This is a genomic window from Pelagibius sp., from assembly GCF_965227505.1.
Taxonomy (GTDB): Bacteria; Pseudomonadota; Alphaproteobacteria; order Kiloniellales; family Kiloniellaceae; genus Pelagibius.
Genome location: NZ_OZ245757.1, coordinates 3,474,401 through 3,532,071, shown reverse-complemented (window position 1 = coordinate 3,532,071; position 57,671 = coordinate 3,474,401). Strand labels below are relative to the sequence as shown.

Genomic DNA, 57,671 nt, shown 5'->3' with positions numbered 1-57,671 from the left:
CGCCTTCCTCAATGCGCTGGCAACGGCGTCCGCAGAAAGCAGCGCAGTGGGAGAAACCCAAGCCGCCTGACCCGACCGAACCTCCAAGACCGCCTGTAGGCTGCCTCTGGCCTGTTTGCGCCTGAACCGGAAGCGAGTGCATCGATGACCATGAACGGCATGGAAAACCGTACTGTGGAAGAGGATGACCATCAGGCGGTCGGTGCGCCCGAGCGCCCGGCCGTCAACCTCGACGACCTCGATGCGATGCTCCTGGACCTGGACGGCGTGATCACCGAGACGGCGGAGGTGCACGCGGACTCCTGGAAGGCGATGTTCGACGAGTTTCTGCGGGAGCGGGCGGCGCGTCTGAGCGGACAGTTCGTCCCTTTTGATCTGGACCGCGATTACAAGCAGTTCGTCGACGGCAAGCCGCGTTACGAGGGCGTCGCCAGCTTTCTCGAATCGCGGGGGATTTCCCTGCCAAGGGGCAACGACCGGGACCCGCCGGACAAGGAGACGGTCTGCGGGCTGGGCAACCGCAAGAACCAACTCTTCCTCAAAGCGATCCGCCAGAACGGGGTGACCACCTATCCGAGCTCCATCGACTTCATCCATAAGATGCGCGAGCGCGGCCTGAAGGTGGCCGTCGTCACCTCCAGCCGCAACGGCCGCGAGGTTCTGGAGGCCGCCGGCGTCACCCACCTGTTCGACGCCAAGGTCGACGGGATCGTCGCCCGCGAGTGCTGGCTGGACGGCAAGCCGTCGCCCGATACCTACCTGGAGGCGGCCCGGCGCGTCGGCGCCCGACCGGAGAGAGCCGCGGTGGTCGAGGATGCGGTCTCCGGCATCGAGGCCGGGCGGGCCGGCCGCTTCGGCCTCGTCGTCGGGATCAGCCGCGACGGCGACCCGCGGCTGCTGCAGCGCGCGGGGGCCGATGTCGTGGTCTCCGACCTCGGCGATCTCGACCTCGGTGAGGCAGAGGCGGTCGATGGGCAGGCAGTCGACAGAGAATCAGCCGGTCGAGAAGCGGTTGACGGGGCGACGGGAAAAGCCGACGGTCACGCGCCGGAGGATCAAATGCCACCCCCACCATCCGCCCTCGATAAGCTGAACGAAATCAAGTCCCGGATCGGCGATCGCAGGCTTGCCGTCTTTCTGGACTACGACGGCACGCTGACGCCGATTGTCGCCCGCCCCGACCTCGCCGTGCTGTCCGACTCGATGCGCCGCACACTGCGCGATCTGGCCCGGGTCTGCACCGTCGTCGTGGTCTCCGGGCGCGAGCGGGGCAACGTCGCAAAGCTGGTCGGCCTGGAGGAGATCGTCTACGCCGGATCCCACGGCTTCGACATCGTCGGCCCCGAGGGTACCGAGATCCAGCACGAGGAAGGCGAAGCCTTCGTCCCGGAGGTCAGGCGTGCGGCGGCTGAGATCGAGCGCAAGCTTGACGGCGTGGAGGGCGTTCTGGTCGAAGACAAGACCTTCGCCCTCGCCGTTCACTTTCGTCTGGTGAAGCCGCAGGAGGTGCGGCTGGTCGAAGAGACCGTCGACGCGGTCATGACCCAGCATCCGCTGCTGCGCAAAACCGGCGGCAAAAAGGTCTTCGAGCTGCGGCCCAACATCGACTGGGACAAGGGCAAGGCAGTGCTCTGGCTGCTCGATGCGCTGGACCTCAACGGGGTTGATGTGCTGCCGATCTACCTCGGCGACGACGAGACGGACTTCGATGCCTTCCGGGCCCTGCAGGGGAAGGGCCTGTCTTTCCTGGTCGCCGAGCAACCGCTCGACGGCGCCGCCGACTATCTTCTGCGCAACCCGCAGGAGGCCGAAACACTTCTGGCCGAGTTGTCGGCCTTGCTTGGGGGGAGCTAGCGCAATGAACGACTGGTGCCTGGTTTACGACGGCTTCGATGCGCGGCAGCAGGGGCTGCGCGAGACGCTTTGCACGCTGGGCAACGGCTACTTCGCCACCCGCGGGGCCGCGCCCGAGGCCTTTGCCGACGGCACCCACTATCCGGGAACCTATCTGGCCGGCGGCTACAACAGGCTGACAACGGAGATCTCCGGCCACGAGATCGAGAACGAGGACCTCGTCAACATCCCCAACTGGCTGCCGCTGGCGTTCCGCATCGGCGAGGGCCCCTGGCTGCGCCCGGGGGATGTGGAGTACCTGGACTATCGTCAGGAGCTGCTGCTGAAGGAAGGCGTTCTTCGCCGCAGTCTGCGCCTCAAGGACGCCGAGGGGCAGATCACGTGCCTGGAAGAACGGCGCTTCGTCTCCATGAGCAATCCGCACCTGGCCGGCATCGAACTGCGTCTCACGCCGGAGAACTGGTCGGGCAAGTTCACCCTGCGCTCCGCCCTTGACGGCAGCGTCACCAACGCCGGCGTCCCACGCTACAAGCAGCTGAACAGCCGCCACCTGGAAACCGTGGAAACCACGGAGATCGGCGACGATACCATCCTGCTGCGCAGCCGCATGGTGCAGAGCCGGCGGGAGATCGTCGAGGTTGCCCGCACGCGGGTGTTCAACGGCCTGGGCCTGCTGCCGGCCAAGAAAACGCTGGAGCGCCTACCCGACTTCATCGGCCAGGACATCACCCTGGATGCCGAGGAAGGGCGGGAGCTGCGGATCGAAAAGATCGTCTCGCTCTACACCTGCCACGACGCGGCAATCTCGGAGCCCGGCATCGCCGCGCTTCAGGAGAGCCGCCACGCCGGATCTTTCGAGGAGCTTCTGCAGTCCCACCGCGGCGCCTGGAAGCACCTCTGGGACGAATGCGGCATCGAGATCGAAACCACCGCCAACTCCCAGGTGGAGATGAAGCTGCGCCTGCACATCTTCCACCTGCTGCAGACGGTCTCCACCCATTCGGTCGATCTCGACGTCGGGGTGCCGCCCCGGGGCTGGCACGGGGAGGCCTACCGCGGCAAGATCATGTGGGACGAGCTCTTCATCTTCCCCTATCTCAATCTGCGCAAGCCGGTGCTGACCCGGGCGCTGCTGCGCTACCGCTTCCGCCGCCTGGGCGAGGCGCGCCGCGCCGCCCACGAGGCGGGGTTCCGCGGTGCGATGTTTCCCTGGCAGAGCGGCAGTGACGGGCGCGAGGAATGCCAGCGCTTTCACCTCAACCCCATGTCCGGGCAGTGGATTCCCGACAACTCCCACCGCCAGCGCCACATCAACGCGGCCATCACCTTCAATGTCTGGCAGTACTACCAGGTCACCGAGGACCGGGAGTTCCTCTACGACTTCGGCGCCGAGCTGATGCTGGAGATCGCCCGCTTCTGGGCCAGCATCGCCAGCTATGACGCCGCCAGCGGGCGCTATGCGATCCGCGGGGTGATGGGGCCCGACGAGTTCCACACCGCCTATCCGGGCAAGGACCCGAGCGAAGCCGGCGGCCTGGACAACAACGCCTACACCAACGTCATGGTCTCCTGGTCATTGACCCGGACCCTCGACGCGCTGGACCTGCTGCCCGACACGCGCCGCAAGGAACTCTGCGACAAGCTTGGCCTGACTCCCGAGGAACTGCGCCACTGGGATGACCTCAGCCGCAACCTTCTCGTTCCCTTCGACGGCGACGGCGTGATCTGCCAGTTCGAAGGCTACGACGGGCTGAAGGAGTTCGATTGGGAGGTCTACCGCAAGAAGTACGGGCAGATCGAGCGGCTCGACCGGATTCTCGACCAGGAAGGGGCCGACCCGAACGACTACAAGGTCTCCAAGCAGGCCGATGTGCTGATGCTCTTCTTCCTGTTTTCGGCCGACGAACTGGCGGAAATCTTCGCGCGCCTGGGCTACGACTTCACGCCCGACATGATCATCAACACGATCCACTACCACATGCAGCGCACCTCGCACGGCTCGACCCTGAGCTGGGTCACCCATGCCTGGGTGCTGGCACGGGCCGACCGCAGGCGGTCCTGGGAGCTGTTCAATCAGGCCCTCAACAGCGACATCGCCGATCTGCAGGGCGGAACCACCGCGGAGGGCATCCACCTCGGCGCCATGGCCGGCACCATCGACCTGATGCAGCGCTGCTATCTGGGTATTGAACCGCGCACCAATGTGCTGACCTTCAACCCGCGGCTTCCGGAGGAACTGACGGGTCTGAAGACCACGGTGCGCTACCGCGGCCAGACCCTGGATCTCGAGGCGACGCAGGAGAAGCTCTCGGTCACCAGCCGGACCGTGACGGCGCACCCGATCACCATTGCCTACCGCGGCCAGACCCGCGACATCAGCCCCGGCCAGCGCTTCGAATTCCGCCTCTTCCCGGAGATCGCGCGCGACCGCAAGGTGAAGCAGGACGATCGGGCGGAACTGCAGCGGCACTGCCGTCCACGGCGGCCGGCGGAACCACCGCAAAAAGCGTCCACGGGCTGAGCCGAGGGTCCGCGAGACGCAAAGCGCATGGTGCCCCGCGGCAAGCTTCATATCGGCACCTGCGGCTGGCACTACAAAGACTGGATCGGCCCGTTCTATCCGGCGGGCAGCAGGGCGTCCGACCTGCTGCGGCTTTATGCCGGGCGCTTCGACGGCGTCGAAATCGACAGCAGCTTCTACCGCCTGCCGCCGGCGGCAAGCCTGCAGCGCTGGCGGACGTCAACGCCTGCGGACTTCGTCTTCACCTGCAAGGCCAGCCGCTTCATCACCCACATGAAGAAGCTCAAGGACCCGGCGCAAAGCCTGCCGCCCTTCCTCGAGCGCATGAGCCTCCTGGGCGATAAGCTGAAGGCGGTCGTCTTCCAGCTGCCACCGCGCTGGCGCTGCAACGTGGCGCGGCTGGAGCGCTTCCTGACGATGCTGCCGGACGGTCCCCGCTGCGCCTTCGAGTTCCGCGACGAGAGCTGGTTTCAGCCCGCCGTCTACGAAGCGCTGAGGGCGCGGGGCGCCGGGTTCTGCATCTATGACCTGGCCGGCCGCCGCGCGCCGCCGGAGGTTACCGGCCCCTTCGTCTACCTGCGCCTTCACGGGCCGCGCGAGGCCTATGCGGGGGCCTACGGCCCGCGACGGTTGAGCCGGCTGGCGGCGCAGATCGACGCTGGCGGCAGAAGGGCCTCGATGTCTTCGTCTTCTTCGACAACGATGCAGAGGGCCATGCGCCGCGAGACGCCCTCTGGCTCAAAGGGCGGCTGAATGAGGGGTAGCGGGCAGCGCCGCAGCCCGGTCCGCTGTCATGAAGGCACCCTTGCGCGCTGGGCGCGATCGACCTCTTCGGTGAGCCTGCGCAGCGCCTGCGAAACCTCGACAGGATAGGGCTCCGCAGGATCCAGGCTGCGGAGGGGGGCCGGCAGACGGGCGCGCCCGGCGGCTGCGTGGGCGCGGAGCTGTTCCAGCGTCGGCAGGGGGCGGACCCGGCGCCCGCCGCGCATCACCGGCTGCAGCAGCGCTTCGCCGGCGGCCTCGTCGTCCGCCAGGGTCAGCAGATCGCCCGCCATCGTGCCATCGGCATCGTAGCGGCGATAGACCTGCTTGCGCCCCGGCCAGGTCGCCTTGCCCTCTGAGCGCTTGCGCTTTGCCTGTCCGGCGTAGACCTGCAGCTTGTAAGCGCAGTCCAGCGCCGGAGCGTCCTCGGAAGTCGAGAGACTGGTGCCGACCCCGCAGGCGTCGATGGGGGCGCCGGCAGCCACCAGGCGGCTCAGGGCCTTCTCGTCCAGGCCCCCGCTGGCGAAAATCTGCACCGCCTGAAGACCGCCGGCATCGAGGATCGCCCGCACCTGGCGGGCATGCGCGGCGAGATCGCCGCTGTCAATGCGCACGCCCCTCAAATCGTGGCCCTCCGCAGCCAGCCGGGGCGCCAGATCCACCACCTTGCGCGCCGCCTCTTCGGTGTCGTAGGTGTCGATCAGCAGAACCACAGCCTCGTGGCGCGAGCGCGCGAAATGCTCGAAGGCCCGGGTCTCGTCGCTATGGGCCTGAATGAAGGAGTGGGCCATTGTACCGGAAGCCGGCACGCCAAAGCGCCGGGCGGCCAGGACGGTGGCAGAACCGGCAAAGCCGGCCAGATAGCTGGCGCGGGCGGCCAGCAACCCCGCCTCGGCCCCGTGCGCGCGCCGCAGGCCGAAGTCCGCCAGCTTCATCGGGCCGGCCGCCAGCACCATGCGACTCGCCTTGGAGGCGACCACCGTCTGGAAGTGCAGAAGATTGATGATCCGCGTCTCGAACAGCTGGGCTTCGGGCAGCGGCGCGCTCACCCTGAGGATCGGTTCATCGGGGAAAAAGACCGTCCCTTCCGGCATTGCGTCGACCGCGCCGGTAAAGCGCAGCGCGGAGAGACTGTCGAGGAAGCTGCGGGTGAATCCCGGCTGGTCCGCCAGCCAGGCGATTTCGTCCTCGGCGAAGGCCGCGTTCTCCAGGAACTCGACGACCTGCTCCAGGCCGGCCGCCACCAGAAAGTTGCGGCCCGGCGGCAGCTTGCGCACGAAGAACTCAAAGACCGCCGTCTCCGCCATGCCCGCCTGTTGATAGGCCTGGAGCATGTTCAGTTCATAGAGGTCGGTCAGAAGAAGGCTGGTGCGGGACATTGGCTGGGCTTTCGCAGGGCGCTTCGCTGTTCGCCGCGCCGGTCGTAAAGGTGACAAACCCTCGGCCCGGCGACCTTGCGTCAGATCAAGATGCGTATGCCCCGGACCCGACAAAGTTGACACTGTCAACTTTGGTTTCTACTATGTTGACACTGTCAACTTCGGAGAGGCGCCATGAAGGGCCTTTTCACCAGATCCTCTCTTCGTTTTGCGGCCTGCGCCGGTATGACCAGGAGGGTTGGCCAGAGACCCGAAGACATCGCCCGACCCATCCTCGATGCCTTGGGCCGTCAGGCGACCGACCGGCCGGGCTGGTTGGCGAAGTGTCTGGGGTCATCGTTCCCGGGCCGGCCGCGGCCCTGGCGGGGACCCGTTCCCGGGCGAGTCACGGAGGGTATGACGAAGCCCGGATCGGACCGGGCGGTAGGGCGCGGCCAAGGAGCACGGGATGCCTAAGCGACGCTTGGCCATTGCGGCACTGTCACTCCTGGCGCTTGGCGGCTGTGCAATCGCCACCCCCTTCAAGGGGCCGGGGTTCGACCCCAAAGAGGGGGTCACGCTTGAAGGGCCCGACCAGGTGGTGGTCGCCATAACCAAGGCGGTCCTGCAGGGTGACAGCAGCGAGCGATCGGGCTTCTGGACCAATGTCCGGCGCGTCGAGGCATCGCTCGAGTCCCGGCAGGGCTTGATCGGCTACTCCTTGCGCAGACAACTCTTCGGTGCCACAGCCTGGACCATGACGGTATGGGTCGACGAAGCGAGTCTGGACGCCTTCGTCGGCAGCAGAGTTCACCAGACCGCCATCGAACAAAGCCTGCCGGCCCTGAGTCAAACCGGTTTCGCCCGCGTCGAGGTGGGGCGCGATGACATCCCCCTGCCCTGGGATCGTGCTGTCGAGATCCTCGAAGAAGATGGGCGCCACTACGACTGACCGGAAATCGGCGGCGCTCTCGACGGCTTCAGGCGGCTCGACTACTCTGCCGCCGATGACCAAGAAGCGCGAACGCCCCACCGATCTGCGCGAGGCCTGCATTCGCGAAGCCCTGGCGATCATCGATGCCGAGGGTGTGGAGGAATTGAGCCTTCGCGAGGTCGCACGCCGCCTTGGCGTTTCGCACCAGGCGCCCTACAAACACTTCCCAAGCCGGGACCACATCCTGGCCGAAATCGTCGCCCGGGCCTTCGCCTCCTTCGCCCGCTACCTGAACGAGCAGCCGCACAGCGAGAATCCGCATGCTGACCTTCTGGCGATGTCCAGCGCCTACCTGCGCTACGCCAAGGAGCACCCGCTGCAATACCGGCTGATGTTCGGAACGCCGCTACCCGATACCGAAGTGCATCCGCATATGATGGCGCAGGCACGGCATGCCTTCTCGCTGCTTTGCGAGGCGCTCCGCCGCCGCAGCGTCCCTGGCAAAGGCACAGGCGACAGCGCAGCCTCCGACGCCGCCGTCCTGCTCGACGCTCTCTTCATCTGGTCCGCCCTCCACGGCCTCTCCGGCATTTCAAGCGGCTGCACCCTGCAGGAACTCGGCATGCCGCTTGGAGTGATTGATAAGGCGGCGCCGCATATGCTCGAACGCATCGGATCGGCGCTGGGGGACCCCGGAACGCCGCCGAAACGCGCCTGAACACCGCCCGGCCATTCGCCGGTACGTCTTAGCGCCCGCACCCCCGGCGCAGACTCGATTCCCCGACATGATGCAAGTCAACGCTGCCCGGTCCGAACAGGGCTATTGATCGGTCCAGGTGGGGCCCAGTCAGACACACCATTGCCTTGGGAGGCCCCGATGTTCACGCGCATTCTCGTTCCGATCGATGGCTCCGAGCACGCAACACGTGCTGTCGACATCGCCGGCAGCCTGACCGGCCAGGACGGCGTGCAATTGACGTTGCTGCATGTGCTGACCCACGCGGGCGGGTACAGCGTGCCCAAGGAACTGCAGGCCTACGCCAAGGTCGAGCACATCAGGGTCACGGAAAAGGACCTGATCGAATCGGTCGGACGGGAGATTCTCGGCAACGCCGCCCAGCGCCTGCGCGATCAGGGCGTCGCCGGGGTTGAAGAACGCCTCGAAAGCGGCGACCCAGCCAGCGTGATCGCCGCTGTCGCCGAGGGGTCGGGCGCCGACCTCATCGTCATGGGCCGCCGCGGCCTGGGGGACCTTGGCGGCCTGCTGCTGGGCAGCGTCTCCCACAAGGTCGCCCAGGCGGTGGACTGCAGTTGCCTGACGGTCAGGTGACGGCGCTGCGCGCAGGCGCCCCCGGCAGCGTGAAACGCTCTGATACAGGTCATGGCGGCCAGGGGCGAAACAGGCGAGAAGGCAATACCGTGCTCTTCGACCACAACCGGGAGACAGGCCGATGCCCAGTTTCCGCAGCAAAGCGCTCGTGATCGCGGCGGCCTTGTCCTTGGCAGGGCCGGCACCGGCCGCGGCGGCCAGCGGCGACGCCGATGCGGCCAAGGGCCTGATCGTGCAACACTGCAGCGACTGCCATGCCGTACCGGGCCACGCCAATGAAGGCACGCCCGCCCTGGATGCCCCCTCGTTCCAGGCTATCGCCGACGATCCGGAGACTTACTCGGAAGCGCGGCTGCGCGGTTTCCTGCGCCAGCCCCATTGGCCCATGGGCCAGTTTCAGCTCTCACCAAGCGACATCGACAACATCGTGGCCTATCTGAAGGCCCTTTAAAGCAACGCACGGAGGCGCCCGGCCACCTTGCGGTAACCGCGCAGGCGTCAGCGCAGGTCCTCGAGGTCCATCTTCAGGGCGAAGAGATCCAGCATGTCCTTCAGCGTGACGATGCCCACGAGACGCGCACCATCGACCACCATCAAACGGCTGAGGGCGCTGCGCTGCATCAGGGCCATGGCCTTCACCGCATCCGCATCTGCAGGGATGGTGTTCTGCGGCGACGGGGCGACAAGCACCTCGCCGACACGCAGCAGGCGCCGGTCCTCCGGCGGTACGCCACGCAACTGACGTGCGGTCATGCCGCCGATGAGGCGCCCGTCTTCGGTGACCGGATAGAGCCCGTGGTGAGAGCGGTAAAGGTAGTCCTCGACGAAGGCCTCGAGCGTAAGGTCGGGAGAGACTGTGACCGGGTCGCGGGTCATGAAACGGCGAACGGTCTCGCCTTCGAAGGCCTGGCGGGTCAGCAGCTGAGAGAACGATGCCCGGGCCGCGCCGTGCAGGAAGAGGCCGATGAGGAACCACCACATGCCGCCGATGACGTTGCCGGCGATGATGTTGAAGCCGCCAAGGACCATCAGCCCGATCCCGAGCCCCTGGCCCCAGCGGGCGGCGATGCGAGTGGCCTCGCGCAGACTGCCTTTGTAGTGCCAGAGCGCGGCGCGCAGCATGCGGCCGCCATCCAACGGAAAGCCCGGCAGGAGGTTGAACACCGCGATCAGGGCATTGATGAAGCCGAGATACTCGAGAACGCCGACGAAGGCCTGAGGAAAACCGGCGATCCGGCCGCCGGCCGCAAGCAGGAACAGGCCCAGGGCGAGAACGCCGCTGGCAATCGGCCCGGCCACGGCCATCAGGAACTCGGCCTTGGGGCTGGCGGGTTCCTCCTCCATCTCCGCGACGCCGCCGAAGATGAACATGGTGATCCCGCGGATCGGCAGGCCGAAGCGCCGCGCGACCAGCGAGTGGGAGAGTTCGTGGATAATCAGCGAGGCGGCGAGCCCGAGCATGCAGAAGAGGGCCATCCACCAGTGGGCCGCAGTGCTCAGCTCCGCGTACCAGGCGGGGAACACGCCCGTCGCCAGGGACCAGGTGACCAGCAGGGCCAGGAACAGCCAGCTGGCGTCGACCTGGACCTTGAAGCCGAGGATCGTGAAGAGAACGATGCGCCTACCGAACATCGCCGTCCTCCCTTGGCGCGAGCGCGGCGACCGCCTGTTCCAGGGCATGGGTGATCCGCCAGGCCGCGGTGTCGCCGCTGCCCGCCGCCAGCGTCTCGGCTGTGAGCGGCGCGCCGAAGGTGACCGAAATCGGATGCCGGCGCGGAACCCGCGCCCAGCGCGGCATGGCCTGGTAGCTGCCGGAGATATAGGCGGGAACCGCCGTGGCGCCGGTGCTTTCGATCAGGCTGCCGATTCCGGGAAAGAAGCGCTGCAGCCGACCGTCGGGCGATCGCCAGGCTTCCGGGAACCAGATGAGCGTGCCTCCCTGCGCCAGCGTCTCTGCGGCCAGCGCCAGTGTCGTTCCGGGCGAGCGCTCGTCGACCGGGAATATGCTGACGGAGCGGCAGAACAGGCGGCGCAGCGGCCCGGAGAAGAGGCGTGCCACATCGCCGCCCCAATGGCTGCGCCAGCGGTGACGCAGTGGCAGCGCCGCCGAAACCGCCAGCGGGTCGAGATCGCTGACGTGGTTGGCGACGATGATGAGCGGCCCCGAGGACGGCAGCCGGTCGCCTCCGACCGCGCGCAGAGCAAAGAAGGCCCTCATCACCAGCGCGTTCAGAGCAAAAAGAACGGCCCTCACCAGCCGGTGGCCCAGGTTGCCTTCCCTGGTCCAGCGCCGCTGTTCCACCGTCAGGCGCACGGCCGGCGCCTCGCCTTCGTCGACCGCAGCGGTAGGGCGTTGCGCGGCCGCCTCGACCAGCGCGATGAGATCGCGGACGGTAAACGCTTCCGCCGTTTCCGTTTCGCTCAGCCGCACGCCGAGGCGGCGCTCCAATTCCAGGCCGAGGGTGATCCACTCCAGCGAGTCGATGCCGAGGTCGAGGGAGAGGCTGGCGTCCAAAGAGAGCCGCTGCCGGGAATAGCGGGCGTTCAGCAGGCGCCAGACAGCGCCGGCGAGAGGCCGCGCCAGGAGCGCATCATCTTCGGGCGAGGGCTCCGACGCCCGGGCCGCGGCCGCCCCCGCCCGCGCGCGCTCGTAGAGTTCCGGCAGCAGAAAGCGGCGGAACTTGCCGAGCCGGGTGCGCGGCAGAGGTTCGCGGATCAGGGCATAGCCGGCCAGGCGCTCATGGCTCGGCAGGTGGGCCGCAGCGCTCTGCAGCGCGACCCGCAGCGCATCCTCGATGCGTGGCGTGCCGCTGGCCAGGACCGCCTCGTGGTTCGGCAGCACCAGGCCATGCAGGGCGCCTTCCACCTCGAGGACGGCGATCTCGCGGACGAAGGGACTGGCTCCGTAGACGCCTTCCACGTCCTCCGGCTGGACGTTCTTGCCGCCGCCGAGGACGATCAGTTCCTTGGCCCGGCCTTTGAAGACGAGAAAACCCTCCGCATCCAGCCTCCCCAGATCGCCGGTGCGAAACCAGCCATCCTCGGTGAAGGCCTCGCGGTTGGCCTCCGCATTGTTGCGGTAACCGCTGAAGACATTGGGCCCCCGCAACTGGATCTCGCCGACCCCCTGCGCACCGGATTCAGCGATCCGCAGTTCCCCGCCCTGAAAGGGCCGGCCCTCGCTGCCGATGCGTTCGCGGCCGGGCAGGTTTCCGGTGAAGGTCGAAGCGGTCTCGGCAAGCCCGTAACCGTTGCGCACCTTCCAGCCGAGCCCTTCGAGCTGCCAGACGAGATCCTCCCCGAGCGCCGCTCCGCCCGACACCAGAAACCGCAACTTGGGGCCGATCCGCGCCAGGAGCGGACGGAACAGGACCGGACCGATGCGCCAGCCGCGGCGACGCAGAAGGCCGACCGAGAGGCCGAGCAGCGCCCGGAACAGCAGAACGGCAAGCCGTCCGCGCCCGGCAATCTGGGCCGCGATGCCCGCCGTCAGGGCCGCATAGAGCCGGGGTACGCCAATGATGCCGGTAACCTCGGCCTCACGCAGCGCCCGGGCGATCTCCGGCCCGGCGACGCCCGCCGGAAAGACCACGGCGGCGCCGCTGGCCAGGGGCACCAGCAGGCCGACAACGATCGGATAGACATGGTGCAGCGGCAGCGGCAGGAGCAGGCGGTCGCCGGGCCCGGCCAGGTGTTCCCGGTACAGCGCCTGAACGTTGGCGCCGATGTTCGCATGGCTGAGGGTGAAGCTCTTCGGCGCGCCGGTGGTGCCGGATGTATAGACCAGGACAGCCGGGACCGCGGGATCCAAGGGCGGCAGCTCTTCGGCGGTATCGCCGAGCAGACTGCGCCAGGAGGGCGCCGCGTGCGTATCGTCGGCGGCATCAAGCGTGAAGACCGTCAGTCTGCGGTCCTGGGCCGCCGCCCGCAGCGTCTCCATCGACGCACCGGCAACGAAGGCGCGGCCGCATCTGCTGTCATCGAGGATGCGTTGGATCTGTTTCGGCGTCGCCAGATGATCGCAGGGGACGGCCAGCGCACCGAGCGTGCCGAGCGCAAGAAAGACGACGACCCAGTCGGCAGAGTTCTCGCCCATCAGCAGAACCGGCTCGCCGCGCTCAACGCCGGCGCGGCGCAGGCCCGCGGCCAGACGGCCGACCAGATCGGCCAGCGCGGCGAAGCTCAGGACCGACTGGCTTTCGCCGGCGAGCGCGATGAGAGCAGGCTGCTCGCCCCACTGCGCCGAAGCGTGCAGCAAGCTCCGAAGCGTCCAGGGACCCGGGGAGCCCGCCGCAGCGTCCATTGCCGCAGCCGATCCGGACCCGGACAGGCCAGCCGGCTTCGATCCCGGAGGTACCGCTTCAGGCACGCCGAGACCTCCTCTTGCACTGCCTACGCCGCCGAGCCGACTGCTGCATGGCTTATAATGGCGCGATCCCACGCAGGCCGGCGTTGACGTGCATCAACGGACCGTAACGGCAGGCCCCGACGCGCGCTGCGCAACCGCGCTGCAACAGATGTGTGCTAGGCGCGGCGCAGGGCCGCGCCGCGCGGCGCCTCGGTCTCGAAGGCCGCCGGTTCGATGCGCCCCACCTGTTCCGCGCGGCTGTTGGTGATGGCGGGCCGGGCGAAGGCTGCGAGTGCCGCGACCTCCGCATCGCCGATCAGGCGAAGCCGATGCAGGATGGCGATCAGCGCCGGCACGCGGGCGCGCGCGTTGCCGTCGGCGACCTTGAGGGCAATGGCCAAACCGTCCTGCGGCAGGAACGCAAGGAGGAAGGCCTCGGCCCCGCCCTTGAAAACCACGCGCCGGCCGGTCGCCTCGGCCACCGCCACCATGGCGTGCTCGGAGCCGGAGGTGTACTCCGGATGCCGACCCATGGCGTCGATCAGACGTGCCATGGCGGCTGCCCGTTTCGCAGGCGCCTGTCCGGCGGCGAACCTCGCCCCCAGGCGGGCAGCGTCGCCGAGACGGAGGGCAGGTGAAGGCAGGGTGCAGCCGTCACTTCCCACCGGCATGCCGACGGGCGCCCCAAGATCGGCGAGAAGCTCGAAGAAATACTGCTGGGCCGGGTGATCGACGGCTGCATAGTCCTCGATGCCGTAGCCGCAGTGGCGGCAGACCGTCAGAAAGCCGGTGTGCTTGCCCGAACAGTTGTGATGCAGAGACGTGGCCTCTTCGCCGGCGCGCAGCATGCGCCGCTGGGTTTCCGGATGCTTGGGATATTCCGGACCGCAGGCCAGGTCGGGAACCGCGCAGCCGATGGTTTCCAGCCAGTCGGCCGCAAGATCGGTGTGATGCGCCTCGCCGCGATGGGACGCGCAGGCCAGGGCGAGATGCCTTGAAGACAGGGCAAAGGCGTCGGCCGCCCCCGTCTCCACCAGGGCCAGGGCCTGAAAGGGCTTCATGGAAGACCGCGGATAGGTCACGAGGTCCGGGTCACCCCATCCGGCAATCACCTCGCCCGCCGCATTGGCCACCACGGCGACACCCAGATGCCGGCTTTCGATAACCTCGCCGCGCCAGACCTGCGCCAGTTCCTCTAGAGTTTTCAAGAACACCTGCCTTTCCACTGCAGCGCCACGGTAGTCAGATGCCCTGGCGAGGGCGAGGAGAGATATCGCCTCGGGTTATGCGCAAAAGGCATAGCCGCCCTCTTCCCCTGGCCCGCGATGTGGCTATGCTCGGGCGCATGGATACGGACACCGCTTTGCATGACCTTTCGCAGACCTGGCGCGGCCGCTTTCCCGCCGCCGAACGGCAGGTCTACCTGAACATCGGCTCGCGCGGCATCATTTCCGACGCGGCGAAGCGGGCCGCCGACCGCATGATCGAAGGCCACTGGCTGTCCGACATGCCGAAGTCGGAGCGCAAGCCGATGCTGGAGGGCTGCCGGGCCAAATTCGCCGCCCTGGTGAAGGCTGGCGGCGAGGCGGAAGTGGCGGTGCTGAAGAATGTCAGCGAAGGCCTGAATTCGATCGCCACCGCGCTGACCTGGGAAGCGGGAGACAACGTCGTGCTGACGCCGGAGCTGGAGCACGGCAACAACATCTATCTCTGGCGCGCCCTGCATGAACGCGGTGTCGAGCTGCGTGCGATCCCGCATCGCGGCGGCCACATCGACGCTGCCCGCATGGCCGAGGCGGTGGACGGCAGAACCCGATTGGTCACCGCCTCCTCGGTCAGCTTCACGCCGGGCCACCGCACGGACCTGCGCACCATCGGCGCGGCGGCGCGGGCGAAGGGGGCCTTCTTCCTGATCGACGGCGTGCAAAGCTGCGGCGTGCTGGACATGGATGTCGAAGAGGTTTGCGCCGACGGCCTTGCAACCTCGACCTCAAAGGGCCTTTTGGGCCTGATGGGGCTGGGCTTCCTCTATGTGCGCGCCGACTGGCTCGAGCGCCTGCGCCCGGCCTTTGTCGCCCGCCATTCGGTTGCCCACGGTGGGCACGAAAGCGAGTTCGAAGGCATGGACTTCGCCTATGCCGGCGATGCCAAGCGCTTCGAGATCGGCAACTACAACTGGACCGGCATCGCGGTGGCCGACGTGGCCCTGGGCGAGCTGTTGGCGGCGGGCACGGCGGCCATCGAAGCCCATAGCCTCGCCCTTGCCGACCGCCTGCGCGCCGGGCTCCTCGACCTGGGGTTCAAGGTCGCCCTGGCCGAAGACCCGCGGCGGCGCTCGCATCTGGTCACGGTCGGCGAGATGGGGCTCGGCGACACCTACACGACCGGGGATGAGACCCTCAACCGCGTGGCCCGCGCCCTGGAAGGCGAGGGCGTGCGCTTTTCCATTCGCCGCGGGATGCTGCGCTTCGGTTTCCACCTCTACAACAATGACTCCGATGTCGAGCGGGTGCTGGCAACAGCCGAGGCTGCCAAGAAGGCCGTCTAGATGTTCGAGGGTTTCGAGACGCCCTGTCTGATCCTGGACACGGTGCGCCTGCGCCGCAACGCCGCGCGAATGCTGGCCCACTGCGGTGCCCAGGGTGTGCTGCTGCGCCCGCATCTCAAGACCTCCAAGTCGGTCGAGGTCGCAAAGATCGCGACCGGGGGGCGCCTGTCCGGCGTGACGGTTTCGACCCTGGCGGAGGCATCGCACTTTGCCCGCGCCGGCTTTGACGATCTGCTTTACGCCGTGGGAATCACCCCCAACAAGTTCGACCACGTCGCCAGCATCATCGACGCGACGGGCAAGACCGTGACCCTCTGTCTCGACTCCCCCGAAATGGCGCGCGCTCTTGCGGAAAGCGACCTGGCGGCCCCGGCCCTGGTCGAAGTCGACTGCGGCGAGCACCGTGGCGGCCTGCCCGCCGGCGCCGACGCGCTGATCGAAATCGGACGGATTCTGGGACCCCAGCTGCGGGGCGTCATGAGCCATGCCGGCCATTCCTATGCGACGGACAGGGTGGCAGAGGTGAAACGCGTGGCCGCCGCCGAGGTTGACGCCGCGACGACCGCGGCGGAGCGCCTGCGCGAAGCCGGCATGGCCGTCGAGGTCGTCAGCATCGGCTCGACGCCGACGGTGCTCCATGCCGACAGCCTGGACGGCATCACCGAAGTGCGCGCAGGCATCTACCTGTTCTACGACCTTTCGCAACTCGGCAGGAACGTCTGCGGGCTGGAGGACATCGCCTTGTCGGTGTTGAGCACGGTGATCGGCCACAACCGCGCCGCCGGCGTCATGACCATCGATGCCGGGGCGCTGGCAATGTCCAAGGACATCGGCGCCAACACCTTCCTGCCAAGCGCCGCTTACGGCTGGCTCTGCGAGACGGAAACCATGAAACCGACCGGCCTGGCCCTCACCGCGGTCCACCAGGAGCACGGCACCGTCACCGTCGAGGACCCGGCCTGGTATGAGCGCCTGCCCATCGGTTCGACCGTGCGGGTCCTGCCGGGGCACGCCTGCCTGACAGCCGCCGGCGGCTACGGCGCCTACCACACCACCTGCGGCGAGACCTGGCCGCGTGTGGACGGCTGGTGAGCGTCAAGCCACCCGGCGGCCCCGTCTTATCGTAGAACGTCCAGGCTTGGAACCGAGGCCAGCAGTTGCCGGGTATGGACCTGCTGCGGATCGGCGAACAGGCGGTCGGTGCGGGCTTCCTCGACGATGCGGCCCCGGTGCAGGACGACCACACGGTCCGCCATCTGCTCGACGATGGCGAGATCGTGGGTGATCAGAACCAGCGTCAGCCCCAGTTCCTCGCGCAGGTCGCCCAGCAGGCTGAGGATCTGGGCCTGGATGGAAACGTCGAGAGCACTCGTCGGCTCGTCGCAGATGACGATTTCCGGGCGCAAGACAAGGGCCCGGGCGATGGCGACGCGCTGGCGTTGACCGCCCGACATCTGGTTCGGATAGGCATAGGTGAAGCGCGCCGTCAGGCCGGTCTGTTCCATGACGCGGCGCACCATCGCCTGGCGTTCCTGCCGCGATCCGATGCCGTGGATGTCCAAGGGGCGGCGAATGATCTGGCTGACTGACATGCGCGGATTGAGCGATCCGTAAGGGTCCTGGAAGATCGGCTGGACGACCTGCGCGCGCTTGGCCTGGGGGACCGCCGCGACATCGACGCCGCCGAGCGTGATGCGCCCGCGGTCCGGGGCTTCGAGGCCCAGGATAAGGCGGGAGAGGGTCGACTTGCCGGAACCGCTTTCGCCAACCACCGCCAGCGTCTCGCCCTTGCCGACGGTCAGGGAAACGGCCTGCACTGCCTCGATCCGGCGTTTGGGCCCGAAGAGACCGCGCCTGACGTGGTAGCTCCGCGAAACGTCTTCGACGGCGATCACCGTCTCGCGCTCGCGGGCGACGACATTGCGGCCGCTGCCCCGCGGGATGCTGTCGATCAGCCTGCGGGTGTAGGGATGCTGCGGATCGCTGACGATCTGGCGGGTTGGGCCCTGTTCGACCACCTCGCCCTTCAGCATGACGAGGACCCGGTCCGTGTAGTTGGCGACAACACCGAAATCGTGGCTGATGAGCATGATGGCGAGGCCCAGCCGCCGCTGCAGATCCTTCAGCAGATCGAGGATCTGCTTCTGGATCGTGACGTCCAGCGCCGTGGTCGGCTCGTCGGCGATCAGCAGATCCGGCTCGTTCATCAACGCCATGGCGATCATGATGCGCTGGCGCTGGCCGCCGGAAAATTGATGCGGATACTGATTGAACCGTTCCTCGGCGTCGGGCAGGCCCACGGCCTCCAGGAGTTCCAGCGCGCGGGCCCTGGCAACGCGGCGCGCGGCGCCGTGCAGGGTCATCATCTCGCTGAGCTGCCGCCCGATGGGGTAGACCGGGTTGAGCGAGGTCATCGGCTCCTGAAAGATCATGCCCGCCTTCTGCCCGCGGATGCGGGTCGCAAGGGCCTTCTCCGAGACGGTCAGAAGGTCATGCCCGCAGAGCTCCAGGCGCTCGGCGTGGCGCTCCGCCGCGGCGGGCAGCAGGCCCATCAGGGCATGGGCGGTCATCGACTTGCCCGAACCGCTTTCGCCGACGATGCCCAGGGTCTCGCCCTTTCTGAGGGTGAGGGAAACGTCCTTGACCGCCGTCAGCGCGCCGCCGGGGATCGGCAGGGTGACAGTGAGGCCCTCGACCTCCACCGCTGTCGGCGGCGTCTTGCGGTGCTCCATCAGTGGCGGGCCTCCGGCGCCGTCACGTCCCGCAGGCCGTCGCCCATCAGGTTGATGGCGATGACCAGCAGGAACAGCGCGAAGCCCGGGATGGCGACCAGCCAAGGCTGGAAGAACATGGCGTCCTTGCCCTCGGCGATCATCAGCCCCCAGGACGGGGTCGGCGCCGGGATACCGACGCCAAGGAAGCTGAGGGAGGCCTCGGCGAGGATCGCCTTGCCGACCTCATAGGTGAAGATCACCAGGATGTGGCTGGTGAGGTTCGGCAACACGTCGCGGCCGATGATGGACAGGCGGCCGGCGCCCAGCGCCCTGGAGGCGGTGACGAACTCGAGCTGGCGGATCCGCAGCGTCGCGGCCCGCGTGACCACCAGAAAGAGGTTCCAGTGCAGGATGCCGATGACGCAGATGACGACCAGCGTCGATGGCCCGATCAGAAACACCATGGTCATGCCGAGAAGCAGTGTCGGCATCGCCAGCTGGCAGGAGAGCAGGAAGTTCACGGCCTGGTCGACGCGGCCGCCGAAGAAACCGCCCAGCACGCCCAGGGAAACGCCGATCAGACAGCCGATGAAGGCGGCGGAGAACCCGATGACAACCGATATGCGGGCGCCGTAGACCAGCCTGGAGAGATAGTCGCGGCCCAGGTGGTCCGTACCGAGCGGGTGTTCCCAGCTGCCGCCGGCCCAGACGGGAAAGGCATTGCGGTTGCCGAGGTTCTGCTCGGCGTAGTCGAACGGCGCCAGCCAGGGGGCGAGCAGCGCCAAAAGGCAGATTGCGGTGATGACGGCGGCACCGAGGACAAAGCCCCGGTGCTGAAGCGCGCGGCGGCGCATCGCCTTTGCCGGCGCTTCGCCCTCGACCTCAATGTCCGTATCGATGGATACCATCACGCCAGCCTTATCCGCGGGTCGAGCCAGGCGTTCAGCAGGTCTGCCAGGAAGGTGAAGAGGACGAAGGTAAGCGCGAAGATGAAGACCAGCATCTGAACCGTCGGAACATCGCCGCCGATAATGCTCTCGATGGCGAGCCGGCCGAGGCCGTTGATCGCGAAGACGCTTTCGGTCACCAGCGAACCTCCGAGCTTCTCGCCCAGCTGTACCGCAAGAATACTCACCACCGGCAGCAGCGCGTTGCGCATGGCATGACGGTAGAGCAGAAGCGTGCCGCGGTAACCCTTGGCGCGGGCGGTGCGGATGTAGTCCGAGGCCATGACTTCCAGCAGGCCGGTGCGGGTAAGCCGCATGACCGAGGGCACCGAAGAGAGGCCGAGCACCAGGGCCGGCAGCACGAAGTGCCACCAGGTGTCGGCGCCGGAGACCGGGAAAATCGGAAAGGTCACCGCCAGCAGCATGATCGCCATCAGCCCGAGCCAGAAGTTGGGAATGGCCTGGGCGGCGACGGCGAGACTGAGCGCCATGCGGTCGATCAGGGTGTTCGGGTTCAGCGCGGCGGCCACGCCCAGCGGAATGGCCACCAGGATGGTGACCAGGATGGCGGAGCCGGCCAAGGCCAGGGTGACGGGAAAGTGGCGCGCCACCAGATCGAAGACCGGCGTGCGCCAGTACAGGCTGTCGCCGAAGTCGCCCTGCAGCACACCGCCGAGCCAGGAGAAGTACTGCACGTAAAGCGGCCGGTCGAAGCCGAACTGCTTTCGGATCAGCTCGACGTCGGCGAGATCGGCCTCATCGCCCGCCATCAGGCTCGCCGGGTCGGTGGCGAAGTTCAGCAGCAGAAAGGCGACCAGGCTGATCGCAAAGGCCACCAGGAGGGCCAGCGCCCCGCGCTTCAGGGTATAGATCAGCATCTCGTATCCGAGGGTAACGGGCGCCCCGCCGGCCGGACCGGGACGGACCCGGCCGGGGGGATCGCCGCTAAGTCACTGCTGCCCGATCACTCCTTCCACCTGGCCATGAAGAGCCGGGGCATGCCGTCTTCCGGCTGCACGTAGACCAGGTCGTTCGACATCATGAAGTTCTGTGTGTACTTCTGCACCGGCACCCAATAGGCCTGCTCGGCAATGTGCTTGACGGCCTCGTGGAAGCGCGCCTCGCGTTCGGCGGCATCGTAGGTCGCATTGGCGCTGGCCACGAGATCGCTCAGCTTCTGATCGCCTGTATAGACCCGCGCCACGTCCAGGATGAAGCGGTCCGGCATGATGGCGCCGGCATCGGGGATGGAGAACGATCCGGAGGAGCCGTAGAAGGCCGCCAGTTCGCCGGCGTTGCGCGGCTTGGAGACCGACTTGACGTAACGCAGGCTCGCGTTGATGCCGACCGCCTGCCAGTAGTTGACCAGAGCCTCCTGGATCGGCCGGTCGCGGGCCGCCCAGTATTCCAGATCGAAGCCATCCGGATAACCGGCCTCGGCGAGCAGGGCCTTGGCCTTTTCCGGGTTGTATTCGTAGGTCCGGACATCTTCGGTGCAGCCGAACTGAACCGGCTGACAGGCCGTCCACAGCGGCTTTGCGGTGCCGCCCGTGATGTTGGTGACGATTTCCTCGCGGTTGATCGCATAGTTCATCGCCTGCCGCACCCTGAGGTCGCGGGTCGGTGAGTCCGGATCGGAACGGCCCGCGGCATCGAGGGCGACATAGCCGACCCGCATCGAGGGGCCGGCGACGAACTGGGCACGTCCGGTGCGCCCGACGTTCTCGGCGATGTCAGTGGGCACGTTGAAGGTCCATTGCACGCCGCCGGACATCACCTCGGCCGCCTGGGTCGAGAAGTCCGGAATCATGCGAATGACGATCTTCCCGATCGACGCCATGGCCTTGGGGCTGTCGCTGCGATAGCCGTCGTAGAGCTCCAGTTCGACCCGCTGGCCCGGCTGGAAGTCGACGACCCGGTAGGGGCCGGTGCCGTTCACCTGATTCTGCTGCGCATTGGGCGTGGTGACGCCGTCGATCTCGTAGGAGCCGGCCTTGCGCAGCTTTGAATAGTAGCTGAGATCGTAGAGCACCATGGCATAGGGCTGCTTCATCCTGAAGCGGACCGTGTGGTCGTCGACGGCCTCGATGCTGTCCAGCCAGCGCCCGATCCGGGTCGCATAGCGTGTTTCGCCCGCCTCGCTGACGATGTGGTTGAAGGAGTATACGACGTCGGCGGCGGTCAGCGGCGAACCGTCGTGGAAGGTCACGTCCTGGCGCAGGTTCACCACCAGTGTCGTATCGTCGGTGAATTCGTGGCTCTGTGCGACCAGCGGCACCGCCTCCTGGGTCTCCGGATCGACGTAATAGAGAGCGTCGTCGACGAGCAGGCCGAGAATGTCGTTCTCCCGGATCGTCGAGTAAAGCCCGTCGGTCGTCTTCACTTCCCGCGGGAAGGCGGCCACCAGTGTGTCTTTGGCTCTCTGGGCCTGCGCCGGCATGGCTGCGGCAGCCGCCACAACCACGGCCAGCAGGGCTTGTCTTATCAGCATGTAACCAGCGTCTCCCTGTTTTTCTTGTCTCCTGGATGCATTGCGATCCATGGTCTAAGTGGCTTTCTTGAGGGCGTCCAAGTCCAATACCTTTGCGGTGCATGGTTATGCCGATATGGCATGGCCCTGTTTACGTTGAATATCAGCCGGATATACTGACCGCCGCCGCGCCGGCCGGATGGCGCCGGACGTAGCGGAGGGCGGCTGGAGAACCTCCAAGGCGAACGCCTGGGGCGGGCGCCAGGGATCGGTGGTGCGGTAGGGCGATGGAACTGAAGTGGCTTGAGGACTTTGTCGCGCTGGCCCGCACCGGAAGCTTCAGCCGGGCCGCGGACGAGCGCAACGTGACCCAGCCCGCCTATTCGCGCCGCATCCGGGCGCTGGAGCACTGGCTGGGGGTTACGCTTTTCGACCGCTCCTCCTTTCCGGTCCTTCTGACGCGGGCCGGCGAAGAGTTTCTGCCGCGCGCCCAGGCCATGATCGCCGACATCAACCTTTCCCGGCAGGATCTGCGGCTGATGTACGCCCGCAGCCAGTCGGCGGTTCGGATCGTCACGCTTCACACGTTGGCGCTCAGCCTGCTGCCGAGACTGGCGGCCCGATTCACCCAGACCCACCCCGAGGCTTCGATCTCCGTGATCCCCTCGATCCAGGACATCGCCGCCTACTTCGACTCGTTGCAGACGGGGCTTTCGGACATCGTCCTGACGTACGAAAGCGACCTCCTGAGCCTGGACACCGCGGCCATGAAGCAGCTTTCCGTGCTGTCGATCGGCCGGGACCGCATGATCCCCGTCGCCTCGCCGGCCCTGGCTGCGGGTCTGGCGGAGAACTGGCTGGAGAGCGCGAAAGCGCCGGTGCCGATCCTGGCCTACGCCAGCTTCTCGTTCTCGGAAAAAATCGTCGCGCCGGTTCTGGCCCGCCATTCCAAACGGGTGCGGACGGTCTTCGAGAGCCCTTTGAGCGAGAGCCTGCGGCGCGTCGCACTCCACGGCGCGGGCGTGGCCTGGCTGCCGGCCGACCTGATCGCCAGCGACCTCTCCGCCGGGGCGCTGGTCCGCCTGCCGGGCGACCATCTGGCGCCTGAGATTGCGATCACCGCCTACCGCCTGAAGGCTCGGCGGGGAACCATGGTCGAAGCGCTGTGGAAGCTGCTGGAAGACAGGGCGGCGCATGTCGAGCCGGCAGCCCCCTAGAGCAGATCAGGGTTTGATGGAATCGCAGCCGTGGTCTTGCCCTTGTTACTTGCTGGAGCGATCCGGAAAACCCTGCGAATCTGCTCTAACGCCTGCAGATTGAGCGGAGGCCGGTGGGCGGTGATCCGCCGGGCCGGGGGACCGAGCTGAACCGAACGCAGCGCCCGGGCGGACTGCAGGGCGTGTCATTTCGCGGTTCCGGTTGACGCCAGGCGCAAGGGGTTGCACGCTCGGCGCCGATACAACCTTCAGCTCCGGTGAGCCGAATGGCGGACATCGTTCTTCTGCATTCCATTCTCGGATTGAGGCCGGCCGAGCACGAGATCGGCTCGGTTCTGGAAAAAGACGGGCACAACGTCAGCCTGCCCGACCTCTACGACGGCCAGGCGACGGATGACTACGACGAAGGCTTTCGGCTGAAGACCAGGGTCGGGGATGCCGCCATCGAGTCGCGGGCGCGGGCGGCGATCGAGGCGGCCCCCGAAGACGCCATCCTGTCCGGCGTGTCTTTTGGCGCGTTTCTCGTCGGGCAGTTCTGGGGAGGCCGGCCGCAGATGCCGGCCGCCCTGCTCCTCGCCGGCGTCGCGCCCTGGATGATACCGCAGCGGCCCGGCCTTCCGGTCGCTGTCCACATCGCCCGGCCCGATCCTTTCGATGACGAAGAGTTCTTCGACGAGTGGAAGGCGGGTGCCGGCAGCGTGAAGCTGGAGATGCATCGCTACGACGGGGTCGGGCACTACTTTCTCGACCGCAGCCTGCCGGACTACGACGCCGGGGCGGCCGAGCTCTGCTTGGACCGCTGCCGCGCGTTCCTGGCCGGCCTGTAAGCCCATCCCGGCAGCCGCTCTGCCGCATAGCCAGCGGGCCAGTGGAGGTGAGAAGCATCCTTCAAGGAAGAGGGCCCGGCGGTTTCCCGCCGGGCCCTTCAGGCATCAAACTTACAGAACTTGAACAAACTGCGGTCAGGTGAAAACATCCAGGCCGTCTTGAATCTGCACCGTGGCGCCGCCGTTAGTGTAGATCTCAAAACCACCTATCGTACCACCGAACACCCAACCACCACCTTCCAGGTGGACATCGTCATCTGGAGCCCCGTTGTCATCGCCCAAGATCTGGAGGACGTTGTCGCCATCGGTCATGCTGATGACATCTGCGGCAGTCAGAAACACATCGTCGATCGTATCCCCGTCCGTCATATCGATGATCTCGATATCGTTCAGACTGGTGTTACCCGTCAGGTCGGTATCGGACGTGATAAGCACGGTATCTGTCCCGTCGCCGCCGTCGATCACAGTGTCCAGGGGATCGAAAACCAGGGTATCGTCGCCGGTCCCGCCGAAGAGCGAGTCGTCGCCGGCCCCACCATCGATGAAGTCATCGCCGGCCCCGCCGTAGATGAGGTCCTCGCCGATACCGCCGAGGATGCTGTCGTCACCGCCGATGGCGGCGTCAACGTCGGAGGAGTCGCCGTAGATGATGTCGTCGCCGGCCCCGCCGTCGATGGTATCGTTGCCGCCGGCCTGGTTCAGCTCCGCCGTGCCTCCTCCAATCGCCAGCACATCGCCGGCAATCAGGTCGTTGCCGATGCCGGCAATGATCGAGTCATCACCGCCCGTGTTGACCTGTGCCGTGCCGCCGTCAGACAGGGCGTCACCGGCAATCGTGTCGTTACCGGCGCCGGAGATGATGGTGTCGTTGCTGACCTGCGCGTTCGTCTCTCCGGCCGGATCGTTGAACACCGTGGCGTTGCCGCCGTCGGTCGCCATGGCGTCACCGGAGATCAGGTCGTTGCCGTCAGCGGTCTCGATCAAGTCGCTGCCGACGATCGCCATCGCAGCCGCAGCCGCGTTCACGAAGCTGTTGGTGACCGTGGCATTGCCGTTCTGGCCGATCGCCAGGGCGTCGCCGGCGATGACCTGCTGGAAACTGCCGGAAGCGGTGATGGTGTCGTTGCCGACTTCGACCGCGGCGTTGTCGTTCGCCTCCGCGGAGTTTGTCACCTCCGCTTCGCCGTCATTCCCGGTGGCCATGGCATCGCCGGAAATCCAGCCGAAGCCGTCACCGCCGTCGATGAAGTCGGTGCCGACATCCACCGTGGCGTCATCCTCGCCGATGCCGGTGTTCTCCACCGTCGCCGTTGCGTTGGCTCCGGCCACCAGCGCCTCGCCCGCCAGGAAGTCGTCGTCCAGGCCGCCGTCGATGATGTCGTTGTCGACAGAGACCACGGCCTGATCGGAGCCAGTGCCGTCGTTGTCGGCAAAAGCTTCGGCGTCACTGGCGATTGCGAGTGCAGCGCCGGAGACCAGATCGCTGTCGTCGCCGGACTCGATGGTGTCGTTGCCGACGATGGCAAAGGCCTGGTCCGAGGCGGTACCGCTGTTCACCGCCTGCGCCAGGGTACCGGCACCCAGGGTCAGAGCCTCGCCGGCGATGAAATCGGTCTCGATGCTGATGCCATCGGTGAATGGCTCAAGCCTCGTTCCGATCGTGTCGTTGCCCGCGGACGCCATATTGACGGCGGCGCCGTCGTCCGGCCCCGCGGATACGGCGGTATTGGTCACCGTGGCGTTGCCGCCGTCCAATGCGGTGCTGGCCGCGTCGCCGGCAATGAAGTTGATGTCACCGTCGGCTCTGATGGTATCGTTACCGGCAGCGGCATCACTGAACGGATCACCGTCCGCGGATGCGCTGTTTTCGACTGTGGCAACGCCGTCCTCAGCGGTCGCCAGGGCGTCGCCGCCGATGAAGTCGATACCGTCGCCCCCACCCTGGTCGTTCGGGGACCCACCGTTATCGGAGGTGATGAGGTCGTTGCCCGCCTCGGCGTCGTCGTCGCCGGCCAGCGCCGTCGCCGTGTTCTTCGCCAGCGCCGTAGCGGCGATCCCTGCGGCCAGGGCATCGCCGGCGATGCGTTCGACTTCGTCCTCGCCGTCGGCAAAGATCGTGTCGTTCCCGGCAAAGGAATTGCCCCAGGCGCCGTCGATAGCGTCGGCCAGGTTTTCGGCCGTGGCGTCGCCGCTGCCGATCCCGAATGAACCCGCATCGCCGGCGGCCCAGTCCTCGCCGGAGCCGAGGAAGATCTTGTCGTTGCCGGCCCAGCCGCCACCGCTATCCGCGGTGTTCTTGGCGAGCGACACGGAGCCGTTGCCGAAGGCAGCAGCGTCGCCGGCAACCTCGTCGTCGCCCTCGTAGGAGAACAGGCTGTCATCGCCGGCATGACCGGGGCCGCCGCTGGCCGTGTTGGTGGCTTGAGCCAGGCCTGCATCGCCCTTGACGAGGGCGTCGCCGCCCATGTCGTCGGAGTCGGCACCGGCGAGCCCCACATCGTTGCCGGCATCGGCGCCGAGAGCCTGGCTGCCGACAGCGGTCGCGGTGTTGTTCGCATAGGCGCGCGCACCGTTTTCCGCCGTCTCCAGCGCGTCACCGGCCACGACGTTGTTGCCGTCCCCGGCGATGATCTTGTCGTTGCCGGCCGCACCATCGGTGGTGGCGATGTTATTGGTCGTCGCCGTGCCGCCTTCGATCAGCAGGGAGCCGGAGTCGCCGGAGACGGTATCATCGCCACCGCCGGCGTTGATGGTGTCGTCGCCGGCCACACCGCCATTCAGAGCGTTGTTGTCGGTGTCCGCCGAACCCGTGACACCGGTGGCAAGAGAGCCGCCGGCAATGATGTCGGCGTCGGCGCCGCCGAGAATTACGTCGACACCCGCCACGTTGTTGACCCCGTTGGCTTCGTTGAATGTCTGCGCATTGGCATTGTTCTCGGCGGAGTCCGCCTGGGCGTCGCCGGCCAGTTCATTCAGCCCATTGCCGGCCGTGATGTGATCGTTACCGGCCAGGTTGCCCTCGCCAAGGGCCGTGTTGGTGGCCGTCGCAGTGGCGTCGCCGTTGGCGATGGCCTGGGCGTCGCCGGACATCCTGTCGTTGCCTCCTCCGGCGGTGATGGTGTCGTCGCCGGACTGGTTGTCAGCGGTGTTGTCGAGATCGGTATCCGTGCTATCGGCATGGTTGTCAGAGAGCGCCGTAGCGTCACCGCCAGCCAGAGCTTGCGCGTCGCCCGCAACCCTGTTGGTGCCATCACCGGCAGTGATGCTGTCGTTGCCGGCGCGGTTGTCGTCGTCGCGATCGCCGGTCCCAGCGTCGTTCTCTTGCGAGGCATAGGCATCGTCGTTGGCGATTGCCTGGGCCCCACCCGAGATTCGGTCGCTGTTCTCGCCGGCAACAATGGTGTCGTTGCCGGCATGATTGCCGTCGGCGCTGCCGTCGTTGCCGGCCTCGTTCTCACCGTAGGCCGAGGCGTCATCATTGTAAGAGATTGCCTGGGAATCGCCGGCCACCCTGTTGAACCCATCACCGACATTGAGTTCGTCGTTGCCGGCGTAGTTGCCGACCTCGTCGTCTCCGCCGGCTCCGGCCCGATTGATCTGCTCCGCAAAGGCATCGTCGTTGGCCAGCGCCTGGGCCCCGCCGGACACGGTATCGGTCTGGTTACCTGTGGTGATGCTGTCGTTACCGGACCGGTTGCCGCTGTCCTCATTGCCGTCACCGGCGATGTTGCTGCCGTAAGCCCAGGCATCGTCTTCGGAAATCGCCTGAGCGTCACCGGCAACCTGGTTGTTGCCCTGCCCGGCCTCGATGGTGTCGTTGCCGGCCTCGGAGTTGTCACCCGTAGCCCGATTGTCGGTACGCGCAATGGCATCGTCCTCGGCGCGCGCCTGGGTGCCGCCCGAGACGATGTCAGCGCTTACGCCGCTGACAATGCTGTCGTTGCCGGCGTACCCTCCGTCCGTTGCCGTGTTGGCGGCAGTGGCTTCAGCATCGTCGCCGGTATTGACCGCCATGGCTTCGCCGGCGACGTGGTTGCTGTTGCCGCCCGCATCAATGATGTCGAGGCCCGCAAAGCTACCGCTACCGTTTGCCGTGTTGGCCGACTCGGCGACGGCATCGGAAAAGCCCCAGCCCTGAGAACGGGCCATGGCGTCGCCGGCCACCTCGTCCTCGTCGTTGCCGCCGACGTCGGAGTCGATGTCGTCATTGCCGGCACTACCCTGCTCGGCTGCGTTCACTTGCTGAGCGAAAGCCAGCGCCGCCGCGACCGCCATGGCACCACCGGAAATGATATCCCGGTCGCTGCCGCTTCTGATCGTGTCGTTGCCGGCACTGGCGTCGTTTTCGTCGTTGGCCGTGTTCTCGCCGAAGGCTTCCGCCAAGCCGTGGGTGGCGATTGCCTGGGAGTCGCCCGCCAGCACGTTGTCGCCGTCGCCCGCCTCGATCGAGTCGTTGCCAGCAGCGTTGTCTTCGTCGTCGAGCGCAAGGTTAGCGGACTTCGAGAGGGCATAGACCTTGGCGATCGCCTGGGCGTCGCCCGAGACCGTGTCGTGGCCGCTGCCGCTCTCGACTGTGTCGTTCCCGGCCTCGTTGCTGCCTTCGCCTTCGGCGCTTGCCGTGTTCTCGCTATAGGCTTCAGCCACACCGAAAGAGATAGCCTGGGCATCGCCGGCAACCCTGTTGTGGCCTTCGCCGGCATCGATGTCGTCATCACCGGCAATGTTGCCCTCGCCGAGGGCGGTGTTGATCGACGTGGCCTTGGTGAACTTCGCGGCAATTGCCTGGGCACCGCCCGAGACGGAGTCGCTGTCGTCACCGGCATTGATCGTATCGTTGCCGGCCTGGTTGTCGGCGCCGTCCAGATTGTCCTCGCTGTCGGCGTGGTTCTTCGACATCGCCTCGGCAGTGGAGAGGAAGCCTGTCCCGAGGGCCTGGGCGTCGCCGGCAACCTTGTTCTTGCCGTCAAAGGCATGGATCTCGTCATTGCCGGCGCGGTTGTCGTCGTCCAGGTCGCCGGTGCCCGCCTCGTTCAACTGATCGGCGTAGGCATGAACCTTGCCGATGGCCTGGGCGCCGCCGGAAAGCGAGTCGGACTGGTCACCGGCATAGATGGTGTCGTTGCCGGCGTTATTGCCGTCGGCGCTGCCGCCGTCACCCGCCTCGTTTTCGCCGTAGGCTTCGGCGGTGCCATCGTGGGAGATGGCCTGGGCATCGCCGGCCGCCCTGTTGTGCCCCTCGCCGACATCGATGTCGTCGTTGCCGGCCGCGTTGCCGTTCTCGTTGCCGGCACCAATGCCGACCCCGGCATCGTTGATCTGCTGGGCGAAGGCATAGGCGCCCGCCAGAGCCTGGGCACCGCCGGACACCGAATCCGCCTCATCGCCTGTCGCGATGGTATCGTTGCCGGCGTTGTTGTCGCGGTCCAAGTTGCCAGATCCGGCCGTGTTGGTGCCGTAGGCCCAGGCTTCCACACTCGCGATGGCCTGTGCATCGCCGGCGGTCTTGTTCCGTCCCTCGCCGGCCTCGATATGGTCGTTGCCGGATGCGTTGCCATCGCCGAGCGCCGAGTTGGTCGACTGCGCCGTGGCGATCGTGCCGGCGATCGCCTGGGCGTCGCCGGAAAGGGCGTCGTCACCGGCCAGCGACCCGAAGATGGTGTCGTTGCCGGCCTGGTTCTCGTCTTCACTGCTGCCGTCGTCCGCAGTGTTCTCGCCAATGGCCGAGGCGTCGCCGTCCTCGGAGATGGCCTGCGAATCACCCGCCACCTCGTTGTCGCCTTCGCCGGCGACGATGTAGTCGTTGCCGGCCGAAGACTCGTCGCCGTCTGCAACCGTGTTGAAGGCCTTGGACACGGCGTTGTCCCTGCCCAGGGCCTGGGCGTCGCCGGAAATCTGGTCATCGCCGTCATGGGCCTTGATCTTGTCGTTGCCGGCCTCGATCTCTTCCCCACCGGCAGCCGTGTTCTGCGCGACCGCCTCGGCATCGTCGGCGATGGCCTGGGCCTCACCGGCGATCCTGTTATCGCCCTCACCGCCGTCGATGATGTCGTTGCCGGTCGCCGCCTTGGATTGATCCATGGCCACACCGTCGGAGTAGACGGCGTTGTTGATGGCCACGGCTTTTGCCTCGGTTGCCTCTTCACTGTCCTCATCGGCAACCGCGATGGCCGCCGAGTCACCGGCGAGGGCATCATCGCCTTCGCCGCCGTCGATGACGTCGTTGGCAAAGCCGGTGTCGGTCGGGAAGGCCCCGCCGCCCGGCACCAAAACTGCGCCGCCCTCGTAATCGACATTGCTGGCGATGGCGTTCTGCACCTGGACATCGGTCAGCAGCAACTCACCCGCCGGATCGACTTCGCCGGTCCAGGGGTCGACGCTCCCGAACTTAACGATGAAGTCCGAGTTCTCATCGGTGACATAGAAGTTGCCGTCGCTGTCGAACCAGATTCCGCCTTCAAGATCGACGGCGCCGCCGAAAGCAGCGTTCAGTTGTGCGTTGCTGAGAAACTCAGTCACTGCGCCGTCCGGGGTAACGCGGTGGAGGCTGTTGGACCCCTGGTCGGCCACGATGATGTCGCCGTTCGGCGCCAGCACCATGTATCCGTCGATATTGCTGAAGGGGGCGCCACTGGCGACCACTTCCGGGGTACCGGTTTCCAGGTCGATCCTGATGATCGCCTCGGGCGTACCCGATGACGTGACGTAAAGGCTCTCCCCATCGGCGGACACCAGAATACCGCCTTCAACACCGAAGCCGGTGATTCCGCCCAGGGCCTCCACATCGGCCGCCGTGGTCAGCACCGTCACCGTACCGTCCGCCGGATCGATCTTCAGAACCGAATCGGTCGTGTCCTCGGTGATGTAGATAAAGCCGTCCGGCCCCACCACGAGGCCTTCCGGGTCCGGATTAACACCGCCACCGAGTGCTGCCTCGATGTCGGCTTCAGACGCGATCAGTTCGACTTCACCGAACTCAGTCTTCCTGAACACCGCATTGGAACTCGACTCCAGGAAGTAGATCGTGCCCTCGGCATCGATGTCGATGCCGGTTTCCCGGAATGTTACGTCTCCAAGGCCGGTAAGGCCGGTAATGTCGTCGGCGGAGATGGCAACCTCGACATTGCCCAGGGCATCGACCAGGAAGATGCTACCGAGGTCTCCACCTTCTTCGTCGTTCTGGACCAGCGCGCCGTCGGAGGCGACGCCGTTTTCCGGGCGCAGGAAGCTGTTGTCGGCATAGCCCAGGGCGTAGACGGACTCCGCCCCCGTGGCGAGAGCATCGCCGGAGGCGATGTCGTCGCCCTTGCCGGCATCGATGGTGTCGTTGCCGCCGAGGATCGCCGCGGCGGCACCCTCGTAGCCCTCCAGAATGGCCTCGATCCCCTGCGGGACCTCCTCCGCCCCGGGCCCGGCATCGTCGCCGCCCAGCAGGCTGTCGAGGTTGTTCAGGGCGTCGCCGGCCAACACGTCGTCGCCGTGCTGCACCGCGCCCTCTTCGCCTGCGCCTTCGCCCTCTTCCGGCAGACCGCCGATCTCTTCGGAACCGTCGCCGAAGATCCGGTCGTCGCCGGTACCGCCGTCCATGGAGTCGTCGCCTTCGCCGCCGATCATGTAGTCGCCGCCGGAGCCGCCGTACATCTGGTCGTCGCCGGCATCGCCGAAGAGGAAGTCGTTATGGTCGCTGAAGAACGGCTGATGGACGAGCTCGGCATCGTGACCGTCCTGAGTGCCCTCGCCGAGAACCGGAACGCCGGCGCCCTCAAGCTGCTCGAACTGATCGGCGATCTTCTGGGCCTGCTGCTCCACGAGATCCTGGGAGCCGCCGTAGAGGCCGTCATCGCCCGCAGCGCCCTGAATGAAGTCGGGGCCGCCGAAGCCTTCGACGGTGTCACCGCCGTCCGCGGCCTGCAGGAAATTCTGGCCGGCCAGCGGATCGGGATTGTTCTGCTCGGGATTGAGATCGTCGTTCAGCGGATCCCAGGGATTGGCATCGACGAGGTCCGGCACGCCGTCCAGCAGGATCGCGATGGACTCATAGGACAGGCCGGGGGGCAGATCGATCTCGCTGCCGGCGATCAGCGCCCCGGTTGCCGGGTCGACCTGGTAGGCCAGATCGTTGTCTTCGTCGATGGCCCAGAGGTTACCCTCGGCGTCGAAGGCAAGGCCCATCTGATCGTTGGAAGCGAGGCCGATCACGCCTGCCAGTTCGGTGACCACACCGGTGTCGGCAGCGATGGTGAAGAGCCTAACGGTGCCCGCATCCTCGCCAATGGCATAGAGAAGGTTCGGATCGTTCGGATCAGCCGCGAGGCCGGCGACATTGAAACTGCCAAACTCGGCAGCGACAGCTACTTCGGCCACTGTGAAAGTGCCGGCACCGAAAACCACCTCGTAGATGCCTTGGTTGTTGCCAACGGCATAGAATTTGCCATCCGCCGCAACTGTAAGGCCAGGGGTCCCAAGACCGTTTACGATGGGATCGTTGAGGTCCCACTGCTCGACCACCTCGCCGGTGGCCGGGTCGATCTTGACGATGCGATTGTCGCCGTCGTCGTCGTAGGCGAAGAGAAAGCCGGCATCGGCGCCCTGACCGAAGGTCAGCCCCTCGAAGTCACCGGAAAGCACGCCGTCGCCGTCGAACAGCGCGCCGACCTCGTAGGTCGTGCCATCCGCGAGGTCGATGACCAAGAGGACGTTGGCGTCGGTGATCGTATACGCAAAGGGGCCGCCCGGCAGACCGGTGGTGTTCAGCCCGCCGTCGGTGGGAATGTTGTTGGTGGTCCAGTCGTTCTGGCTGTCCGTGTCGCTGGAGTTCACCCGCGAGAAGATGTGGTGGTTGTCGGTGAACTGGCCGTTGAAGGTCTCCAGGTTCAGGTCCAGCAGAGGGGAGACGAAATCGGCCGGCGTTCCGGCAAAGTCCGGATCGGTCAGGCCGGCAAGATCGTCCTGCGTGAGGTTGGCGGCAAAGGTGTCGAGGGACTCGCCACCGTCGACCAGGTTCACCGCAATCGGATCGGTGGTGTCGTCGCCCAGGTCCCAAAAGTCGGCACCGGCCACGTCCACACCGCCGACCACGTTGCCCTCGGCATCGAAAATGCGGAGGTAGACCGTTTCGCCATCCTCTTCCGGATCTTCGGCGGCCTGATAAAGCACCACGAAGCCGTTGGGCGGCAGCACCGTACCGCCGGGCATCACGAAGGTCACGACCTCGCCCGCCGGATTGAGGATCTCCAGCGTCATGCCGCTGACGTCGAAGGCGCCGCCGTCGGTGTTCAGCAGTTCGATGAAGTTGACCTCCTGCGGCTCGGGCTCGTCCTCGTGCTTCGGATCGTCGGCCAGAGCGGCAGCAGCCTCTTCCGCCACCTCGTCGTCCGGTTCACTGGGCAGCTCCGGAACCGTCAGCGTCACCGCGACGCCGATTTCGTTGATCAGCGGCGTCGACTGCGCGATCTCTTCGGAGGGCGCAAAAGCAAACGGATCGTCCTCCAGCTCGATCAGCACGAATTCGAGTTCCACCGGCGGAATCACACCCTCAGGGAACAGCAGGGTGATGAGCTCGTTGAAGTTGTCGGAGTATTGGGTCGCGCCGGTCCCCAGCGCATCGGGACCTGCCGCCGTCTCGAGGGTGACGTCGGCCTGGCCGGCGAGGGCCAGGGCCTGGGTCAGCAGCACGTCGGCGCCGACCTCCGTGCCGGCCAGCGTGAAGGTCGGAGCATCGCCGCTGTCGATGACTGCAACCATGTCGCTGAAGACGATCTGGGCGCCGTCGTCGAAGCTCAGGACGAAGTCGCCGTTGTCGATCTGGATCTGCGCGCCGGCCGGCGGGAAATCCAGGTTATAGGTCTGCCCGGCTGCCGCCTGGATCTCGACCGTCTGCCCCGGTGCCGGGCGCGAAACGTTCGCGACCTCGGCGGCCTGGCCAACGACGGTGGCGCTGCCGTCTCTACCGCTGGTGTAAGTGATTTCCGTGGATTCGGCCGAGGTGTCCTGCCGGCCCTCGAGGCCGCGGGTGAGATCGTCAGTCATTTTTCGTCTCCTACGAAGACGAGCCAGGGTGCTCGCAGGCGCTAAAGTGCGCTGTTAACCACCCCTTTACTGATACATCCCACGAGCCGCAGTCTCTTCGAGCCCTGTGATGAAAACAAGAAAAACTTTATGAATAAGCATGTATATGGGTATGAGTTTTTGGCGGAAACCTGGAGAACACCCCGCGAATGGTTAACGGGAGACCGGAAAACCGTTAATTTATACCCGTAAAGATCGTATTTCCTCTCTCACACAACCACCGAGATTCCCGGCCAAAACCCGGCCTCTGGAGCCTGGCCCTGGCTTGAGAACGCCGATGCCCGTGGGGCCTGCAGCGGCCCTGCGGCCACCGGCGGCGGTCTTCATCCGGTCGCCGCAGACCATGGAGGAGGTCGCGCCTGCACCTGCACGCTGCCACTGCGGCCTCCATGAATTTCAACCTGGGATCGCATCACCATACCTGGCGCCGGCGCTCGGTCATGCCGACCGGGGCTGAAGGAAACAGCGATCAGGCGGTCGGCGATAACACCGTCAGGGAGCGGTATCGGACGGGGCGGCTCGGTCGGTTCAGGGCTTCTGAACCCCCTGGCGGTTGAGAGCCACCGAGTAGATCGAGGTCGTGGCGGTGATAAAGAGCCGGTGCTTCGCCCGCCCGCCAAAACACACATTCGAGACCAGCTCGGGAACCAGCACCTTGCCCAGCAAGCGTCCCGCCGGATCGATGCAGTGCACGCCGTCTGCCGCCGAAGACCAGAGATTGCCGTCGGTATCGACCCGGAATCCGTCGGCGGCGCCAGGATCAATGGTGTGGAACACGCCCCCATCGGTCAGCGTAAGATCGTCCGCTACGTCAAACACGCGGATGTGGCGCGGGTCGCCCCGGAACATGCGGCCGGTGTCGGCCACGTAGAGCCGGCTTTCGTCCGGGCTGAAGGCAAGCCCGTTCGGGCAGTTGAAGTCTGTAAGCACGGCCGCGATCGCCCCGGTCGCAGGATCGACCCGGTAGACGTTGCAGGGCAGTTCCTGTTCCGACTTGAAACCCTCGTAGTTCGTCATGATGCCATAGTGGGGATCTGTGAACCAAACCGTCCCATCGGACTTCACCACGACGTCATTCGGCGAGTTCAGAGGCTTGCCCTCGAAGGCGTCGGCGAGAACCGTCAGGGAGCCGTCGTACTCCGTCCGCGTTACCCGCCGCAGTCCGTGCTCGCAGGAGATCAGCCGTCCTTCGCGATCACGGGTGTGGCCGTTGGCATAGTTTGACGGCTGGCGGTAGACGGCGGCGCCCGCCTCAGGCGTCCAGCGCATGATCCGGTTGTTGGGGATGTCCGAAAACAACAGGCACCCGGCATCGCCGAACCAGACCGGCCCCTCGGTCCAGTCGAAACCGGTCGCGAGCTGCTTGACGGGCGCATTGCCCAGCACAAAGGTCTCGAAGCGCGGATCGACGATCTCAAAGCATGACATCTCGGCGCCTCCTGAAGGATTGGTTTTCTGCCGATTGCCGGACCTGCCGATGACGGGATCTGCGCGGGCCCGGTCTGAGCTTCGGGCCCAGGTTAAAGGTCCGGCCGGGAACCGGCGCACGGCCGCTCATGTGGGGATATCCGCCGGCCGGGGGCCATCGAAGAACTCCATCAGCACCGACTGGTCGGCATCGCCGAGCCCGGCCGCGGTCATCAGGCGATGCACCTCGGCGCAGGCGGCGGTCAACGGCATTGCTGTCTGAGTCAGACGGGCGAGGTCCTGGACGCCGTTGAGATCCTTCACCATGTTTGCGATGCGGCCGAGCGGCGCGTAATCCCGGGCGGCCATCTTCGGCATGAACTCCTGCAGGATCGCGCTGTCGGCGCGCCCGCCCTTCAGCGCGGCTGGGATCTTGGCAGCGTCAACCCCCGCATCCTGGGCGAGCCGGGTAGCCTCGGCCACAGCGAGGAAACCCAGCCCGCAGAGTACCTGGTTGATGAGTTTCGTCGTCTGCCCGGCCCCGGAGGGGCCCATGTGGGTGAAGTTGGCGCAGAGCTTGTCCATCACCGCCCTCGCGGCCTGAAAGTCCTCGGCCGTGCCGCCCGCCATGACGGTCAGCTCTCCGGTGAGCGCCTTGGGCGCCCCGCCCGAGAGCGGGCAGTCGACCCACCGCAGTCCCTTTCCCAGGGCCTCTGCGGCAAGCGTCTGGGTCGACGACGGGTCGATTGAGGACATGTCAATGATCATCGTCCCGGGCGCCGCGGCCTCGGCAACGCCCTTCTCACCGAAGACGGCCGCCCTTACGATGGCCGCGGAATTGAGGCTGAGGATCACGAAGTCCGACTCGGCCGCGGCCTGTGCCGCCGATCCGGCGCCGCGCGCGCCCTTGTCGACCAGCAGCTGAACGGCATCGGGGTTGAGGTCGAACACCGCCAGCGCCTCGCCGCATTCGACGAGCCGCGTTCCGATCGCACCGCCCATGGCGCCGCACCCGATCAGGGCAACCCGGTTGTTCATGGTGTTCTCCTTTCTGCGCTGTCGTCACGGCGTCGCACGCCCAATCCGATCGGTTTCATAGTGTTGCCCGGATGGAGGGGCTCCGGCCCCCAGATCGCCTGATAGGTATCGATGGCCAGTCCCCTTCGCTGCAAGATGATGAAGGCACCCACGAGCGCCGACCACCAGACACCCAGCCCGACCCACATCCAATGCGGTGCATTGGCCCGCCACATTCCCGATACGACGCTTGCCAGCGCCACCAGCAACAGCGCATAGCCTGCCGACTTGTGGAAGTACTCGAACACCCGACGCCTGAGCGTCATGTCATAGTGGTCGCCCGCGAGAGAGCCGTCCGGCGCCGGATCGGTCGGCCCCCCCTTGGTGCCGCGAAACCAGCCTGCCAAGTACTGCAGAGAGGCGAGTCCGATGACGGTCCAACCCAACGCCCTGTGAGTCTCCGCCACGGCGCCGTCGTCGGGCGTCTGGAGGATCAGCCACAGCGCCGCCAGCATGGCGATGCCACCGCCGTACTGCAGGATCTGGTGACCGTACCACCAGGTCTGACTGTCCAGCTGCCGCGGCCAGTCCTGTCTTGGCGTGATCTTGAGAAAGCGCGCAATCAGCACGCCCAGGGGCAGAAGCACACCCCAGGCCAGCACCATCAGTCGCCCATGCCACGACACCAGGACACCCACTTCGTGGGCCCGCGTCGCATCGATGGGTGCGCACAACCACTCAACCATCAGCCCTTGACCGCGCCAGCGGTCATGCCGGTAATGATCTGCTTGGAGGCGACAAAGGTGAAGATGATGGGCGGGATCGCAAGAAGCGTTCCGGTCGCCATGATCACGCCCCAATCGATGTCGTGCTCGGTCAGCGAGTTCACGATGGTCACGGGAACCGTACGGGTGTTGCGGTCGAGCAGGGCGTTGGCCAGAAGAAACTCGTTCCAGGCGATGCGGAAGGTGAAGATCGAGGCAGCAGCCAGCCCGGGCTTGATGACCGGAAGCACGACCAGGAAGAACACCTGGAAGGGATTGGCGCCGTCCATCTTCGCGGCCTCCTCCAGTTGGACCGGCACTTGCACGATGAAGCTCTGCAGAATCCAGATGACGAAGGGCAGGTTCATGGCCACGTAGACCAGGATGACGCCCGCATAGGTGCCATCCAGGCCATACTGGAAGGTCCAGATTCCAAAGACCGGCACCAGCAGGACCGCCGGGGGAACCATGCGCATCATCAAGGTGGTCAGCGACACGGTGCCGCGCCCCATGAACTTGAAGCGCACGATGGCGTAGGCGGCCATACAGCCGATGACCAGAGTGATCGCCGTCGAGACCAGGGCGACGATGAGCGAGTTTATCAGCGCGCGCCCGAAGCTCTTGTCGCAGTAATCGACATGCGCCGGCTCGTACCAGAGCATGTTGCAGAGCGCGGTCTCATAGTTCCTGATGGTCGGCACGAACAGCAGGCCCGCCGTCTCGTCCATGATGTCGACATTCAGCTTCAGCGACGTCGCCAGCATCAGCACGATGGGACCCAGAGACATCACCACCAGCGCCGCCAGCAGGGCGAAGAAGGCCGGGTTTTGCCGGTCGTAGCTCGGAGCGCTCATTTCAGGCCTCCTCCGCCGCGGCGCGCAGGCGGGCGGAGCGCGCCTCGATCGCCTTGTTGTAGAGGAACATTGCCACGGTCAGCACCAGCAGCATGATCAGCAGATAGTTGGACATCGCAGCGGCAACGCCGAGTTCCCGGAACTCCGAGGCGGTGCGCGCGATGCGCAGAGCCAGGATCTCGGTCGTCAGCCCCGGGCCGCCATTGGTCATCACCAGGATGACCTCCAGCACCTTGAACGCGTCGATCAGGCGCAGCAGTCCGGTGACAATCAGCACAGGCATCATCAGCGGCAGCTTGATGTGCCAGACCTGCTGCCAGGGCGTGGCACCGTCGATCCGTGCCGCTTCCAAGGCCGAGCGCGGCAGGGACTGCAGCGCCGCCAACGCGAGAATGAAGATGAACGGCGTCCATTGCCAGATATCGGCGATGATCACCGATTGCAGGGACCACTCGGGACTGGACAGCCAGGGAACCGGCTCGAAGCCAAGGTCCTTCAGCGTCCGGTTAATAATGCCGACGCTTGGGTGGTACATATAGCGCCACATCAGGCCGACGACGATGGGCGCAATCATCATCGGCAGGATGAAGACCGTCCGCAGGATCGACATGCCCCGGATATTGCGATCGAGCAACAGCGCCAGCCCGACCCCGATGACCATCTCCGCCGAGACCACAACGGCCGCGAACTTGAGCGTCACCCAGAAGGACTCATGAAAGTTCTCGTCGCCAAGCAGACCCAGGTAGTTCTGCAGGCCGACCCAATCCGCCTCGCCGATGCGCTGACTGGGATTCCAGTTCAAAAAGCTCGCATAGATCATGTAGCCGATCGGGTAGAGCAGTGCGACGGCCAGCACGATCACCGCCGGCGCCAGGAAGACATAGGGCGTGAGGCGGTTCATTCTTTCGGTCAGCATGGCGCCCTCGGCTCATCTGGAAGACGGAGGCCGGCGCCTCGGCGCCAGCCTTCTCGTCCTCCGGCACGTCACTGCCAGGTGTAGTAGCCGGCTTCCTCAAGGGTTGCGGAGGCACGCTCGGCGACGCCGTCGAGCGCATCCTGCGGGCTCAGCCCCTCCGTCAGCATCTTGGACAGGGCCGTTCCCAGGTCGGCATTGATCTTGCCCCAGACGGGGATGATCGGGCGCCAGTCCGGGTCGGCGTACTTCAGCGCCTCGCCAAAGGTCGCGGCATAGGGGTACTTCGCATTCAACTCGGCATTCTGATAGGTCGAGAACCGCGAAGGATTGCCGCCCGCCATGGCGACCGCAAGGTCACCCTTCTTGGAGGTCAGCCACTGCATCAGGAGGAAGGCGGCTTCCTTGTTCTCGGCGTTCTTCGGGATTGCGATGCCGAAGCCACCGGTTTGACTTCCGCGGCGCACGCCCATGGGGTGAAGGGCCCAGCCGACATTGCCCACGACCCTGCTTTTCGACGGGTCCTCAAACCCCGCGGCAAAGGCGATGGAGTCCAGGAACATGGCCGATTTGCCTTGCGCGAATGAGGCCGCAGCTTCGGAGGGGCCGAAGGTCTCCGCACCCTCGACACCGCAGTCGATGATCGTCTTCAGCGCCTCCGCCGCTTTCACACCCGCCTCGTTGTTGACGATCGGCTGCCAGTTGTCGTCGAGTACCCGGCCGCCCAGAGGCGCAAGGTGCAGCAGGAACGCGTGGCTGGCCTGGTGGCCCGAGGCAGCGCGCGAGGCCATTCCGCCCATTCCGGGCTCGAGCTCGGGAATCCTGCAGGCAATGTCCAGCAGTTCGTCATAAGTCTCGGGCACCTTCAGTCCGTGCTTGTCGAAGATGTCTTTGCGATAAGCGAGAACCGAAGTCTCGGACCCGAAGGGAATGCCGAACAGAGACCCGGTCTTGCCTGGCAGATATCCCTTCTTTCCGCCCGCAACGCCGATGTTCTCGACATAGCCGTCAATGAGATCCTCGGCGTCATAGTTGGGATCCGCGAGCCGGGGGTTCATAAAGAACCGCGCCAGGTTTTCCAACTGGTCCGCAAAGACATAGTCGGCCTTGGAGAACACGACATAGGAGATCAGGTCGTAGTCGCCTTCGGACTTGGTCAGTTCCAACGTCTGACGCTCACGCATTTTCAGATACTGCAGCATGTCCACTTCGACCTCGATGCCCGTCTCCGCAGTGAACTGCGGCAGCACCTTGAGCACAGCCTTGTAGTGCGGGTGTGCCGGGAAGTTCACGACCAGCGTGGTTCCCTCGAAGGGTTCATAGGGATTGGCCAATGCCAGTCCGGCGGCGAGCGTCGTGCCCAGTGCGGCCATGGCCGTGGTCTTCAGGACCTTCAACATCATTTCCTCCCTCTTCTAGACTTGTTTTTTGTTAAAGGGTCGTTCCGCTGTCGCTGTCGAAGAGCATGATGTCCTCGGAGCGGACTCCGAAGGTCATGCTGCTTCCCGCCTTCATCGGTGACGCGCTGTCGCATTCGACCTGAACCTCCACCTCCCCGCAGCGGGTCACCAGAACGGAGTGTGCGCCCAGGTACTCGGAGACAACCAGAAGCAGTTCGATCGGGGCGCCGACCGCAGCGTCGCTATGAAAGACCGAAGGTCGCAGCCCCATGGTCACTTGACGGTGCCGGGCCGTGCCGTTTAGGCGCTGGCGGTGCTCACGAGAGAGCGGCAGCAGGAAGCCATCGCCCCGGACCCAGAGGACATCGCCCTGCTCGACCAGTTCCCCGTCGAGGAAGTTCATCTTCGGGCTGCCGATGAAGCCGGCAACGAACCTGTTGACCGGATGTTTGAAAAGCTCCTCCGGCGTACCCTGCTGTTGGACCAGTCCTTCGTTCATCACCACGATCCTGTCGCCCAGCGTCATCGCCTCGATCTGGTCGTGGGTCACATAGATCATGTTCTTGTCCAGCCGGTCGCGCATCTCGGCCAGCTCCGTGCGCATCTTGCTGCGCAGATTTGCATCGAGATTCGACAACGGCTCGTCGAACAAGAAGGTCGAGGCATCGCGGACCATGGCGCGGCCCATGGCAACCCGCTGACGCTGACCTCCGCTGAGTTCGGCCGGTTTGCGTTCCAGCAGATGGCCGATGCTCAGCATCTCGGCGACCCGCCGGACCTTCTGCTCGATCTCCGCCTTGGGCACCCTGGCAAGGCGCAGCGCAAAGGACATGTTCCTTGCGATGTTCATGTGCGGGTAGAGCGCGTAGTCCTGGAACACCATGGCGATGTCCCGCTGCTTGGGTTCCAGATGGCTGATCGGTTTGCCGTCGAAAAGGATCTCCCCGTCGCTCAGCGTCTCCAAGCCGGCCAGGATCCGCAGCGTCGTCGACTTGCCGCAGCCGGAAGGCCCGACCAGGACCGTGAACTCCCCGTCGTCCAGCTCAAGATCGAGCGGCAGAAGGACGCGAACGGGACCGAAACTCTTTTCAACGCCTTGAAGCACGATGTGCGGCAAGGTCCCCTCCCTTTACGCGTTTTCTTATAGTTACCCCAACGGTAAGCCTGGCCGATTCACCCACAAAGGCTTGAATCGGGATTCTACGTTAGCGCTAACGTTGGAAGGGCGCTAAAGTCAGGGGTTTCCGGGGAGTTGCCACATGAGCGACGCTGGCGAGGACGTGCCCAGCCGCCCGAAGATCGAAGATGTCGCGCGTGAGGCGGGCGTCTCCATTATGTCGGTTTCGCGCGCGATGCGCGGCGTCGATGGAATCTCCCCGCAAACCAGGCAACGCATCCTGAAAGCGGCCGAGAGAATGGGCTATGTGCCCAGCCGGCTCGCCGGCTCCCTGGCGGCGGCCACCTCCAATCTCATCGCAATCTCGGTGCCGACGCTGTTCGAGGTGGTCTTTGCAGAAATAATCGACGGCATGCGCAGCACGCTGCTCAACGCCGGTTACGAAACCATGATCGGGACATCCGACTTCTCGACGGAACGCGAAGCTGCGTGGATCGCGCGCATGATCCAATGGTCCCCGGCCGGCCTGGTCGTCTGCGGACAGCACCGAACCGACGAAGCGCGGCAACAGTTGATGCAGTCGCATATCCCAGTCCTGGAGATCTGGGACCGGAACGACGACCCCATCGATCTCTGCGTCGGCTTCGACCACACCGCCGCAGGAACCGAGATGGGGCGTTATCTTGTCGGCCTCGGGTATCGCAGACCGGCCTTCATCGGCACACCGCCGGGCCGCGATCCGAGAGCGGAAAAGCGCCTTGACGGATTTGCAGCCGCTTTCTCCGAAAGCGGCGTTTCGCTCGCCGCCGATCTGCGTGTCGACGGTCCACCTTCCTTCGAAGCCGGATATGACGGAACGATATCGGCCCTCTCCGCAGCCCGGCGCCCGGACGTGCTGTACTTCCTGAACGATCATCTGGCCTTCGGCGGCCTTATGGCCTGCGCAAATCTCGGCATCCCTGTGCCGCAAGCGATCGGGATCGCCGGCTTCAACGGTCTCAACATCAACAATGTGCTGGACACGCCATTGACGACGTCCAACACGCCGCGCCGGCTCATGGGATCAACCGGTGCGCGGATGCTGATCGCAGCCATCAACGGGGTACGGACCGAGAGGTCGGTGGTGATGCCGGTGGAACTGATACCGGGGGAGACGACCCGCCCTCGCCCGGTCTCTGTGTAAGCGGGGCCCCGGCCACCCGTTTTCGGGACCGTCTTAACCCAGGAGCGGCGGCGCCGGTGAAAACCTTGTAACACGCCGTTGGAATTCTCTACCCTGACCGGGCTTCGGCGAGTGAGCCGAGTGCCTTGACGAGAGCTGACGGACACATGCCGCGCAAAGCCGATGATCCAATGGAACGGCTGGTCTTCGTGACCACCGAAGACGGGCTGGAGCTCGAAGGCGTGCTGATCACGCCGCAGTCGGGCGGCGGGACCGGGCCGCTGGTGATCTGGGTGCATGGGATGCACCGGCGCTTCAGCCAGCGCGAATTCGTTGAGATCGGCCGCCACACGGCGCGCCTGGGTCGGCCCTTCCTGGCCGTCAACACCCGCGGCCACGATCTGGGCGCCTGGTTCCGCACGCCGACGGGCTTCCTGCTCGGCGGCACGGCCTGGGAGCAGTTCGTGGACAGCCCTTTCGATCTCGCTGCCTGGACCGACTTCGCGCGCAAGGAAGGCTACAAGAGCTATGTCCTCGTCGGCGTCGGCTATGGCGCGCCGAAGGTGGTGTTCTATCAGGCCCAGCGCCAGGACCGGCAAACCCTGGGCTGCGTGTTCGCCTCCTCCGGCACCATCGTGCGCGACAAGATCACCGATCTTGCGACGGTCGAAGTGACAGAACTGGCAAAACGCATGATCGCCGAAGGGCGCGGCCAGGAACTGATGGCCATGGGCGCGGTGAAGGACTCCTTCGGCAGCACCGTCAGCGCCCAGGTCTTCGCCGACCGCGCGCGCATTCATCGGGAGTTCTACGGCGAAGGCGGAGACCGCCCGCCCGCCCTGGCACAGATCCGCCAGCCGATCCTGGTGCTTTACGGTGGCCTGGCCGAAACCCGGGAGCGGCCGCTGCTGGATTTCATCGAACGGATCAGACGCACGGCGGTGCAGTCGCCCGAGGTGAAGGCGAAAATCATCCCGGGCGCCGGCAACACCTTCAAGGACTCCGAGGCAGAGGCGGCCCGCGAGATCGTCGGCTGGATCAACCAGACCCTGTCCCTGCCGAAAGCCGTCTGAGGTCCGACGGGGCTCATTTATCATCTGTTGAAAAATTCCCGACCCTGACGCATGCTGCGCCCAGCAGGCGCCGCAGCAGCGAACCTGGGAGGCGGACCTGGGAGTCGGACTTGGGCCGCGGACCCGGGCGGCGAACCCGGGCGGCGGATGGTTTTGGAGTACAGGTGCGATGGCGGAACTGAAGCGCGGCCGGTCCAGGACCCGGACGAAGGTGGAGATCACACGCACCCTCGACAGGGGGTTGCGGGTGCTCGAGGTGATTGCCGACGAAGCCTCCCTCTCGCTCTCCGAGATTGCCCGCAGGCTCGACCTGACGCCGGCCACCACCTTCCGTCTTCTGGAGACTCTGCGGCATCGCGACTATGTGCGCCAGGACGAGGAGACCGGGCTTTATGACGTCGGCCCACGGGCTTTTCAGATCGGCTCGGCCTTCACCGAGCGCCTGCGCATACACCAGGTGGCCCAGCCGGTCCTGGGCCGCCTCGCCGACGAACTCGGCGACACCGTTTCCCTGGGCCTGCGCGACGGCGGCGAGGTGATCTTCGTCGATCAGCGCGAAGGACGCGGCATGATCCGCATGGCGCCGCGCCTGGGCGTGCGCGCGCCTCTGCACTGTACCGCGGCCGGCAAGGTCCTGACCGCCTGGCTTTGGGAGGCGGCGTTGCGCGACGTGCTCGGCGACAGGCCGATGGAACGCTTCACGGAGTCGACCATCGCCAGCTGGCCGGCGCTGATCGAAGAACTGGATCGCGTCCGCCAGCAGGGTTACGCCATGGACCTCGAGGAGTACGAGCAGCAGATCTGCTGTCTGGCCGCCCCGGTGCGCGGACGCGACGGACATGTCGTGGGCGCGCTCTCCGTCTCCCGCGTGGCGACGCGCTTTCCGCACAGTGATCCACTGCCCTTTGCCCAGAGGATCATTGCCGCGGCGGAGGACGTCTCCCGCCGCCTGGGCTGGACCGGCGGCGCCCAGGCCCCCGTGCACCACGTTTCCAACGGCAGTCGCCAGAGCGTCGAGATCCTGGACGACTGACCCTCTCCGCCATCCCCCTTCACCGCCCCGCCTTTTCCCTGCAGTGCTGCGCCGTTCAGCCTAGCTGAAACTCATATTTTTCGCTGAATGAAAAAATTTTTTGTTCATTGACAAAATAAAGGACGGATTCCAGAGTTCGAGGGATCAGAAGAGAGCAGATCAGAACTGCCGAATGACTCCTTGGGAGGAACACTCGCGATGTCGAATGAATGGATGAGCGGGCGCGCCTTGCGCACGCCTCTTGCCGTTGCAGCGGTTGTCTCAACGGTCGTGGTGGGAGCGGCCGGGCCCATGATGCTTGGGGCCATGATGCTTGGGGCCATGGCGCTTGGAGCGGCACAGTCAGCCGCCGCTGCCACCTACAGTGAAGCGCCGGCGCTCAAAGCACTGGTGGAGGCCGGACAGCTTCCCCCGGTGGAGCAGAGGCTGCCCAAAAACCCGCGCGTCCTGGAGCCGCTGGAAAGCGTCGGCGTCTACGGCGGCGTCTGGCGCACCGGCTCAAAACCGAGCGCGCCGACCTGGAACCTGCGCACCGTCGGCTACGACCACATGTTCCATTGGCTGCCCGACTGGACCGGCGTGGTCCCGAACATCGCCGCCGCCTTCGAGGTGAGCCCCGATGCCCGGGTCTATACCATCACCCTGCGCGAAGGCATGAAGTGGTCCGATGGCGACCCCTTCGACACGGAGGACATCCTCTTTGCCTACGAAAGTGTTTTCAAGCATGCGGACCTGGCCGACTTCCCCGGCTACCTGCGGTCCGGCAAGGAAAGCCCGGCGAAGATCGAAAAGGTCGACGCGGTCACCTTCACAGTGACCTTCGAGAAGCCGAAGGCGAGCTTTCTGGAAGGCATGGCCCAGGTCACCACGCAGATCGGCGGCGACGCCCTGACCAAGTATCCGGCCCACTACATGCGCCAGTTCCATCCCGACTTCAATCAGGAAGGGCTCGATGCGCTGGTGGCGGAGTCCGGCGCCAGTTCCTGGGCGGACCTCTTCAGTCTCAAGGCGGATACCTGGCTGAACCCGGACAAGCCGACCCTCAACGCCTGGATGGTCACGCTGCCCTATGGTGACGGCAATCAGGTGGTCGCCGAACGCAACCCCTACTACTGGAAGGTCGACCCCGAAGGCCAGCAACTGCCCTACATCGACCGCGTGGTCTTCGAAATCGTCCAGGACCCGGAGGTGCTGCTGCTGAAGGCCCTGGCCGGCGAGATCGATATGATCGGCACCATGCTCAATACCGTCTCCAACAAGGCGGTGCTGTTCGACGGGCGCGAAAAGGCGGACTTCGATTTCTTCGAGCTGGTCCCCTCCGACTCCAATCTCGCCACCTACTCCTTCAACCAGATGCACAAGGACCCGGTGCTGCGGGAGGTCCTGGCCAACAAGGACTTCCGCGCCGGCCTCAGCCACGCCATCAACCGCCAGGAGATCATCGATCTGGTCTTCATCGGCCAGGGAACGCCGATGCAGACAGCGGTGCTGCCGAGCTACAAGCCGCTTTACAACGAGCAGCTCGCCAAGCAGTTCACGGAGTACGACGTCGACAAGGCCAATGCCCTGCTCGACAAGGCCGGCTTCGCGGAACGGGATTCCGATGGCTGGCGCCTGGGCCCGGACGGCAAGCCCATCGAGTTCGCCATCCTCACCCGCGCCGACAAGAAGTTCATGGCCGATTCCAGCCTGATGGTGGTGGAACACTGGAAACAGGTGGGCATCAACGCGCGCGTCGATATCGTCGAGCGCTCGCTCGTGCGCTCGCGCAAGAACGCCAACGACCACGACGTGATCATCGAGGACTTCCCGGGCGGCGCCCGCGATGCCTTCCTGCGCCCGACCCCCTGGGTGCCGATGCACCACAACGCCGCCTACGGCATCCCCTGGTACGACTGGCAGCGCGGCCGCGAGGGCGGCGCGGAGCCGCCGGCCCACGTCAGGCGCCAGCTCGAGCTCTGGGAAGAGGTGAACTCCCTGGCCGATCCGCAGAAGCGCGAGGAAGCCATGCGCGAGATCCTGCAGATCGCGGCCGACAGCTTCTATACCATCGGCATCGTGGTGCCGAAGGCGGGCTACGGCATCGTTTCGAACCGCATGAAGAACGTGCCGCGGACGATGCACGGCTCCTACTGGTTCGCGCCGCCGGGACCGACCAACCCGCCGACCTACTACTTCGTCGGCGGCAAGAACGGCTGACGGGCCGGGACCATGCAGCACAGCCCCCGGCGCCCGGTCGGGCGCCGGGGTTGCTGTCTCTTGCGTCTCGGGTCCACGATGAAGCGGCGGCAAAAAGGCGGATAGATCCCGGCGATGCTCACCAACTACGTGCTCAGGCGCCTGGTCTTCATGGTCCCGACCCTGCTGGCGATCTCCATCGTTTCCTTTGCGATCGTCCAGCTGCCGCCGGGGGACTTCCTCGACACCTACATCTCGACCCTGGAAGCGGACGGCGGCGACATCAGCAGCATCGAGGTCGACAATCTGCGCAAGCGCTACCGCCTCGACGAGCCGATGGTCGTGCAGTACTGGCAGTGGATCACGGGGATTGTGCTGGAGGGGGATTTCGGCTGGTCGTTCCAGTACCAGCGCCCGGTCTCCGACGTACTCTGGGACCGTGTCGGTCTGACCTTCGTGATCTCCCTGGCCTCGCTCGTGTTCGTCTACGTGGTGGCCTTCCCCATCGGCGTCTACTCCGCGGTGAAGAAGTACTCGCTGGGCGACTACGTCTTCACCTTCCTCGGCTTTCTCGGCCTTGCCATCCCCAACTTCCTGCTGGCGCTGATCCTGATGTACGGGGCGCTCACCTTCTTCGGACAGAGCGTCGGCGGCCTGTTCTCGCCGGAGTTCGCCGAGGCCCCCTGGAGCTGGGCCAGGTTCTGGGACCTGCTGGCGCATCTCTGGATTCCGGTGATCATCATCGGCACCGCAAGCACCGCCGGGCTGATCCGCGTCATGCGCGCCAACCTGGCGGATGAGCTGAACAAACCCTATGTCGAGACCGCGCGGGCCAAGGGCGTTTCGGAAGGGCGGCTGCTGATCCGCTATCCGGTCAGGCTCGCCCTCAACCCCTTCGTCAGCCAGGTCGGCTGGGAACTGCCGTCGCTGGTCTCCGGGGCGGCCATCACCTCCATCGTCCTGAATCTGCCGACCACCGGACCGGTGCTACTCATCGCCCTCAAATCGCAGGACATGTACCTGGCCGGAAGCTTCATCATGATCCTCAGCATCCTCACTGTGGTTGGAACCCTGGTTTCCGACCTCCTGCTGGCGTGGCTCGATCCGCGCATCCGCTACGGATAGGGCCGGCCGCCGATGACGATGTCAGACACCACCCAGAACCTGCCTCCCGGCGACGACAGCGATGTCACGGCCGCCCCGGAGTCCGCCTACGCCAGCCAGTGGCAGCTCATGTGGTGGCGCTTCAAGCGCCACCGCCTTGCCGTCGTCAGCGGACTGGTGGTGCTGGCGATCTATCTGGTGGCCCTCTTCGCCGAGTTCCTGGCGCCGCTGCCGCCCAACCAGACCAGCACGCGCCATACCTATGCGCCGCCCCAGAGTCTTGGCTTCTTCGTGCCCGACGGGGCGGGCGGCTCAGACTTCCGCCTGCACGTGACGGGCTACAAGGTGGAGATCGATCCGGTGGCGATCCGCCGCACCTTCGTGCCCGACGAGAGCAAGATCGTGCCCGTCGGCTTCTTCGTCGAAAGCGACCCCTATCTTCTGCTGGGTTTCATTCCCATGCAGACCAAGCTGATCGGGCCGGTGAACAAGGGCGACCCCTTCTACCTGCTGGGCGCCGACCGCCTGGGCCGCGACATGCTGAGCCGAATCGTCCACGGCGCGCGGGTTTCCATGTCCATCGGCCTGGTCGGGGTCTTCGTCAGCCTCTTCGTCGGGGTGCTCCTGGGCGGCATCTCCGGCTACTACGGCGGGCTGATTGACGACGTGATCCAGCGCACCATCGAGTTCCTGAAGGCCATCCCCACGATCCCGCTGTGGATGGGGCTTGCGGCCGCGATCCCGCAGAACTGGTCGCCCCTCACCGTCTATTTCCTCATCACGGTCCTGATCTCCCTCATCGGCTGGACCAGTCTGGCGCGGGAGGTGCGCGGCCGCTTTCTTTCGATGAAGACGGAGGACTTCGTCGCCGCGGCCAAGCTCGACGGCGCCGGCGAGGTGCGCATCATCCTGCGCCACATGGCGCCTTCCTTCCTCAGTCACATCATCGCGACCCTGACCCTGGCGATCCCCACCATGATCCTGGCGGAGACGGCGCTCAGCTTCCTCGGCATCGGCCTGCGTCCCCCGGTGGTCAGCTGGGGCGTACTGCTGCAGGAGGCGCAGAACGTGCGCGCGGTCGCCACGGCGCCCTGGCTGCTGCTGCCCGGCCTGGCTGTGGTGATTGCCGTGCTGTCCCTCAACTTCCTGGGTGACGGCATGCGCGATGCCGCCGACCCCTACGCGGATTGAGGGGCGCATCCATGAACACAGCGGCGACCGATCTCCCGACCTTTCCGCAGCAGGCGGACTCTGCCGAGGCCGTGGTGCTGGAGGTGAAGAACCTCTCCACCCACTTCTCCCTGCGCACCGGGCTGTTGAAAGCGGTCGACGACATCAGCTTCACCCTGAAGCGCCGCGAGACCCTCTGCATCGTCGGCGAAAGCGGCTCGGGCAAGAGCGTCACGGCGCGCTCCATCCTGCGCATCGTCCCCAGCCCCGGCAGGGTGGTCGCCGGAGAAATCCGGCTGCACGGCGTCGACGGCGACCCGGAGAAGGTTGTCGACCTTGCCGCGCTGGACCCGCGCGGGCGCGCGGTGCGCGCCATCCGCGGCAAGGAGATCTCCATGATCTTCCAGGAGCCCATGAGCTCCCTCTCCCCGGTGCACAAGATCGGCTTCCAGATCGACGAGGCGCTGAAGCTCCACACCGGCCTCGACAAACGGGGCCGCCGGGCGCGCACCATAGAGCTGCTGCGCCGGGTCGAAATTCCAAACCCAGAAGCCACGGTCGACCGCTATCCCTTCGAGTATTCCGGCGGCATGCGCCAACGCGCCATGATCGCCATGGCGCTGGCCTGCAACCCCTCGGTCCTGATCGCCGACGAACCGACGACGGCGCTGGACGTGACCACCCAGGCCGAGATCCTGGATCTCATCAAGGAGTTGCAGGACGAGTTCGGCATGGCGGTGATCTTCATCACTCACGACATGGGCGTGGTGGCCGAGATCGCCGACACGGTCTGCGTCATGCGTCACGGCGCAATGGTGGAAAGCGGGCCTGTGGAGGACATCTTCAAGAACCCGCGCCACCCCTACTCCCGGATGCTGATCGGCTCGGCCCTGCGGCTGGAAAAGCCGGCGGAGATGCGGCAGGCGGCCCGGAACCCGAAGGACGAGGGCGCGCCCATCCTGCGCATCGAGAACCTGGTGAAGGACTTCGTCACCCACAAGGGGTTCTTCAAGCGCGAAACCTCGGCCCTGCGCGCGGTCTCCGACGTCAATCTCACGCTGCGCGAAGGCGAGAACCTCGGCATCGTCGGCGAAAGCGGCTCCGGCAAGACCACGCTGGGACGCTGCCTGCTGCGCATGATCGAGCCCAGCGGTGGCTCGGTCTTCTACCGCCGCAAGGACGGCTCCGAAGTCGACATCGAAAGCGTCAGCAAGGCGGAGCTGCGCCAGATCTACCGCGAGGTCCGCATGATCTTCCAGGATCCCTTCGGTTCGCTGAACCCGCGCATGACCATCGAACAGGTGGTGGGTGAGCCGCTGCTGATGATGGGCTGGAAGCCCAAAGCGATCCGCGACCGCGTCGTCGAGCTGATCGAGCGCGTCGACCTGAAGGCCGAGGTGCTGGAGCGCTATCCTCACGCATTTTCGGGCGGCCAGCGCCAGCGCATCTGCATCGCCCGGGCGCTGGCGCCGGAACCCCGGGTCATCGTCGCCGACGAAGCGACCTCCGCCCTCGATGTCAGCCTGCGCGCCCAGGTGCTCGATCTGCTGCTCTCGCTGCAGCAGCAGATGAACCTCAGCTTCGTCTTCATCAGCCACGACATCAGCGTGATCCGCTATTTCTGCGACCGGGTCGCGGTCATGTACAAGGGCGAGATTGTCGAGATCGGCGAGGCACTCGCGGTCTGCGACAACCCCCAGCACGGCTATACAAAGGCACTGCTTTCGGCGGTGCCGCGGCCGGACCCGACGCAGCGCAGAATTCACGAACGCCACCGCTACGTGGCCAACGCATAGAGCCAAAGCATCGAACAGAAACGCAAAAGGAGGTGACATCCATGACCGAGGACGCGACCCCCTGGGCCTGGTCTCAGCAAGCGGCCCCCGAGGAGGCGACGCTGCTGCTGGTCGGCGATACCAACGTCCAAGGCCGCGACGATCCGGCGCAGGCCTTCCGGCGCGTCGACGCCACCCTGAATGCCGCCGACGTCCTCTTCGGGCAGTTGGAAGGCCCCCTCAGCCCACCCTCGGACGACCCGGAGAACCCGGACATCGCCCATAAGCTGCTCTGGCGCCACAGCGAGCCGCGCATGGTGGAAGGCTACAAGGCCGCCGGCTTCACGGCCTTCGCCTGCGCCAGCAATGTCTGTTATCCGCCGCGGGCCGCACTCACAAGCAACGCGACGCTGGATGCAGCGGGCATCGCCCACTGCGGCGCGGGCGTCAATCTGGCCGAGGCGCGCAAGCCGGCGATCGTCGAGTCCAAGGGCGTGCGCTTCGGCTTCCTCAGCTATACGTCGGTGTTCTGGCATGTGAACCACGCGGCAACGCCGGAGAGCGCCGGCTGCGCCACCATCAAGATCCACACCGGCTATCAGCCGGGCCGCCGGGCACTGGAGATGCCGGGCACCCCGCCGCTGATCCTCACCGTGCCGGACGCGGAGGAACTGGCCGCCATGGAAGACGACATCCGCCGGCTGCGCGAGCGTGCGGACGTCGTCGTCATGTCCTGCCACTGGGGCATCTCCAGCAGCACGGAGATCGCCGATTACCAGCAAACCGTCGGCCGCGCCGCCATCGATGCCGGCGCCGATGTCGTCTTCGGCCACCATCCCCACGTCGTCCAGGGTGCGGAGCTCTACAAGGGCAAGCCGGTGTTCTACAGCCTCGGCAACTTCGCCTTTGACTGGGTGCGCATGCAGGGCCGCAACCTCGACGGCATCATGATCCGGCTCATCGCCTCCAAGGGCGGCGTGCGGGACATCGCCGTGGTGCCGGTGCGGCGGGACGGCGACAACCTGGTGGGCATCGCCGATCCGGCCCAGTCGGAGGGCGCCGATATCCTTCGCCAACTGGAAGAACGTTCGGCGCCCTTCGGCACCGCGGTGGAGCGCCGCGGCGCCGATGCCGCCCTGGTCCGCAGTTCCTCCGCCAAGGCGGCTTGAGCACAAAAGAGAGTCCGGAAGCCTTCATGAAGATCAAGAGCGTCACACCGGTCTTTGCCGACCGCTTTCTCTACGCCGTCGTCGAAACGGAGGACGGCCTCACCGGAACAGGCGAGTGCGGCGCCTGGGGTCAGCTGGAACCGGCGGCAACGGCCATCGCGAAGTGCGGCGCATACCTGGTCGGCCGGGATGCCGGCGCGATCGAGCATCACTGGAACGTGCTGACCCGCTGGTCGCACTTCCGCGGTGCGGCGCTCTCCGGGGCGGTGTCGGCCATCGACGTGGCGCTCTGGGACATCAAGGGCCAGGCGCTCGGGGTGCCGGTCTATGCCCTGTTCGGCGGGCCGACGCGCCGCACGGCGCGGGTCTATGCCCACGTGAAAGCCAAGACGCGGGAGGAAATGATCGCCCGCTGCCTGGAACTGAAGGACCGGGGCTTCACCGCCATCGGCCACCTGAACCCCTTTCTCGACGAAGATCGCTCGGTCCCCTATCACCGCAGCCATGCCCGCAAGATCGACGACGCGGTGGCGGTCGTGCGCGATCTGCGCGAAGCCCTGGGGCCGGAGATCGATCTCTGCATCGAGATCCACCGCCGCCTGACCCCGGCCGAGGCCATCGTCTTCGGCAACGAGATCGCGCCCTATCGGCCGATGTTCTACGAGGACCCCATGGCGCCGACGACACCCGATTCCATGGCGCGGATCGCCGAGAAGGTTACGATCCCCATCGCAACGGGGGAGCGCTTCTTCTCGCTGTACGAATTCCAGACCCACATTGCCCGCAAGGCGCTGGCCTACGCCCGGGTCTCGGTCTGCATCTGCGGCGGCATTACGGGCGCCCGCAAGATCGCCGCCCTCGCCGAGGCGCACGACATCCAGGTGATCCCGCACAACCCCCTGTCGCCGATCTCGCTGGCCGCCTGTCTGCAGCTCGATGCGGCGATCCCCAACTTCGCCATTCAGGAGTACCCGACCGTGGGTCTGGACTTCTCCGACCCCACCGCGGCGGACCGCCCGGACCATCAGCTGCGGGGTCTGCACCTGGTCGACGCGGTGCCCCCTGTGGCGGAAGGCTTCATCGAGATTCCGGACCGCCCGGGCATCGGCATGCGGCTGGTCGAAGATGTCGAGAAGGTCGCGCCGAAGGTGTCACGGCCCGTTGCCATGCGCGCCCACCGCGACGGCTTCGTGGTCGATCAATGACCGGGACCGGTAGTCGGGGAACTGGTGATCGGCGGACCTGAGGGCTTCATCAGGGGTGCAGCCCGGAGCAGACCCGCGCACTCATCGGATACCGATTTTGCTCAGCAGGCGTTCCCGTTTCATCAGCCACCAGCCGGATTCGACCGGCCAGAGTGCGAAGTTCTCATTTGCCCCGAGCGTCTTTGCTGCGTGAAGCGGCCAGTTCGGGTCATCGAGAAGTTCCCTGGCCAAGGCAATCATATCGGCCTTGCCGGCACGGACGAGGTCTTCGCAGACCTGCGCGTCCCAGAGGAAGCCGACCGCCATGCTTGGAATGCCGGCGCCTTCGCGAACCTGTTCGGCAAAGGGCACCTGAAAGCCCTGCTCGATGACCATGCGGCGCGGCCGGTCCTTTCCGCCGATGCCGCCCGTCGAGCAATCGATCATGTCGACGCCCGCAGCCTTCAGCGCCCTGGCCGTCGCAACGGCGTCTTCCACCTCAATCCCGCCTTCAAGCCAGTCGGTCGCCGAAAGGCGGAACGCCAGAGGGTAGCCCTCCGGCCAGTTCGCCCGGATTGACCGCGCCACTTCAACGGCAAACCGCCTGCGGTTTTCGGCACTTCCGCCCCAGCGGTCGCTGCGCCGGTTGGCAATGGGCGACAGGAATTGATGAACCAGAAACCCGTGGGCCGCATAGACCTCGATGATCCTGAAGCCCGCCTCCCGGGCGCGTCCTGCGGCCTCGCCGAAGGAAGCGATCACCCGCTCGATGTCTGTCTCCGACATCTCGAGGGGCTCCGGCCAACCCTCCGCATAGGGAAGGGGCGAAGGGGCGATTGCCGTCCAGGGAGCCTCGCTTCGTTCGGAGACGTCCTCGTCGTCGACGGGCGTCTCTCCGTGCCAGGGCCGCCGCTCCGATGCCTTGCGACCGGCATGGCCAAGCTGGATGCCGGGGACCGCACCTTCCTCGCTTATGAACCTTGCGATCGGTGCCAGGTCTTCTATCTGCGCATCCTTCCAGAGCCCGAGATCGCCATGCGTTCTCCTGCCATCCGCTTCGACCGCTGTTGCCTCGGCATAGACCAGACCCGCACCGCCCAGGGCAAAACGGCCGAGATGTACCGTGTGCCAGCCGTTGGCATGGCCGTCCCTTGCCCGGTACTGGCTCATCGGTGACACGGCGATGCGGTTCTTGAAGGTGACGTCGCGCAGCGTGAATGGAGAAAAGAGCTCGGCCATCGATCCTTGAGTCCTTGTGGCAGGGTGTCGGTATCGCAGGGTATCGGCGCCGATGTAGCAGACATGCCGCCTCTCGTTGAAGTAACAGGTTAGTGGGCATGGCCGTCCGGGAGGCAGCCAAAGCCGGGCGGCGATGCCGGCAGCGCGGCCATGGCCACCAGAGGCGGAAATCGCATTCGCAAACGCGGAGAGTGAAGACTTTCCGGGCCGCGCAGGCGCGCTGCGCAATCCAATTGATCTACGTCAATATTTCTTGACAGAATGAATTGTAAATTATGAACGACAGTTGACGGAGGTCTCTCTCATGCGTGTCGTTCTCGTGCACCCGAACTATCACTCCGGCGGCGCCGAGATCGCCGGCAGTTGGCCGCCGGCCTGGGCTGCCTATCTGGCCGGCTCCCTGCGCACTGCGGGCTTCGATGACATCCACTTCATCGACGCCATGACCAACGACCTGGACGACGCCGAGGTGGGACGCCGGATCGCCGCGCTGTCGCCCGACGTGGTCGGCTGCACCGCCATCACGCCGTCGATCTACAAGGCTGAGCGCGTGCTGGAGATTGCCAGGGACGTTTGTCCCGAGGCGGTGCGGATCCTCGGCGGCATCCACGCCACCTTCATGTACAAGCAGGTCCTGTCGGAGGCGCCCTGGATCGATGCCATCGTCCGCGGCGAGGGCGAGGAAATCCTGGTCGCGCTGATTACGGCGATCGACGAGGGGCGTTGGCCGGAGGACCGCGGCAGCATCGCCGGCCTCGCCTTCCGGGACGGCGAGCGGATTGTCGCAACCCAGGCCGCACCGACGGTGAAGAACCTGGATGCCATCGCCCCGGACTGGTCGCTGCTGGAGTGGAGCAAGTACACCTATGTGCCCCTGGGCGTGCGGGTCGCCATCCCCAACATGGCGCGCGGCTGCCCCTTTACCTGTTCGTTCTGCTCGCAGTGGAAGTTCTGGCGCGACTACCGGGTCCGCGACCCGAAGAAGGTGGTGGACGAGATCGAAACGCTGGTACGCGATCACGACGTCGGCTTCTTCATCCTCGCCGACGAGGAACCGACGATAAACCGCAAGAAGTTCATCGCCTTTTGCGAGGAACTGATCGCCCGCGGCCTGCCGGACAAGGTGAAGTGGGGCATCAACACCCGGGTCACGGATATCCTGCGCGACGCGGAGCTGCTGCCGCTCTACCGCCGCGCCGGCCTGGTGCATGTCAGCCTCGGCACCGAGGCGGCCGCCCAGCTCCGGCTCGACCGTTTCAACAAGGAAACCAAGATCGAGGATAACAGGCGCGCCATCGAACTGCTGCGCGAGGCGGATATCTTCATCGAGGCGCAGTTCATCGTCGGCCTGGAAAACGAGACCGCCGAGACGCTGGAGGAAACCTACCAGATGGCCCGGGATTGGGATCCCGACCTCGCGAACTGGGCGATGTACACCCCCTGGCCCTTCTCCTCCCTGTTCCAGGAGCTGGGCGACAAGGTCGAGGTCTTCGATTTCTCCAAGTACAACTTCGTAACGCCGATCATGAAGCCGGAAGCCATGGACCGCGCAGAGCTGCTTGACCGGGTCATGAACAACTACCGCCGCTTCTACATGCGCAAGGCGCTGTTCCACTATCCCTGGCGTGGCACCGGGTTTCGGCGCCGCTACCTGCTGGGCTGCCTCAAGGCCTTTCTGAAAGCCGGATTCCAACGCACCTTCTACGACCTCGGTAAGGTCAACTACTGGGGGCCGCAGTCGAAGAAGTCGGTGGACTTCCACTTCGACGAGACGCGCCGCATCGCGCCGGTTCAAACCGCGGACTGGGAATCGGCGGCGGAGCGGGCCGCCAAGAAGCGGGAAAGCCGGCTGGCCGTCAAAGCCTGCGGCGGCGGCACGGAGCAGCTGGCGGAGCTTGTGGAATCCGAAGGGGCGCCGCCCGCCTGACGGGCCCGAACCATGGCGGACGCGCTCCTGAAGGAAGACCGGCCCGCGTCACGGGTCGGCCCCAACGCGGTGATCCAACTCGCTGCGGCCCTGCGGGACCGCCTGGGAAAGCAGGCGACAGACGAACTCTTCACCCGCGCGGGCCAGCACCGCTACCTCGTCGACCCACCCGGCGACATGGTCGACGAGAGAGTGGCCGCAGGACTCTTTGAGTGCCTCTTTGCCGACTTGCCGGCCGCGACCGCGGCGGCGGTGGCGGCCGAAGCAGGAAGGCGCACCGCCGACTACATCCTGGCCAACCGCATTCCCGGCCCGGCACAGACCCTCCTGAAATCGCTGCCACCCACCTTCTCCGCACCGCTGCTGATGGCCGCCATCGCAAAGAACGCCTGGACCTTTGCCGGCTCCGGCAGGGTCAGGACCGGCACCATAAGCACCCGCCGCCCGTCCTGGGTGATCGAGATCGCCGACAACCCTCTTGCCATGCCGGGCTGCGCCTGGCACGGCGCTGTCTTCAAGCGGCTGTTCCAGGTGCTGGTTGCCGGTGATGCCTCCGTCCGTCATCCGCAGTGCTGCCATGCCGGCGCGCCGACCTGCCGCTTCGAGATCGGCCGGAGCAGCGGCGCGAAGAGCCTGCTTTAAGGACCGCAGACTCCGGGCCTGGCGCTTTCCGGATCACTCGGACCAGCGCTGCTTCAGGTCCGCCAGATGCGCGATCAGCGAGAAGATAAGCCACAGCGCCACCAGCATCCAGGAGGCGCCGGTCAGGGCGGCACGGACAGCCAGCAGCAGGCAGGCCCCCGGGACAAGCAGGCGCAGAAGCGCGCCGGGCGCAACGCCGCGGCCCGTACGCCGGTGGATGACGTAGAGGAGTACCGCTTCCAGCAGGACGAAAACCATGACCAGATCGATGGCATGTCCGCTGGCGAAGAACTCGGCCATTTCGCTCTGCCGCCGTTGGAACGCCGGCTAAGGCGAGACGAGCCGGAAGAGGTGCGCCAGATCCTTGAAGAAGATCCGCAGATGCGCCAGGGGGTCGCGGCGCACCAGTTCCTTGTTCATGTAGGATTCCCAGGTCAGGCGCTGCACATCGCGGTCGCCGCAGATGCTGACGAAGCGTTCGCGGCGCTGGTCGTTGACGTACCAGAAGCGCTGCATGATGCCGAGAATCCAGAAGACGCGCCCGTGGGTTTTCATGAAACGGCGGCGGGCCTGGGCCAGCGCCTTTGCATCGCCACTCACCAGGAACTCGCCAACCGCCTCGGCAGCCAGACGCCCGCCCAGCATGGC

Annotated in this window: 42 protein-coding genes (2 of these 42 running past the window's edge); 23 read left to right on the top strand and 19 right to left on the bottom strand. The window is 65.9% G+C overall.

Annotated features, from left to right (window positions below; translation table 11 throughout):
• From ACO06P_RS16655 to ACO06P_RS16640, 4 genes are all read left to right on the top strand, one after another.
• Positions 1 to 70: the 3' portion of an alpha,alpha-trehalose-phosphate synthase (UDP-forming) gene (locus tag ACO06P_RS16655; protein ID WP_420346352.1), read on the top strand. The gene continues 1,337 nt to the left of window position 1, outside the view; only the last 70 of its 1,407 coding nucleotides appear in the window; the start codon falls outside the window, past its left edge; the stop codon is at positions 68 to 70.
• A 74-nt stretch (positions 71 to 144) separates the two neighbouring features.
• Positions 145 to 1,854, top strand: a complete 1,710-nt coding sequence (gene otsB / locus ACO06P_RS16650) for a trehalose-phosphatase (protein ID WP_420346351.1) — start codon at positions 145 to 147, stop codon at positions 1,852 to 1,854.
• Between the two features lie 4 nt (positions 1,855 to 1,858).
• Entirely contained in the window at positions 1,859 to 4,375 is a 2,517-nt protein-coding gene (locus tag ACO06P_RS16645) for a glycoside hydrolase family 65 protein (protein WP_420346350.1), read from the top strand.
• 27 nt (positions 4,376 to 4,402) lie between these two features.
• The gene (locus tag ACO06P_RS16640) at positions 4,403 to 5,128 is read left to right on the top strand and encodes a DUF72 domain-containing protein (RefSeq protein WP_420346349.1); all 726 of its coding nucleotides are present in this window, start codon (positions 4,403 to 4,405) and stop codon (positions 5,126 to 5,128) included.
• A 38-nt stretch (positions 5,129 to 5,166) separates the two neighbouring features.
• Here ACO06P_RS16640 and ACO06P_RS16635 read toward each other — a convergent pair whose 3' ends face one another.
• Positions 5,167 to 6,516, bottom strand: coding sequence for a nicotinate phosphoribosyltransferase (locus ACO06P_RS16635; RefSeq protein ID WP_420346348.1), 1,350 nt, complete (start codon positions 6,514 to 6,516; stop codon positions 5,167 to 5,169).
• A gap of 448 nt (positions 6,517 to 6,964) precedes the next feature.
• Between ACO06P_RS16635 and ACO06P_RS16630 the strand changes: the two genes are divergently transcribed.
• From ACO06P_RS16630 to ACO06P_RS16615, 4 genes are all read left to right on the top strand, one after another.
• Positions 6,965 to 7,447, top strand: a complete 483-nt coding sequence (locus ACO06P_RS16630) for an antibiotic biosynthesis monooxygenase (RefSeq protein ID WP_420346347.1) — start codon at positions 6,965 to 6,967, stop codon at positions 7,445 to 7,447.
• Positions 7,428 to 8,147: a TetR/AcrR family transcriptional regulator gene (locus ACO06P_RS16625; RefSeq protein ID WP_420346346.1), complete on the top strand. Its 720-nt coding sequence runs from the start codon at positions 7,428 to 7,430 to the stop codon at positions 8,145 to 8,147. The genes ACO06P_RS16630 and ACO06P_RS16625 overlap by 20 nt, the downstream gene beginning before the upstream one ends.
• Positions 8,148 to 8,306: 159 nt before the next feature.
• The gene (locus ACO06P_RS16620) at positions 8,307 to 8,759 is read left to right on the top strand and encodes a universal stress protein (protein WP_420346345.1); all 453 of its coding nucleotides are present in this window, start codon (positions 8,307 to 8,309) and stop codon (positions 8,757 to 8,759) included.
• A gap of 121 nt (positions 8,760 to 8,880) precedes the next feature.
• Entirely contained in the window at positions 8,881 to 9,210 is a 330-nt protein-coding gene (locus ACO06P_RS16615) for a c-type cytochrome (RefSeq protein ID WP_420346344.1), read from the top strand.
• 47 nt (positions 9,211 to 9,257) lie between these two features.
• Here the strand turns inward: ACO06P_RS16615 and ACO06P_RS16610 are convergent, their stop codons facing one another.
• The 3 genes from ACO06P_RS16610 to ACO06P_RS16600 all read right to left on the bottom strand — a co-directional run bounded on the left by ACO06P_RS16610 (position 9,258) and on the right by ACO06P_RS16600 (position 14,315).
• The gene (locus tag ACO06P_RS16610; protein WP_420346343.1) at positions 9,258 to 10,391 is read right to left on the bottom strand and encodes a site-2 protease family protein; all 1,134 of its coding nucleotides are present in this window, start codon (positions 10,389 to 10,391) and stop codon (positions 9,258 to 9,260) included.
• Positions 10,381 to 13,017 carry an AMP-binding protein gene (locus ACO06P_RS16605; RefSeq protein WP_420346342.1) on the bottom strand — a complete coding sequence of 879 codons (2,637 nt, stop codon included), beginning with the start codon at positions 13,015 to 13,017 and terminating at the stop codon, positions 10,381 to 10,383. Before ACO06P_RS16605 ends, ACO06P_RS16610 begins: the two co-directional genes overlap by 11 nt.
• A 266-nt stretch (positions 13,018 to 13,283) precedes the next feature.
• The gene (locus ACO06P_RS16600) at positions 13,284 to 14,315 is read right to left on the bottom strand and encodes an asparaginase (RefSeq protein WP_421938133.1); all 1,032 of its coding nucleotides are present in this window, start codon (positions 14,313 to 14,315) and stop codon (positions 13,284 to 13,286) included.
• Between the two features lie 137 nt (positions 14,316 to 14,452).
• Here ACO06P_RS16600 and ACO06P_RS16595 point away from each other — a divergent pair, with 137 nt between their 5' ends.
• Both ACO06P_RS16595 and ACO06P_RS16590 read left to right on the top strand, forming a co-directional pair.
• A complete protein-coding gene (locus ACO06P_RS16595; protein ID WP_420346340.1) occupies positions 14,453 to 15,655 on the top strand; it encodes an aminotransferase class V-fold PLP-dependent enzyme in 1,203 nt (400 codons plus the stop codon).
• Positions 15,656 to 16,747, top strand: a complete 1,092-nt coding sequence (locus ACO06P_RS16590) for an alanine racemase (protein ID WP_420346339.1) — start codon at positions 15,656 to 15,658, stop codon at positions 16,745 to 16,747.
• A gap of 26 nt (positions 16,748 to 16,773) precedes the next feature.
• Here the strand turns inward: ACO06P_RS16590 and ACO06P_RS16585 are convergent, their stop codons facing one another.
• The 4 genes from ACO06P_RS16585 to ACO06P_RS16570 form a co-directional block, all read right to left on the bottom strand.
• Positions 16,774 to 18,387 (bottom strand): ABC transporter ATP-binding protein, encoded by a 1,614-nt coding sequence (locus ACO06P_RS16585; RefSeq protein WP_420346338.1) that lies wholly within the window; start codon positions 18,385 to 18,387, stop codon positions 16,774 to 16,776.
• Positions 18,387 to 19,277 carry an ABC transporter permease gene (locus ACO06P_RS16580; protein ID WP_420346337.1) on the bottom strand — a complete coding sequence of 297 codons (891 nt, stop codon included), beginning with the start codon at positions 19,275 to 19,277 and terminating at the stop codon, positions 18,387 to 18,389. The genes ACO06P_RS16585 and ACO06P_RS16580 overlap by 1 nt, the downstream gene beginning before the upstream one ends.
• Positions 19,277 to 20,194: an ABC transporter permease gene (locus ACO06P_RS16575; protein WP_420346336.1), complete on the bottom strand. Its 918-nt coding sequence runs from the start codon at positions 20,192 to 20,194 to the stop codon at positions 19,277 to 19,279. The genes ACO06P_RS16580 and ACO06P_RS16575 overlap by 1 nt, the downstream gene beginning before the upstream one ends.
• Positions 20,195 to 20,280: 86 nt before the next feature.
• Positions 20,281 to 21,807: an ABC transporter substrate-binding protein gene (locus ACO06P_RS16570; RefSeq protein WP_420346335.1), complete on the bottom strand. Its 1,527-nt coding sequence runs from the start codon at positions 21,805 to 21,807 to the stop codon at positions 20,281 to 20,283.
• A 266-nt stretch (positions 21,808 to 22,073) separates the two neighbouring features.
• On the opposite strand from ACO06P_RS16570, the gene ACO06P_RS16565 reads away from it, so the two are divergent.
• Together ACO06P_RS16565 and ACO06P_RS16560 are read left to right on the top strand one after the other, a co-directional pair.
• On the top strand, positions 22,074 to 23,003 hold the full coding sequence (locus ACO06P_RS16565) for a LysR family transcriptional regulator (protein ID WP_420346334.1): 930 nt from the start codon (positions 22,074 to 22,076) through the stop codon (positions 23,001 to 23,003).
• Between the two features lie 266 nt (positions 23,004 to 23,269).
• On the top strand, positions 23,270 to 23,830 hold the full coding sequence (locus tag ACO06P_RS16560; protein ID WP_420346333.1) for a dienelactone hydrolase family protein: 561 nt from the start codon (positions 23,270 to 23,272) through the stop codon (positions 23,828 to 23,830).
• Between the two features lie 135 nt (positions 23,831 to 23,965).
• Here the strand turns inward: ACO06P_RS16560 and ACO06P_RS16555 are convergent, their stop codons facing one another.
• From ACO06P_RS16555 to ACO06P_RS16520, 8 genes are all read right to left on the bottom strand, one after another.
• Entirely contained in the window at positions 23,966 to 33,856 is a 9,891-nt protein-coding gene (locus ACO06P_RS16555; RefSeq protein WP_420346332.1) for a hypothetical protein, read from the bottom strand.
• A gap of 567 nt (positions 33,857 to 34,423) precedes the next feature.
• The gene (locus ACO06P_RS16550; protein ID WP_420346331.1) at positions 34,424 to 35,323 is read right to left on the bottom strand and encodes an SMP-30/gluconolactonase/LRE family protein; all 900 of its coding nucleotides are present in this window, start codon (positions 35,321 to 35,323) and stop codon (positions 34,424 to 34,426) included.
• Between the two features lie 126 nt (positions 35,324 to 35,449).
• Positions 35,450 to 36,340: an NAD(P)-dependent oxidoreductase gene (locus ACO06P_RS16545; protein WP_420346330.1), complete on the bottom strand. Its 891-nt coding sequence runs from the start codon at positions 36,338 to 36,340 to the stop codon at positions 35,450 to 35,452.
• The gene (locus ACO06P_RS16540; RefSeq protein WP_420346329.1) at positions 36,337 to 37,005 is read right to left on the bottom strand and encodes a cytochrome b561 domain-containing protein; all 669 of its coding nucleotides are present in this window, start codon (positions 37,003 to 37,005) and stop codon (positions 36,337 to 36,339) included. Before ACO06P_RS16540 ends, ACO06P_RS16545 begins: the two co-directional genes overlap by 4 nt.
• Positions 37,006 to 37,064: 59 nt before the next feature.
• Entirely contained in the window at positions 37,065 to 37,937 is an 873-nt protein-coding gene (locus tag ACO06P_RS16535; RefSeq protein ID WP_420346328.1) for a carbohydrate ABC transporter permease, read from the bottom strand.
• Position 37,938: 1 nt separating this feature from the next.
• Positions 37,939 to 38,853, bottom strand: a complete 915-nt coding sequence (locus tag ACO06P_RS16530) for a carbohydrate ABC transporter permease (RefSeq protein WP_420346327.1) — start codon at positions 38,851 to 38,853, stop codon at positions 37,939 to 37,941.
• Between the two features lie 68 nt (positions 38,854 to 38,921).
• Positions 38,922 to 40,253 carry an extracellular solute-binding protein gene (locus ACO06P_RS16525; RefSeq protein WP_420346326.1) on the bottom strand — a complete coding sequence of 444 codons (1,332 nt, stop codon included), beginning with the start codon at positions 40,251 to 40,253 and terminating at the stop codon, positions 38,922 to 38,924.
• Positions 40,254 to 40,281: 28 nt separating this feature from the next.
• Positions 40,282 to 41,367, bottom strand: a complete 1,086-nt coding sequence (locus tag ACO06P_RS16520) for an ABC transporter ATP-binding protein (protein ID WP_420346325.1) — start codon at positions 41,365 to 41,367, stop codon at positions 40,282 to 40,284.
• Positions 41,368 to 41,530: 163 nt separating this feature from the next.
• On the opposite strand from ACO06P_RS16520, the gene ACO06P_RS16515 reads away from it, so the two are divergent.
• The 9 genes from ACO06P_RS16515 to ACO06P_RS16475 all read left to right on the top strand — a co-directional run bounded on the left by ACO06P_RS16515 (position 41,531) and on the right by ACO06P_RS16475 (position 53,236).
• On the top strand, positions 41,531 to 42,550 hold the full coding sequence (locus tag ACO06P_RS16515) for a LacI family DNA-binding transcriptional regulator (RefSeq protein WP_420346324.1): 1,020 nt from the start codon (positions 41,531 to 41,533) through the stop codon (positions 42,548 to 42,550).
• A 146-nt stretch (positions 42,551 to 42,696) separates the two neighbouring features.
• Positions 42,697 to 43,602: an alpha/beta hydrolase gene (locus tag ACO06P_RS16510; RefSeq protein WP_420346323.1), complete on the top strand. Its 906-nt coding sequence runs from the start codon at positions 42,697 to 42,699 to the stop codon at positions 43,600 to 43,602.
• A gap of 169 nt (positions 43,603 to 43,771) precedes the next feature.
• Entirely contained in the window at positions 43,772 to 44,635 is an 864-nt protein-coding gene (locus tag ACO06P_RS16505) for an IclR family transcriptional regulator (protein ID WP_420346322.1), read from the top strand.
• Between the two features lie 198 nt (positions 44,636 to 44,833).
• Complete coding sequence (locus tag ACO06P_RS16500) at positions 44,834 to 46,834, top strand: ABC transporter substrate-binding protein (RefSeq protein ID WP_420346321.1); 2,001 nt, start codon at positions 44,834 to 44,836, stop codon at positions 46,832 to 46,834.
• A 114-nt stretch (positions 46,835 to 46,948) separates the two neighbouring features.
• The gene (locus ACO06P_RS16495; protein ID WP_420346320.1) at positions 46,949 to 47,938 is read left to right on the top strand and encodes an ABC transporter permease; all 990 of its coding nucleotides are present in this window, start codon (positions 46,949 to 46,951) and stop codon (positions 47,936 to 47,938) included.
• 12 nt (positions 47,939 to 47,950) lie between these two features.
• Entirely contained in the window at positions 47,951 to 49,108 is a 1,158-nt protein-coding gene (locus ACO06P_RS16490) for an ABC transporter permease (RefSeq protein ID WP_420346319.1), read from the top strand.
• Between the two features lie 11 nt (positions 49,109 to 49,119).
• Positions 49,120 to 50,883 carry an ABC transporter ATP-binding protein gene (locus ACO06P_RS16485; RefSeq protein WP_420346318.1) on the top strand — a complete coding sequence of 588 codons (1,764 nt, stop codon included), beginning with the start codon at positions 49,120 to 49,122 and terminating at the stop codon, positions 50,881 to 50,883.
• Between the two features lie 41 nt (positions 50,884 to 50,924).
• Positions 50,925 to 52,031: a CapA family protein gene (locus ACO06P_RS16480; RefSeq protein WP_420346317.1), complete on the top strand. Its 1,107-nt coding sequence runs from the start codon at positions 50,925 to 50,927 to the stop codon at positions 52,029 to 52,031.
• Positions 52,032 to 52,057: 26 nt separating this feature from the next.
• Positions 52,058 to 53,236 (top strand): mandelate racemase/muconate lactonizing enzyme family protein, encoded by a 1,179-nt coding sequence (locus ACO06P_RS16475; RefSeq protein WP_420346316.1) that lies wholly within the window; start codon positions 52,058 to 52,060, stop codon positions 53,234 to 53,236.
• An 81-nt stretch (positions 53,237 to 53,317) separates the two neighbouring features.
• Here the strand turns inward: ACO06P_RS16475 and ACO06P_RS16470 are convergent, their stop codons facing one another.
• Positions 53,318 to 54,454 carry an NADH:flavin oxidoreductase/NADH oxidase gene (locus ACO06P_RS16470; RefSeq protein ID WP_420346315.1) on the bottom strand — a complete coding sequence of 379 codons (1,137 nt, stop codon included), beginning with the start codon at positions 54,452 to 54,454 and terminating at the stop codon, positions 53,318 to 53,320.
• 304 nt (positions 54,455 to 54,758) lie between these two features.
• Here ACO06P_RS16470 and bchE point away from each other — a divergent pair, with 304 nt between their 5' ends.
• Both bchE and bchJ read left to right on the top strand, forming a co-directional pair.
• Positions 54,759 to 56,381 carry a magnesium-protoporphyrin IX monomethyl ester anaerobic oxidative cyclase gene (gene bchE, locus ACO06P_RS16465; RefSeq protein WP_420346314.1) on the top strand — a complete coding sequence of 541 codons (1,623 nt, stop codon included), beginning with the start codon at positions 54,759 to 54,761 and terminating at the stop codon, positions 56,379 to 56,381.
• A gap of 12 nt (positions 56,382 to 56,393) precedes the next feature.
• A complete protein-coding gene (bchJ, locus tag ACO06P_RS16460) occupies positions 56,394 to 57,023 on the top strand; it encodes a bacteriochlorophyll 4-vinyl reductase (protein ID WP_420346313.1) in 630 nt (209 codons plus the stop codon).
• Between the two features lie 33 nt (positions 57,024 to 57,056).
• On the opposite strand, the gene ACO06P_RS16455 is transcribed toward bchJ, so the two are convergent.
• Complete coding sequence (locus tag ACO06P_RS16455) at positions 57,057 to 57,323, bottom strand: hypothetical protein (protein ID WP_420346312.1); 267 nt, start codon at positions 57,321 to 57,323, stop codon at positions 57,057 to 57,059.
• Between the two features lie 27 nt (positions 57,324 to 57,350).
• On the bottom strand, positions 57,351 to 57,671 hold the 3' end of the coding sequence (locus ACO06P_RS16450) for a geranylgeranyl diphosphate reductase (protein WP_420346311.1). The gene runs 879 nt beyond the window's last position; the window shows 321 of its 1,200 coding nt (coding positions 880–1,200); its start codon lies off the right edge, out of view — the gene reads right to left on this strand; the stop codon is at positions 57,351 to 57,353.

What these genes read in the sequence shown, in the direction of transcription:
- otsB (WP_420346351.1), top strand. Translation starts at nt 145, where the DNA reads ATGACCATGAACGGCATGGAAAACCGTACTGTGGAAGAGGATGACCAT.
- ACO06P_RS16645 (WP_420346350.1), top strand. Translation starts at nt 1,859, where the DNA reads ATGAACGACTGGTGCCTGGTTTACGACGGCTTCGATGCGCGGCAGCAG.
- ACO06P_RS16640 (WP_420346349.1), top strand. Translation starts at nt 4,403, where the DNA reads ATGGTGCCCCGCGGCAAGCTTCATATCGGCACCTGCGGCTGGCACTAC.
- ACO06P_RS16635 (WP_420346348.1), bottom strand. Translation starts at nt 6,516, where the DNA reads ATGTCCCGCACCAGCCTTCTTCTGACCGACCTCTATGAACTGAACATG.
- ACO06P_RS16630 (WP_420346347.1), top strand. Translation starts at nt 6,965, where the DNA reads ATGCCTAAGCGACGCTTGGCCATTGCGGCACTGTCACTCCTGGCGCTT.
- ACO06P_RS16625 (WP_420346346.1), top strand. Translation starts at nt 7,428, where the DNA reads ATGGGCGCCACTACGACTGACCGGAAATCGGCGGCGCTCTCGACGGCT.
- ACO06P_RS16620 (WP_420346345.1), top strand. Translation starts at nt 8,307, where the DNA reads ATGTTCACGCGCATTCTCGTTCCGATCGATGGCTCCGAGCACGCAACA.
- ACO06P_RS16615 (WP_420346344.1), top strand. Translation starts at nt 8,881, where the DNA reads ATGCCCAGTTTCCGCAGCAAAGCGCTCGTGATCGCGGCGGCCTTGTCC.
- ACO06P_RS16610 (WP_420346343.1), bottom strand. Translation starts at nt 10,391, where the DNA reads ATGTTCGGTAGGCGCATCGTTCTCTTCACGATCCTCGGCTTCAAGGTC.
- ACO06P_RS16595 (WP_420346340.1), top strand. Translation starts at nt 14,453, where the DNA reads ATGGATACGGACACCGCTTTGCATGACCTTTCGCAGACCTGGCGCGGC.
- ACO06P_RS16590 (WP_420346339.1), top strand. Translation starts at nt 15,656, where the DNA reads ATGTTCGAGGGTTTCGAGACGCCCTGTCTGATCCTGGACACGGTGCGC.
- ACO06P_RS16585 (WP_420346338.1), bottom strand. Translation starts at nt 18,387, where the DNA reads ATGGAGCACCGCAAGACGCCGCCGACAGCGGTGGAGGTCGAGGGCCTC.
- ACO06P_RS16580 (WP_420346337.1), bottom strand. Translation starts at nt 19,277, where the DNA reads ATGGTATCCATCGATACGGACATTGAGGTCGAGGGCGAAGCGCCGGCA.
- ACO06P_RS16575 (WP_420346336.1), bottom strand. Translation starts at nt 20,194, where the DNA reads ATGCTGATCTATACCCTGAAGCGCGGGGCGCTGGCCCTCCTGGTGGCC.
- ACO06P_RS16570 (WP_420346335.1), bottom strand. Translation starts at nt 21,807, where the DNA reads ATGCTGATAAGACAAGCCCTGCTGGCCGTGGTTGTGGCGGCTGCCGCA.
- ACO06P_RS16565 (WP_420346334.1), top strand. Translation starts at nt 22,074, where the DNA reads ATGGAACTGAAGTGGCTTGAGGACTTTGTCGCGCTGGCCCGCACCGGA.
- ACO06P_RS16560 (WP_420346333.1), top strand. Translation starts at nt 23,270, where the DNA reads ATGGCGGACATCGTTCTTCTGCATTCCATTCTCGGATTGAGGCCGGCC.
- ACO06P_RS16555 (WP_420346332.1), bottom strand. Translation starts at nt 33,856, where the DNA reads ATGACTGACGATCTCACCCGCGGCCTCGAGGGCCGGCAGGACACCTCG.
- ACO06P_RS16550 (WP_420346331.1), bottom strand. Translation starts at nt 35,323, where the DNA reads ATGTCATGCTTTGAGATCGTCGATCCGCGCTTCGAGACCTTTGTGCTG.
- ACO06P_RS16545 (WP_420346330.1), bottom strand. Translation starts at nt 36,340, where the DNA reads ATGAACAACCGGGTTGCCCTGATCGGGTGCGGCGCCATGGGCGGTGCG.
- ACO06P_RS16535 (WP_420346328.1), bottom strand. Translation starts at nt 37,937, where the DNA reads ATGAGCGCTCCGAGCTACGACCGGCAAAACCCGGCCTTCTTCGCCCTG.
- ACO06P_RS16530 (WP_420346327.1), bottom strand. Translation starts at nt 38,853, where the DNA reads ATGCTGACCGAAAGAATGAACCGCCTCACGCCCTATGTCTTCCTGGCG.
- ACO06P_RS16525 (WP_420346326.1), bottom strand. Translation starts at nt 40,253, where the DNA reads ATGATGTTGAAGGTCCTGAAGACCACGGCCATGGCCGCACTGGGCACG.
- ACO06P_RS16510 (WP_420346323.1), top strand. Translation starts at nt 42,697, where the DNA reads ATGCCGCGCAAAGCCGATGATCCAATGGAACGGCTGGTCTTCGTGACC.
- ACO06P_RS16505 (WP_420346322.1), top strand. Translation starts at nt 43,772, where the DNA reads ATGGCGGAACTGAAGCGCGGCCGGTCCAGGACCCGGACGAAGGTGGAG.
- ACO06P_RS16500 (WP_420346321.1), top strand. Translation starts at nt 44,834, where the DNA reads ATGTCGAATGAATGGATGAGCGGGCGCGCCTTGCGCACGCCTCTTGCC.
- ACO06P_RS16495 (WP_420346320.1), top strand. Translation starts at nt 46,949, where the DNA reads ATGCTCACCAACTACGTGCTCAGGCGCCTGGTCTTCATGGTCCCGACC.
- ACO06P_RS16490 (WP_420346319.1), top strand. Translation starts at nt 47,951, where the DNA reads ATGACGATGTCAGACACCACCCAGAACCTGCCTCCCGGCGACGACAGC.
- ACO06P_RS16485 (WP_420346318.1), top strand. Translation starts at nt 49,120, where the DNA reads ATGAACACAGCGGCGACCGATCTCCCGACCTTTCCGCAGCAGGCGGAC.
- ACO06P_RS16480 (WP_420346317.1), top strand. Translation starts at nt 50,925, where the DNA reads ATGACCGAGGACGCGACCCCCTGGGCCTGGTCTCAGCAAGCGGCCCCC.
- ACO06P_RS16475 (WP_420346316.1), top strand. Translation starts at nt 52,058, where the DNA reads ATGAAGATCAAGAGCGTCACACCGGTCTTTGCCGACCGCTTTCTCTAC.
- ACO06P_RS16470 (WP_420346315.1), bottom strand. Translation starts at nt 54,454, where the DNA reads ATGGCCGAGCTCTTTTCTCCATTCACGCTGCGCGACGTCACCTTCAAG.
- bchE (WP_420346314.1), top strand. Translation starts at nt 54,759, where the DNA reads ATGCGTGTCGTTCTCGTGCACCCGAACTATCACTCCGGCGGCGCCGAG.
- bchJ (WP_420346313.1), top strand. Translation starts at nt 56,394, where the DNA reads ATGGCGGACGCGCTCCTGAAGGAAGACCGGCCCGCGTCACGGGTCGGC.
- ACO06P_RS16455 (WP_420346312.1), bottom strand. Translation starts at nt 57,323, where the DNA reads ATGGCCGAGTTCTTCGCCAGCGGACATGCCATCGATCTGGTCATGGTT.